Raw genomic sequence first — 53,767 nt, 5'->3', positions numbered from 1 at the left:
CGAGCCGGGCCTGCGCGCCGTCGTGCAGGTCGCGCTCGATGCGCCGCAGGTCGGCGGCGGCGGTGTCGACGACCACGCCCCGGTCCGACTCCAGCTCGGTGACGCGGGAGGCCAGCCGGGACGGGCCGAGGAGCCCGGAGACGAGGAGCCGGTCGACGGAGACGAGCCCGCGCAGCACCCACGGTCCGGCGAGGACGAACACGAGCCCGATCGCGCTGGTCACGGCCAGCTCGAAGGGCGTGTCGAGGTAGAAGGCGTGGTTCCGGTCGCCGTACAGCTGGATCCCGTCCTGTCCCACCCACAGGGGGAAGACCCACTGCCACAGCGGATACGTGAAGAGGCTCCAGCCCCAGCCCCACAGTGCCACCGTGACCGAGAAGGAGAACACCGCCCACGGCATGTGCAGGATCGCGTACAGCAGGTGCCGCCACGACGCGCCGCTCTTCAGCATGGCGCCCATCCAGGAGAACGCCCCGCCGGTCCGCCCGCGCACCGGCTCCGGCGCGGCCACGTCGAGGTCGAGCAGTCCTCGCGCCCGGGCCCGCTCGACCGCGCCGAAGCCCCGGCACATCGCGAGCGCCCCGGCCAGGACCGGCACGCCGAGGAAGGTGATGAGCAGCCCGGCGCCGGCCGAGACGAAGGCGATGGAGAGCGCGAACCAGCAGACGCTCAGCGGCAGGCCGATCAGCACGTACACGAAGGCGCGCCAGGTGCGGGCCTCGAACGGCGCGCGGATCGCGGCGGGGAGTCGGTGGGAGGCCATCGCGGTGTTCCTTCTCTGCTCGGAGACCCTGCTCGGAGGCTTTGCTGGGACGCCCTGCCCGGAGGTCGTGCCCGGAGGTCGTGCCCGGAGGTCCTTCTCGGAGGTCCTTATTCGGAGGGGCGGGCGGTACGTGTTCCAGGGTTCCGTCCCGCGCCCCGCCGGACCATGAGGCGGGTGGGCGTCTGCGGGCGGGGGTTTTCCCCACCCCCGCGTCACGCCCCCGGCCGGGAGCGCCACGGCAGCTCCGCCGTGACCGTCGTCGGACCCCCCTCCGGGGAGTCGAGGACGAGCACCCCGTCGACCGCGCCGAGCCGCTCCGCGAGCCCGGCGAGACCCGTACCGCCGTCGAGGCGCGCCCCGCCGGCCCCGTCGTCGCGCACCTGGAGCAGCAGCCGGTTCCCGGCCCGCCAGACGTCCACGGAGGCGGACCGGGCGCGCGCGTGCTTGGAAACGTTCTGGAGGAGCTCGGACACGGTGAAGTACGCGATGCCCTCGATCGCCTCGGCCGGCCGCTCGGCCAGGTCCACGTTCACCTTCACCGGCACCGTGCAGCGCGCGGAGACGGAGGAGAGGGCGGCGCCCAGTCCCCGGTCGGTGAGGACCGCCGGGTGGATGCCCCGGGCGAGGTCCCGCAGCTCCTGGAGGGCGAGCTTCACCTCGCCGTGCGCCTCGTCGACCATCGCCGCGGCGGCCTCCGGGTCCTCGATCAGCTTCTCCTTGGCGAGCCCCAGGCCCATCGCGAGCGCCACGAGCCGGGCCTGCGCGCCGTCGTGCAGGTCGCGCTCGATGCGCCGCAGGTCGGCGGCGGCGGTGTCGACGACCACGCCCCGGTCCGACTCCAGCTCGGCGATCCGCCGCTCCAGCTCGTCGGAGGGCGAGAGCAGCCCCCGGACCATGCCCCGGTCGGCGCCGGCCAGACCGCGGGCCAGGAAGGGCAGGACGGGCCAGAGGACGAAGAGCGAGACGAGCGCGACGGTGAACGTCACGATCCCCCAGGGCAGCCGGATCAGCCCGTACAGCTGGGTCCGCCAGGCCACCGGGTCCTTCAGCGAGGCCCACAGCCAGCCGAAGAAACCGCGGTGCCGCGGCGGCGGGGAGGGCTCGGCGACCTGCACCCCGAGCAGCGCGCGGGCCCGTGCCCGCTCCGACCGGCCGATGAGACGGGCGCCGCCGAGACCGAGGGCGAGCAGCGGCAGCCCGATCACGGTGACGGAGAGGCCCACGCCGACCGCGACGGTCACGACCGCATAGACGAAACCGGCCAGTGCCGTGAAGAGGTTGGAGAGGAGGAAGGCGATCTCCTTCCAGGTCTCCTTCCCGTAGGCGAGCCGCAGCGGCGGACGGGGGGCTTCGGCGGCCCCGGAGGGCTGGCCGGAGGACCGGGAGGTCTCGGCGGGATCAAGATCGGCGCTCATGGTCTCCAGACTGCCGGTCGGGGGCGGCGCGACGCCATGGGGGAGGTGGGTGAGCGGGAGGGGGGATATCCCCACCGGCGAGGGCATCGGGAAAGCCACCGGCGAAGCCATGCGCGAGGCGACCGCCCAGCTGCCGACGACCACCGGCGAAGCCACGCGCGAGGCGACCGCCCAGCCGCCGACGAGCACCGGCGAAGCCATGCGCGAGGTACCGGCGAAGCTACTGACGAGGCAACTACGGAGCTGCCCGCGAGGCAGCCGTGAAGGCACCCGCGCCTGCTTACGGTCCCTTTAGCAGGGCCTAGACTCGCGTCCGTACAGAAGTGACTCATGAGACACCGAGACCGAGGGGCGGACGTGCGGGAACCGACCGTTGTCGCGGCAGACGCGGCGGACTACTTCCAGACGTACTCCGTCGTCGGCGTGCTCGCCGTCGTCGGCGTGCTCTTCGTCGCCGTGGCCTTCTCGGCCAACCGGCTGCTCAGGCCCGTCGTGCCGACGCCCGAGAAACTCCTCACCTACGAGTGCGGTGTCGACCCCGTGGGGGAGGGCTGGGCCCACACCCAGGTCCGCTACTACGTGTACGCCTTCCTCTACGTCATCTTCGCCGTCGACTCGATCTTCCTCTTCCCCTGGGCGACGGTCTTCGCCGCGCCCGGATACGGCGCCACGACCCTGGTCGAGATGTTCGTCTTCCTCGGCTTCCTGGCCGTGGGGCTGCTCTACGCGTACAAGAAGGGCGTCCTGTCATGGACGTAACACCCCTGCCCGCTCCGAAGCTGGGGCCGCTCGCCCGTCTGGCCCCGGAGCCGATGAAGGTGGTCCTGAACTGGGGCCGCCGCTACAGCCTGTGGGTCTTCAACTTCGGCCTCGCCTGCTGCGCGATCGAGTTCATCGCCGCGTCCATGGCCCGGCACGACTTCATCCGGCTCGGCGTGATCCCCTTCGCGCCGGGCCCGCGCCAGGCCGACCTGATGATCGTCTCGGGCACGGTGACGGACAAGATGGCGCCGGCGGTGAAGCGTCTGTACGAGCAGATGCCGGAGCCGAAGTACGTCATCTCCTTCGGCGCCTGCTCGAACTGCGGCGGCCCGTACTGGGACTCGTACTCCGTCACCAAGGGCGTCGACCAGATCATCCCGGTGGACGTCTACGTGCCGGGCTGCCCGCCGCGCCCGGAAGCGCTGCTCCAGGGCATCCTCAAGCTCCAGGAGAAGATCGCCCGGGAGAGCCTGGCCGAGCGGTACGCGACCGCCGCCACGGTCTCCCAGCTGACGAGCCCCCTGGTCGAGCGCCCGGGAGGCACGGCATGACCGCCTACGACTCCCTCCCCGACGCCGTGACGGAGGTCTTCGGCGAGGAGGCGACGGCGGAGCAGGCGTACGACCTGCTGACCGTCGACGTCCCGCCGTCGGCCTGGCTCACGGCGCTCGAGACCGCCAGGGACGCCCTCGGCTGCACGTACTTCGACTGGCTGAGCGCCGTGGACGAGCCGGGCACCGGCTTCCGCGTCTGCGCGCACGTGGTGGCGCTGGGGGAGGGGGCCCCGAAGCGCCTCCTGCTGCGCACGACGGTCCCGCACGAGGCCCCCGCCCTCCCCACGGCGATCGGTGTGTACGCGGGCGCGGGCTGGCACGAGCGCGAGACGCACGAGATGTTCGGCGTGGCCTTCGAGGGCCACCCGCACCTCGTCCCCCTCCTGCTCCCCGAGAACTTCGAGGGCCACCCGCTCCGCAAGGACTTCGTCCTGGCGGCCCGGGTCGCCAAGGCGTGGCCGGGCGCGAAGGAGCCGGGCGAGTCGCACGACGGCGGCCCCAAGCGCCGCCAGATGCTTCCGCCGGGCGTTCCGGACCCCAACGAATGGGGCCCGCTCAAGGGCCAGCTCCCGCCGGCCCCCGCCCGCCCCGCCCGGGCGGCGGCCGGCGACCGCCCGGCCCGCCGGACCCGCACGGCCACGGAGGGCTCGGCGCCCCAGCCGGACCCGGCCGCTCCGGTACGCCGCTCCCGCTCGGCGTCGGAGGGCTCGGCGACCCAGGCGGACCCCGCTGCTCCCGTACGCCGCTCCCGCTCGGCGTCCGAAGGCTCCGCGAGCCAGACGGCTGCGGCCGCGGGGCAGGACGCGGCGCCGGACGCTCCGGCGGCCCGCCCGCCGCGCCGCTCCCGCTCCACGTCCGACGGCTCGGTCAGCCAGGCGACCCCGGAGCCGGGCGCGACCCCGGACCCGGGTACGTCCCCGGAGGCCCCGGCCCGCCCGCCGCGCCGGTCCCGCTCGGCTGCGGACGGCTCGGCGAGCCAGCAGGCCCCGGACGCGGCCGCGCCCCGAGCGGGGGCCGCCACTCCGCGTACCCGCAGCTCGGACGCCCCGTGGCACCACGCCCGCCCGGCCTTCGACGACGAGACGCCACCCCCGGCCACGCCTTCCGCAACGGAAACCCCGGCTCCGACGGCCACCCCGGCCCCCGAGCCGGAGGCTCCGGCCCCGGAAGGCACCCCGGCTTCCGCGCCCGAGCCTGAGGCTCCGGCCCCGGCGGCCACCCCGGCCCCCGAGCCGGACGCCCCCGTCCCCGCAGACCCCCGGGCCCCCCGGCCCGAGGACGCCCGTGCCGTCGGCGCGGGCGGAGACCGTACCCACGAGCCGCCCGCCGGGCGGGACCGTACCGACACCCCCAACGACCCCGCCGGAGGCGATCCCGCGTGAACGACGTACTCGACGTCGCCCTCCGGCTGATCGTCGTCTTCGTGTGCTTCCTCGTGCTGCCGCTCGTCGTCGGGCAGACCGAGCACAAGGTCATGGCCCACATGCAGGGCCGCCTCGGCCCCATGTACGCGGGCGGCTTCCACGGCTGGGCCCAGCTCGTCGCCGACGGCGTGAAGTTCGCGCAGAAGGAGGACGTGGTCCCGGAGAACGCGGACCGGCGGATCTTCCAGCTCGCGCCGGCCGTCGCCCTCCTCCCGTACCTCCTCGTCCTCCTCGCGATCCCGATCGGCCCGAGCGAGGGCGCGGTCGGCCAGGTCGTCGACGCGGGCGTCTTCTTCGTGCTCGCCGTCATGGGCGTCGGCGTCCTCGGCAGCCTGATGGCCGGCTGGGCCTCGGCGAACAAGTTCTCGCTGCTCGGCGGCCTCCGCACGGCCGCCCAGCTCCTCGCGTACGAACTGCCGATGCTGCTCGCCGCCGCGTCCGTCGCGATGGCCGCCGGCACCGTCTCGCTCCCGGGCATCCTGAACGGCTTCGAGTGGTGGTGGGTGCCCTGGCAGATCGTCGGCGCGCTGGTGTTCTTCACCGCCGGGCTCGCCGAGCTGCAGCGCCCGCCGTTCGACATGCCCGTCGCCGACTCGGAGATCATCTTCGGCGCGTACACCGAGTACACCGGTCTCCGCTTCGCGCTCTTCCTGCTCGCCGAGTACGCGGGCATCGTCGTCCTCTGCGGTCTCACCACCGTCCTCTTCCTCGGCGGCTGGCACGGCCCCTTCGGCGGCGACGGCCTCGGCTGGCTCTGGACCCTCCTCAAGACGGCCGTGCTCGCGTTCGTCGTGATCTGGCTGCGCGTGTCCTACCCGCGGCTCCGCGAGGACCAGCTGCAGAAGCTGGCCTGGACGACGCTCGTCCCGCTCGCCCTGGCGCAGATCGCGCTCACCGGCATCGTGAAGGTGGCGATCCAGTAACCATGCCTCCCATCCCCGGCTCCGGCCTCGCCAAGGGGCTCGCCGTCACGCTCCGCACGATGACGCGCAAGAACGTCACCGCGCAGTACCCGGACGTGCAGCCCGAGCTGCCGCCCCGCACCCGCGGGGTCATCGGCCTGTTCGAGGAGAACTGCACGGTCTGCATGCTCTGCGCCCGTGAGTGCCCCGACTGGTGCATCTACATCGACTCCCACAAGGAGACGGTGCCGCCCGCCGCCCCCGGCGGCCGCGAGCGCAGCCGCAACGTCCTCGACCGCTTCGCCATCGACTTCTCGCTCTGCATGTACTGCGGGATCTGCATCGAGGTCTGCCCCTTCGACGCGCTGTTCTGGTCGCCCGAGTTCGAGTACGCGGAGACCGACATCCACGAGCTCACCCACGAGCGCGACAAGCTCCGCGAGTGGATGTGGACGGTCCCCGAGCCGCCCGCGCTCGACCCGCGCGCGGAGGAGCCGAAGGAGATCGCCGCGGCCCGCAAGGCGGCGGAGAAGGCGGCCGCCCAGGCGGCGGCGGCCACGGAGGACCAGCAGTGACCCTCACCGCAACAGCCCAGGCCGCGGCCGGGGCCCACGGCTTCCTCTCGCCCACCGGCGTCGAGATCGCCTTCGTCCTCGTCGGCCTCGCCACCCTCGGCGCCGCCCTCGTCACCGTCACCACCCGCCAGCTGGTGCACGCCGCCCTCTGGCTGGTCGTGGCGCTCGGCGGGCTGGCCGTCGAGTACCTGCTCCTGACCGCCGAGTTCATCGCCTGGGTCCAGGTCCTGATCTACGTCGGCTCCGTCGTCGTCCTCCTCCTCTTCGGTCTCATGCTCACCAAGGCCCCCATCGGCCGCTCCCCGGACGCCGACTCCGGCAACCGGCCGGTCGCCCTCGCCGTCGCCCTGGCCGCCGCGGCCGCCCTCGTCTGGGTCGTCGTCGACGCGTTCCGCACGACCTGGATCGATCTGGACGGGCCCGCCCAGGGCTCCACGGACGTGACCGGCGAGATCCTCTTCCGGCACTGGGTGCTGCCCTTCGAGGCGCTGTCCGTGCTGCTCCTCGCCGCCCTGGTCGGCGCCATCGTCCTCTCCCGGAAGAAGAAGGAGGACGAGCGCTGATGCACCTCGCCTACCCGGCCGTCCTCGCCGCCCTCCTCTTCGCCGTCGGCCTCTACGGCGTCCTCGCCCGCCGCAACGCGATCCTGGTCCTGATGTCCGTCGAGCTGATGCTCAACGCCGTCAACCTCAACCTGGTCGCCTTCGACGTCTGGCTCCGTGACACCCTCCACGCCGGCCAGGCCCTCACCCTCTTCACCATCGCCGTCGCCGCCGCGGAGATCGGCATCGGACTCGCCATCGTCCTGATGGTCCACCGCAACCGCGGCACCTCGGACGTCGACCGCCTGCGCGACACCAAGGAACGGCCGTCGGCCGAAGAACAGCCGTCCGCCGAGGAGAAGGCCGAGGCCGCCGCGTGACCACGACCACCCTCGCCGTCCTCGTCCCCCTCCTCCCCTTCCTCGGCTCCGCCGCCGGACTCCTGCTCGGCAGGACCGCGCCCGGCTTCGTCCGCCCGCTGGCCGTGCTGCCGACGCTCGCCGCCGCCGTCCTGGCCGTCCTGGTAGCCGCCCGCCAGGGCGGGGACCAGGCGATCAACGCGGCCACTCAGCTCACGCCAACAGGCTCCGTCCCTATCGATCTGAGCCTTCACATCGACGGCTTCGCCGCGCTCGTCGCCGTCCTCGTCGGTGTCGTCGCCACCTGCGTGCAGATCTACTCGACCGGCTACCTCCGCGAGGACCCGCGCTACCCCTCGTACGCCGCGCTCGTCTCCCTCTTCACCTCCGCGATGCTGCTCGTCGTCTACTCCGGCGACCTGATGGTGCTCCTGGTCGGCTGGGAGGTCATGGGCATCTGCTCGTACTTCCTCGTCGGCCACTACTGGGAGACCCCCGAGGCCCGGTCCGCCTCCCTGAAGGCCTTCCTCGTCACCAAGCTCGGTGACGTCCCCTTCCTCATCGGTCTCTTCGCCCTCGCCGCCGACGCGGGCACGTTCCGGATCACGGGCGTCCTCGGCGCCGTCGCGAGCGGCGGCCTCGACCACCCCACCCTGATCGCGCTGCTGCTGCTCGCCGGCGTCGCGGGCAAGTCCGCGCAGTTCCCGCTCCACACCTGGCTCCCGGACGCCATGGCCGGCCCCACCCCCGTCTCCGCGCTCATCCACGCGGCGACGATGGTCGCCGCCGGCATCTACTTCACGGCCCGTCTCCTCCCGGTCTTCGCCGCCTCCGCCGCCGCGATGACCGTCCTCGCCGTGATGGCCGCGATCACCATGGTCGGCTCGGCGCTCGCCGCGCTCGCCCAGGACGACATCAAGCGGGTCCTCGCCTACTCGACGATCGGACAGCTCGGCTACATGGCCGGGGCCCTCGCCGTCGGCGACCGCGGGGCCGCCGTCTTCCACCTCCTCTCGCACGCCGCGTTCAAGGCGCTGCTGTTCCTCGCCGCCGGCGCGGTCATCCACGCCGCCGGCACGAACTCGCTCACCGCCATGTCCCGCATGAGCGGGCTCGCCAAGCGCATCCCCGACGCGTACTGGACGATGACCGTCGCCCTCCTCGCGCTCGCCGCGATCCCGCCCTTCGCCGGCTTCTTCTCCAAGGAAGCCGTCCTCGTGGCCGCCGAGCACACCGCCCTCGGCGAGCGTGACGTCGCCCCCGCCGGGGCCGGCTGGACCGTCCTCGTCGCGGGCCTGCTGACCGCCCTGCTCACCGCCGCCTACGCGCTCCGCCTCTGGCTGCGGACCTTCCGCGGCCGCGGCCCCGAGGCGCCCGATCACGGGCGCCAGCCGATCGCGATGACCAGCGTCCTGTGGGTCCTCGCGATCCCCTCCCTGGGCTTCGGCCTGACCGTCACGTACCTCGACGACTGGTTCGACGGGCACCCCCTCACCCCGACCCTGACCACGGCCGTCCTCGGCACGGGCCTCGCCGCCGCCGGAGCCGTGATCACCTACGCGGTCTGGCGCACCCTCGCGGCCCGCACCCCCGCCCCGGTCCCCGTGCCGCACGTCGCCCACCCCGACGCGGAGGCGGGCCGGGTCGAGGCCGAGGCGCTGCACCTGCCGCACCCCGCCGAGGACCCGGCCGACCCCGGCCGCGCCCTCCTGGGGCCGCTGCACGGACCGGCCGCCGTCGGCTTCCACCTGGACGCCGTCTACCGGACCGCCTTCGTCCGCCCCGTACTCGCCGCCGCCTCCCTGGTCCGCTTCCTGGACCGCGAGGTCGTCGACACCTACGTACGAGCCGCGGGGAACGGCGCGAAGGGCCTCGGATGGCTCGTCCGCCGCGCCCAGACCGGCAACGTCCAGACCTACCTGAGCGCCCTGCTCGCCGGCTCCGTCGTCCTGGCGATCGTCGCCGTCGCCCTCGCCAACGCCGTCGCCGGAGCGTGAGCCGTGATCGATATCAGCGAATCCGTGATGCAGTTCCTTCTCGCGTTGATCGTCGTCGGCCCGCTGGCCGGCGCCGCCGCCGCTCTCCTCCCGGCCCCGCCCGGGCTGAAGGGGAAGTCACCCGACCAGGCCGTGCTCCGCCACGGCGTCACCGTCACCGGCGTCGTCCTGCTGGCCGCACTCGTCCTCGCGCTCGGCTTCGACCACGACCACCCGTCGAAGATGCAGGCCACGACGGACATCAGCTGGATCAGGGCACTCGACGTGCGCATCCACCTCGGTGTCGACGGCATTTCCCTCCCCCTCCTGGTCCTGACCGCGCTGCTGACCTTCCTCTGCGCGCTGTACAGCTACTTCAAGATGCCGTCGGGCCCGTCCCCGAAGGCCTTCGTCGCGCTCCTGCTCGTCCTGGAGTCCGGCACCCTCGCCACCTTCGCCGTCCTCGACCTCGTCCTGTTCTTCCTGGCCTTCGAGATGGTCCTCATCCCGATGTACTTCCTCATCGCCCGCTGGGGCGGCGAGGGCAGGCAGGCCGCCGCCTGGAAGTTCATCCTCTACACGCTGCTCGGCTCCGTCGTCATGCTGCTCGGCCTGCTCCTCATCGGCGTGAAGGCGGGCACGTTCGACATGGTGGCACTCGCCACTGACAACGGCCGCGGACTGACCACATCGGTGCAGGTCATCGCCGTTCTCGCGATCGGCCTCGGGCTCGCCGTGAAGACCCCGATGTGGCCGCTGCACAGCTGGCTCCCGGACGCCCACACCGCCGCCCCGACCGTCGGCTCCGTCCTCCTCGCCGGCGTCCTGCTCAAGATGGGCACGTACGGCTTCGTCCGGATCGTCCTGCCGATCACCCCCGACGGCATGCGGACCTTCGCCCCGTACCTCGCCGCCTTCGCCGTCGCCGGGATCATCTACGGATCGCTCGCCTGCCTCGCCCTCGCGAAGCCCGGCAACAAGGGCGACCTCAAGCGCCTCATCGCGTACTCCTCCGTCGGCCACATGGGCTTCGTGCTCCTCGGCATCGCCACCATGACCCCCACCGGCGTCAACGGCGCACTCTTCGCCAACATCGCCCACGGCCTCATCACCGGCCTGCTCTTCTTCCTGGTCGGCGCCGTCAAGGACCGGTACGGCACCGCCGACCTCGACACCCTCGCCGGCGCCACCGGCGCCGCCCTCTACGGCCGTGCCCCCCGCCTCGGCGCCCTCCTCGCCTTCGCCGCCGTCGCCTCCCTCGGACTGCCCGGCCTCGCCGGCTTCTGGGGCGAGATGCTCGCCCTCTTCGGCGCCTTCGACCCGGCCGCCGGGCTCAGCCGCCCCGCCTTCCTCACCTTCATGGCGATCGGCGCCTTCGGCACCCTCCTCACCGCCGCCTACCTCCTCGTCGTCGTCCGCCGCGTCTGCATGGGCGGCCCCCGACCCGCCGGGGAGACGGCGATCACCGACGTCCAGGGGTACGAGTTCGCCGCCTGGACCCCGCTCGTCGCCCTCACCGTCCTCGCCGGACTCTGGCCCGCCGTCCTCCTCGGCCTCACCGACCCGGCCGTCCAGCAGCTCCTCGCGGGAGGCACCCGATGACGTCCCTCGTCCAGTCCGTCGACTGGCTCACGATCGCGCCCCCGACCCTCACCGCCGTGGTCGCGCTCCTCGTCCTCGTCGCCGACCTCTTCGTCCCCCAGGAGCGCAAGCAGCTCCTCGGCTGGACCGCGATCGGCGGCCTCACCGCCTCCCTCGCCCTCCTCCTGCCGCTGCGCTCCGGCGACCGAGAGACCTTCTGCCTCACCGCCGACACCCGCACCGAGGCGTGCAGCTACACCGCCGACCACTTCACCCTCGTCATCCAGCTGCTCGTCCTCGCCGGCGCGCTGCTCACCGCGCTCCTCTCCCTGGACGCGACCCGCGAGAGGCTCCCGGCCGGCGAGTACTGGTTCCTGCTGCTCTCCTCCGCCGCCGGCGCCGCCCTGCTGCCCGCCTCCCGCGACCTCGCCACGCTCGTCGTCGCCCTCGAAGTCGCCTCGCTGCCCGCGTTCGCGCTCGTCGGCCTCAAGCGCGGCGACCGCATGTCCGGCGAGGCCGCGCTCAAGTTCTTCCTCTCCTCCGTCACCGCGACCGCCGTCACCCTCCTCGGCGTCAGCTTCGTGTACGCGGCGACCGGCACCCTCCACCTCACGGAGGTCGCCCAGCGCCTCGACGACGTCCCCGGACAGCTCCAGACCCTCGCCGAGGCCGGCGTCGCCCTCACCCTCGTCGGCTTCGCCTTCAAGACGGCCGCCGTCCCCTTCCACTTCTGGGTGCCCGACACCTACGTCGGCGCCCCGCTGCCCGTCGCCGCCTACCTCTCCGTTGTCGGCAAGGCCGTCGGCTTCACCGGCCTGATCCTGGTGACCGTCGTCGCCTTCCCGTCGTACGCGGACGTGTGGGGCCCGGCGCTCGCCGTCCTCGCCGCGCTCACCATGACCGCCGGCAACGTCGCCGCCCTCCGCCAGGTCTCCACGCGCGCGTGGAGCGCGGTACGGCTCCTCGCCTGGTCCTCCGTCGCCCAGGCCGGCTACCTCCTGGTGCCGATCGCGGCCGCCGCGTACTCCGGCGACGACCAGATCGGCGCCACCGTCGCGTACGCCCTGATGTACGCCGTCGTGAACCTCGGCGCCTTCGCGGTCGTCGCGGTCGTCGCCCGCGCCCACCCCGGGAACCGGATCGCGGACTACCGGGGCCTGTACGCCGCCAGCCCCGCCTCCGCTCTCGTGCTCGGGTTCTTCCTCCTGAATCTGGCCGGTTTGCCCCCGGGTATCATCGGCCTCTTCGCCAAGGTGACCGTCTTCTCGGCGGCCGTCGACGCGGGCCTCGGGTGGCTGGCCGTGATCATGGGCGTCAACGTCGTGATCGCGCTCTACTACTACCTGCGCTGGACGGCCCTGCTCTTCCGCGCGCCGGAGGGCGCGCCGGAGGGAACGCCCGCCCCGCACAAGGCCACCGCGCCGGTCACCCTGGCGATCGTGCTGACCGCCGCCGCCGGGGCCGTGCTGTCGGGCTACCCGCAGTTCGCCCTCCGCTTCGCGGCGACGACCTTGTTCTGACCCCCACACCCGGAAACACCGAGGAGCGACCACCCGTGCTGAACGGATTCAAGGACTTCATACTTCGCGGGAACGTCGTCTCCATGGCCATCGGCCTGGCCGTCGGCTCGGCGTTCACGGCGGTCGTCACCGGCTTCAGCAAGGCGTTCATCACCCCGCTCATCGGTCTGGCGACCGGCTCGGTCGGCGACTTCAGCGAGGCCAAGTTCACCATCGGCAAGACCGACTTCCCCTACGGTCTGGCGATCGCCGCCGCCATAGCGTTCGTCATCACCGCCGCGGTCCTCTACTTCCTCATCGTCGTCCCCATGACGAAGATCCAGGAGAGGTTCGCCAAGGAGGAGGCGAAGGACCCCAAGGCGGAGAAGCGCGACTGCCCCCGCTGCTTCACCGAGATCCCGGCCATCGCCTCCCGCTGCGCCCACTGCACCAGCGAGGTCGAGCCCACCGCCCTCGGCCTGGGGAGCCTGGAGAAGTTCCCCGCCGCCCGCTAGCGGGCGGCGGCTCACCCGCACGGCCCACACGGCGCCCCGTGCGAGCCGGGGAACCCGAGCCTCTCGCCTGGCGTTGACCCGTACGGGAGGGTCCACTGGACGAGTAGACCACCGCGAGGAAAAGGGTTCCCCTGCCGCACCACCTGGAGGGCGTACCGTGCACCGCCGGCACAACGGGCTGAGGACCGCCGTCCTCCTCGGAGGGCTCTCGGCCCTCATCATCGTCATCGGCAGCTTCTTCGGACGTACGGGGCTGATCGTCGCGCTGCTCGTGGCGCTCGGCACCAACGCGTACGCGTACTGGAACAGCGACAAGCTGGCGCTGCGGGCCATGCGCGCCCGCCCGGTGAGCGAGTTCGAGGCCCCCGCGCTCTACCGGATGGTGCGCGAGCTCTCCACGCAGGCGCGCCAGCCCATGCCCCGGCTCTACATCTCGCCCACCCAGGCGCCCAACGCCTTCGCGACCGGCCGCAACCCGCGCAACGCCGCCGTCTGCTGCACCGAGGGCATCCTCGCCATCCTCGACGAACGCGAGCTCCGCGGGGTCATCGGACACGAGCTGAGCCACGTCTACAACCGGGACATCCTCATCTCCTCGGTCGCCGGAGCGCTCGCCTCCGTGATCATGTTCCTGGTCAACTTCGCCTGGCTGATCCCGGTCGGCCGCTCCAACGACGACGACGGTCCGGGGCTGCTCGGCATGCTCCTGATCATGCTCCTCGGCCCGATCGCCGCCTCGGTCATCCAGCTCGCCATCTCCCGCTCCCGCGAGTACGAGGCCGACGCCTCCGGCGCCCAGCTCACCGGGGACCCGCTGGCCCTGGCCAGCGCCCTGCGGAAGCTGGAGGCCGGCACCAAGCAGCTGCCGCTGCCGCCCGAGCCGAAGATCGAGACCGCGAGTCATATGATGATCGCGAACCCCTTCCGGCCCGGGCAGGGCCTCTCCAAGATGTTCTCCACCCATCCGCCGATGGCCGAGCGCATCGCCCGGCTCGAACAGATGGCAGGTCGACGCCCGTGAAGACGATCCTCAACGTCATATGGCTGGTCCTGTGCGGGTTCTGGATGTTCCTGGGCTACGTGCTCGCGGGCGTCCTGCTCTGCATCACGATCATCGGCATCCCCTTCGGACTCGCCGCCTTCCGTATCGGCCTCTACGCGCTCTGGCCCTTCGGCCAGACAGTCGTCGACCGCCGCGACGCGGGCGCGCCGTCCTGCGTCGGCAACGTGCTGTGGCTGGTCCTCGCGGGGTGGTGGCTCGCGCTCGGCCACATCACGACCGGGATCGCGCTGTGCATCACGATCATCGGCATCCCGCTGGGCCTCGCGAACTTCAAGATGATTCCGGTGTCGCTGCTGCCGCTGGGCAAGGAGATCGTCCCGACGGACCAGCCGTACGGCTACGCAGGCCGCTGACGCGCCGCGCGGGCGCGTGCCCGCCGGGCGGTGCCCCGCCCGTGTGGGCAGGTCCCGCCCAGCGGAACGATCGCCCCGACGGGGCCCGGCAGGCTCACGCCCGTGGTGGCACCGCTCGCCCCCGGCTCACCGCCCAGGCCACCACCCCCGCCGCCACGACGCCCGAGCCCGCCAGGACGGAGCCGAGGGGGAGGGCGAAGGCGAGGGCGGCGCAGCCGGCGAGGCCGAGGGCGGCCAGGTGGCGGGCGCGGCCGCCGAGGGTCCAGGCGGAGGCGTTCGCGATCCCGTAGTAGACGAGGACGCCGAACGACGAGAAGCCGATCGCGCCCCGCACGTCCACCGTCGCCGCCACCACGGCCACCACCGCGCCCACCGCGAGCTCCGCCCGGTGCGGGACCCGGTAGCGGGGGTGCACGGCCGCGAGGGCCGTCGGCAGGTACGCGTCGCGGGCCATCGCCAGGGTCGTACGGGACACCCCGAGGATCAGGGAGAGCAGCGAGCCCAGGGCGGCGACCGCCGCGCCGGCGGTGACCAGCGGCACCAGCCAGGCGGCGTCCGCGGCGCGGGCCGCGTCGGCGAGGGGCGCGGGGGAGACGGCGAGGGCGGAGGGGCCGAGGGCGGTGAGCACGCCGACGGCGACGAGCGCGTAGACGGCGAGCGCGATGCCGAGGGCGAGCGGCACGGCCCGGGGGATGGTGCGGGCCGGGTCGCGGACCTCTTCGCCGAGCGTGGCGATCCGCGCGTACCCCGCGAACGCGAAGAAGAGCAAACCTGCGGCCTGGAGAACCCCGCCCGTCGTGAACTCCCCGCCGAGCGCCGGGAGCCCCTCCCCGCCGGCCCCGAAGGTCACGGTGACCACGCAGGCGAGGACGGCGAGGACCACCGCCACGATCACCCGCGTGAGGAGCGCCGACTTCTGAACTCCCCCGTAGTTGACGGCGGTCAGGGCCACGACGGCGGCGACGGCCACCGCGTGCGCCTGCTCCGGCCACACGTACGCCCCGACCGTGAGTGCCATGGCCGCGCACGAGGCGGTCTTGCCGGCGACGAACGCCCAGCCGGCGAGGTATCCCCAGAACGAGCCGAGGCGTTCGCGACCGTACACGTACGTGCCGCCGGAGGCCGGGTGGCGGGCGGCGAGCCGCGCCGAGGCCATGGCGTTGCAGTACGCGACGACGGCGGCGAGCCCGAGCGCCCAGAGCAGCCCGGCTCCGGAGCCGGCCGCGTCCGCGGCGGGCCCGAGCGCGACGAAGATCCCCGCCCCGATCATCGAGCCGAGGCCGATCACGACCGCGTCGAAGAGGCCCAGGGAGCGGCGCAGTTCCGGTGTCATGCTCCGCACATTAAACGCTGAGCCCGGTCTCCCTGAGCGTGATGTTCAGCCGCCCCACCAGGCCGAGCGCCGGCTCGGCCGTCCCCGGGAACACCTTGGGGACCCCGTGGTGAACCCAGCGCGAAGCCCCGCCGAAGACGAAGAGGTCGCCGGAGACCAGGTCGACGTCCTGGTACGGCCGGCCGCGGTTCTCCTCGTTCCCGAAGCGGAACACGCACCGGTCCCCGAGGCTCAGCGACACCACCGGCGCGGAGGAGCGCTCCTCCCGGTCCTGGTGCATGCCCATGCGCGCGCCCGGCGCGTAGAAGTTCACGAGCGCGGTGTCGGGGGTGAAGCCGCCGTGCTCGCCGTACGCCTCGACGAGCGCCTCCCGGCCCAGCTCGACCAGCCAGTCGGGCAGTTCGACCCCGACCGCGTCGAGGTAGCGGTACGGCACCCACTGCCGGCCCAGGGCCAGCGAGCGCACCGACATGACGCCGCCGCCGGGCAGCACGGTGTGCCGGTACGGGAAGGGTCCGCGTCCCCATTCCCGGCAGGCGTCCACCAGCTCCCGCTGGCGCGCGAACGGTAGCCACGCGGGCACGTGCACCGCCCCGGGCGCCACGGTGGCCCGCTCGCGGGGGAAGAGCCCCTCGCTCACACGAGGGCGCCTTCGAGGGGGCTTTCGAGAGTGCCTTCGAGGGCGCCTTCGAGCCCGAGGAGCCGCTCTTTCCGCTCGAGCCCGGCGGCGTACCCGCGCAGGCTCCCGTCGGCGCCGATCACCCGGTGGCAGGGCCGCACCACGAGCAGCGGATTGCGGCCGATCGCGGTGCCCACGGCCCGTACCCCGGCGCCGGGCGAACCGACCCGTCGGGCGATCTCCCCGTACGAGACGGTGGTCCCGTACGGGATCTCCTCCAGGGCCCGCCAGACGCGCCGCTGGAACTCGGTCCCGGCGTCGTCGGCGAGCGGCAGGTCGAACCGGTCGCGGCGGCCGGCGAAGTACTCGCCCAGCTGCCCAGCGACGTCGGTGAACGCCTCGGGCGCCGGGGTCCAGCCCGCCTCGACCTCCACGGCGCCCTTCTGCCCCGGCAGGGACAGCGAGCGCAGCACGGCTCGGCCCCCTTCGGCGAGCTGCCCGACGAGGAGCATCTCGCCCAGGGGGCCGTCGACGTACGCGTACACGGTCATGACTGGTTCCTCTCCCCGTACGGGTCTTCCGGAGACCCAGTGTGCGGGGGCCGCCCAGCCCCGGGCTGGCGGTATTCGGACACGACCCTCATGACCCGGTACGAGATCGGCGCGAGGTCAGCGGTAGTTGACGAACTGGATCGCGAAGTCGAAGTCCTTGCCCTTGAGCAGCGCCTGCACGGCCTGCAGGTCGTCCCGGCTCTTCGAGCTGACGCGCAGCTCGTCGCCCTGGACCTGGGCCTTGACGCCCTTGGGGCCCTCGTCGCGGATGGTCTTCGCGACCTTCTTGGCGTTCTCCTGGGAGATGCCCTCCTGCACGGAGGCGAAGAGCTTGTACTCCTTGCCGGACAGCTGCGGCTCGCCCTCGACGTCCAGCGACTTGAGCGAGATCCCGCGCTTGATGAGCTTGGACTGGAAGATGTCGAGGATCGCCATGACGCGCTCCTCGCCGTTCGCCTGCATCAGGATCTTCTCGCCCGACCAGGAGATCGAGGCGTTGGTTCCCTTGAAGTCGTAGCGCTGGGAGATCTCCTTCACGGCCTGGTTGAGGGCGTTGTCGACCTCCTGCCGCTCGACCTTGGAGACGATGTCGAAACTGGAGTCGGCCATGACTCGTGGCTCCTTGCTCGGATGCTGTGGGGTACGCCCCAAAGCCTAGGGGGTGAGCCGCCGGCCGAACCGCTGATCAACCGGGTGGCGAAGCACCCCCGGGGATCAGGTATTGTTTACGTCGTTGCCGGGGAACACCGCAGGAAAGCGGTGAACCAAGGCAGCGAACCCATGGCGATGTGCCCGAGTGGCCAATGGGAGCGGACTGTAAATCCGTCGGCTTAGCCTACCCAGGTTCGAATCCTGGCGTCGCCACACTGAAGAAGGTCCCCGGTGCTTGCACCGGGGACCTTCTTCGTCGTTCCCGGTCAGTTGCCGGCCACGTCCTTCACGGCGACCGAGAGCGGGACCGAGCCGGCGATCAGTTCCAGGGTCAGGCCGGCGGTCGCCGGGGTGTCGAGGAGTTCGGCGAGGACCGCGGCCACGTCGTCCCGGGGGATCGGCCCGCGGCCCGTGCGGGCCTCCAGGCGGACCATGCCCGTGCCCGCGTCGTCCGTCAGGGAGCCGGGGCGCAGGATCGTCCAGTCCAGGGCCGTACGGGAGCGGATCTCGTCGTCGGCCGCGCCCTTCGCCCGGAGGTAGGCGTCGAAGATCTCGTCGCCCGGGTGGGAGGCGTCCGCGCCCATCGAGGAGACGGCGATGTAGCGCCGTACGCGCGCGCGTTCCGCCGCGTCGGCGAACAGGACGGCCGCCGCCCGGTCCACCGTGTCCTTGCGGTCGGCGCCGCTGCCCGGGCCCGCGCCCGCCGCGAAGACGGCCGCGTCGGCGCCCTGCAGCACCGCGGCCACCATCTCGACCGACGCCGACTCCAGGTCCAGGACGACGGGCTCGGCGCCCGCCTCCCGCAGGTCGTTGCCCTGCTCCGGTCTGCGGATGATCCCCGCGACCTCGTGCCCGGCCGCCGACAGCAGCCTCTCCAGGCGCAGGGCGATCTGTCCGTGTCCTCCAGCGATGACGATGCGCATACTCACGACCGTACGTCGGGTCCGGCCGGAGGGCTCCCCGGCTCGGGCGGCCGCTCCGGGCGCGCCTGACGCGGCAGGTCCAGGGCCGCCGCCGAGTCGCAGTACTCCCGCACCGCGCTCGTCCGGGCCACCACCCGCCCCCGGTGCACCACGATCCGGCTGTACGCGAGGGACAGCACGCCCGCCAGGCGCTCGCCGCGCACCGCGAGCAGCTCCGCCGGGAAGCCGGCCTCCACCCGCACCTCCGGCAGGCCCATCGCCTCCCGCGCCTGCGCGCTCACCGTCCCGTACGCCTCCTGGGGCGGCAGCCCGCCGAGCGAGGCCAGCAGGTAGGCCGCCTCCAGCGGGTCCCCGCGCCCCACCGGGTTCGCCACGTCCCGCAGCGCCCCGCTGCCCGCCGTGACCCGCACCCCGGCCGCCCGCAGCAGCCGCACCGGCGCCGCTCCGCGCAGTTCCGTGCCCCCGCAGCCGCCCTGGGGCAGGCAGACCACCGTCACCCCGGCCGCCGCCAGCCGGTCCGCCGTCCGGCTCGCCGCGTCGGAGGGGAGCCGGGCGAGCCCGGCGCACGGTCCGATCGTGACCCCGGGCCGCAGTCCGCCGGCCATCGCCGCGAGCCGGGCGAGGCGGGCCGGGTCGTCCCCGTCGGTGTGCAGGTCGACCGGGACGCCGTGCTCGGCCGCGACGTCGAGGACGGCCTCCGTGTATCCGGCCGGGTCCGGGTCGAGGTCGGGGCAGCCGCCGACCACCCCGGCGCCCATCTTCACCGCGTCCCGCAGCATCGCGAGCCCGTCCGCCCCCGCGACGCCCGTGAGCAGCCGGGGCACGGCGACGGCCGTCAGGTCGGCGAGGCCGCGCAGCGAGCGCCGGGCCTGCAGCACCGCTTCGAGCGGGCCGAGCCCGTGGACGTCGCCGATGCGCACGTGCGCGCGGAGCGCCGTCGCGCCGTGGCCGAGCTGGAGCAGCGCGGCCTCGGTGGCCCGCCGCTGCACCTCCTCGGGGGCGTACGAGACGGGGCCGGGGGTGTCGGCGGAGAGCGCGGTGTCGGCGTGGGCGTGGGGTTCGGCGGCGGCGGGCAGCAGGAGGTAGCCGGCGAGGTCGACGCGGGCGCCCACGGTGGTGAGGCTGCCCGCGGTGCCGACGGCCTCGATCCGCCCGCCGACGAGCCGTACGTCCACGGTCCGTCCGTCGGTGAGCCGCGCGTGGGAGAGCAGGAGCGAGGTCGAGTCGGCGGTGGTGGCGGCCCCGTCCTCGGGCGGCTGGGGCTGCTTGCTGTCGGCTGACATCGGGCTCCTCAAGACTCCTCAAGATCAAGATCACGCAGCGTGGGGCCGAGCCTAGGGGCGCCCGGAGCGACCTTCGAGGAGGAGCGCAATAGTCGTACCGATGAGGCCACGAGTGGCGTACGGGACGCCTGGTGAGGGCTGTCGGGAGGCCCCGGGGAAACGGATTTGGGCGATGGGCCGGAGACCGTGTAATGTCTTCCTCGCTCGCCCCAATAGCTCAGTCGGTAGAGCGTCTCCATGGTAAGGAGAAGGTCTACGGTTCGATTCCGTATTGGGGCTCTGGTGAGAGGGATCCCGCCTTCGGGCGGGGTCCGGATCATCAAAGCGGTGTAGCTCAGTCGGTAGAGCAAGCGGCTCATAATCGCTGTGTCACCGGTTCAAGTCCGGTCACCGCTACAGACAGTAGCCGATTGTGGGGTCGGTCCTGCGATCGGCTACTCTTCTATGCGTTCATCCGTCTATCCGTCCGTCAAGGAGCACTCACGTGGCTGCCACCGACGTCCGCCCGAAGATCACGCTGGCCTGCGTGGAGTGCAAGGAGCGGAACTACATCACCAAGAAGAACCGGCGTAACAACCCGGACCGTCTTGAGATGAAGAAGCACTGCCCCCGCTGCAACTCGCACACGGCGCACCGCGAGACGCGCTAATCAGGCTCGTACACGAGGCCGTCCCCACCCGGGGGCGGCCTCGTGTCGTTTATCGGCATCACCGGCAACATCGGCAACAAATCCAGGAGGTATCGAGTCCATGGCGCTCGACCAGTCCTTCGTGGGCCGGACCTATCCGCCCACCGCGCCCTACGAGGTCGGCCGCGAGAAGATCCGTGAGTTCGCCGAGGCGATCGGTGACGCCAATCCCGCGTACACCGACACCGAGGCGGCCAAGGCGCTCGGACATTCCGATGTGATCGCCCCGCCCACTTTCGTGTTCGCCATCACGTTCAAGGCGGCCGGCGCCGTCATCGAGGACCCGCAGCTGGGCCTCGACTACAGCCGCGTCGTCCACGGCGACCAGAAATTCGCCTACACCCGGCCCGTACGCGCCGGGGACCGGCTCTCGGTCACCTCCACCATCGAGGCGATCAAGTCCCTCGCCGGCAACGACATCCTGGACATCCGCGGCGAGGTCCACGACGCCTCCGGCGAGCACGTCGTCACCGCCTGGACCAAGCTCGTCTCCCGCGCACCCGAGGGGGCCTGACCATGACCGCGAAGATCGCCTACGACGAGGTCGAGGTCGGCACCGAGCTGCCCGCCCAGACCTTCCCCGTGACCCGCGCCACGCTCGTGCGGTACGCCGGCGCCTCCGGTGACTTCAATCCGATCCACTGGAACGAGAAGTTCGCGGTCGAGGTCGGCCTCCCGGACGTCATCGCCCACGGCATGTTCACCATGGCCGAGGCGATCCGCGTCGTCACCGACTGGGCCGGCGACCCCGCCGCCGTGGTCGAGTACGGCGTCCGCTTCACCAAGCCGGTCGTCGTCCCCAACGACGAGTCCGGTGCCCTGATCGAGGTCTCCGCCAAGGTCGCCGCCAAGCTGGACGACCAGCAGGTGCGGGTCGACATCACGGCCACGAGCGCCGGGCAGAAGGTGCTCGGCATGAGCCGGGCCGTGGTCCGCCTCGCCTGACGGCCGATGTTCCGCTCGCGGGAGGGAACCTTCCTCCCGCGAGCGGAACGTACTCTTGAGCCCGTGCAGCTCCTCAACGACGCCCCCCTCGCGCCCCTGACCACCTTCCGGCTCGGCGGCCCCGCCACCCGGCTCGTCACCGCCACCACCGACGACGAGGTCATCACCGCGATCCGCGAGGCCGAGGTCACCGGGTCCCCGCTGCTGATCATCGGCGGCGGGTCCAACCTGGTCATCGGGGACAAGGGCTTCGACGGCACCGCGCTGCGCATCGCCACCACCGGCTTCACCCTCGACGGGACTCGGCTCGAGGTCGCCGCCGGTGAGGTCTGGACCGACGTCGTCGCCCGGACCGTCGAAGCCGGACTCGCCGGGATCGAGTGCCTGGCCGGCATCCCCGGCTCGGTCGGCGCGACCCCCATCCAGAACGTCGGCGCGTACGGACAGGACGTCTCCGCCACGATCACCGAGGTCGTGGCGTACGACAGGGACGACCACCAGGTCGTCACGCTGACGAACGAGCAGTGCGACTTCTCGTACCGGCACAGCCTCTTCAAGAAGCTGCCGGACACCTACGTCGTGCTGCGCGTCCGTTTCGAGCTGGAGGACGCCGGCGGCATGTCCGCCCCGATCGCCTACGAGCAGACCGCCCGCGCCCTCGGCGTCGAGATGGGCGACCGGGTGCCGCTCGCCCACGCCCGCGAGACCGTCCTGAAGCTGCGCGCGAGCAAGGGCATGGTCCTGGACCCCGAGGACCACGACACCTGGTCCGCCGGATCCTTCTTCACCAACCCGATCCTCACGAACGAGGAATTCGAGGCCTTCCGGGCCCGCGTGGCCGAGCGCCTCGGCCCCGGGGCCCAGGCGCCGGCGTTCCCCGTGGGCACCTCCTTCACCAAGACCTCGGCGGCCTGGCTGATCGACAAGGCGGGCTTCACCAAGGGGTACGGCTCCGGGCCCGCCCGGATCTCCACCAAGCACACGCTCGCCCTCACCAACCGCGGCGAGGCGACCACCGAGGACCTCCTCGCCCTCGCCCGCGAGGTCGTCGCAGGGGTGCACGAGGCCTTCGGGGTCACTCTCGTCAACGAGCCCGTGACGGTGGGCGTGGAGCTCTAGGGCGCGGAGCTCTAGTACGCGACGCCGACGCCCTGCCCGACCGTCGCGGGGTCGTCGATCATCGCCAGCATCGCGTGCGCCACGTCCGCGCGGGCCAGGGAGCGGCCCCGGGGCGGGGTGCCGCCGACGACCTTGCGGTAGCGGCCGGTGCCCGGCCCGTTCGTCAGCTTGGGCGGGCGTACGGCCGTCCAGTCGGCGCTGCTCGCGGCGAGGTCCGACTCCATGACCCGCAGGTCGGCGTAGACGTCCTTCAGGACGTTGTTGATGATCGTCAGCATGGCCTTGTCGACGAGGGCCTGGCCGTCCGGGACCGGGCCCAGCGGGGCCGCGCTGACCACCAGGAGCCGGCGCGTCCTCTCGGCCTCCATCGCCGCGAGCACCGAGCGGGTCAGCCGGGCGGCCACGCCCGCGTCCGCCCGGGTGCGGGCCCCGAGGCCCGAGAGCACCGCGTCCCGGCCCGCGACCGCCCCGCGCAGGGCCTCGGGGTCGGACAGGTCGGCCCGTCGGACCGTCAGGCGGGAGCCCGTCGCCGTGAGCCGTGCGGGGTCCCGGACCACCGCCGTCACCTCGTGGCCCGAGGCCAGGGCCTGCCGGACGATCTCCTGGCCGATGCCACCGGTCGCACCGAAGACTGTGAGCTTCATGTCGCACCCTCCCGGGGTGGGTAAGTGTTCACTCACCCCCAGGGTGAGTGGATACTCACTCAGACGTCAAGCGTGGCTGGAGGATGCATGGAACAGAGGCCGACCCGGACCCGGATCGTCGACGCCGCCCGCGACCTCATGCGGACGGCGGGGCTCGCCCGCACCACCACCAAGGAGATCGCCAAGGCGGCCGGCTGCTCGGAAGCCGCGCTCTACAAGTACTTCAGCAGCAAGGAAGAGCTCTTCCTGACCGTCCTGAACGAGCGCCTGCCCCAGCTCGGAGGCCTCCTCGGCACGCTCGCCGCCGACCCCGGCGGCCGCACCGTCGAGGAGAACCTCACCGAGGTCGCCCGGCAGGCCGCGCTCTTCTACGAGCAGACCTTCCCGGTCGTCGCCTCCCTCTACGCGGAACCGCAGCTCAAGCGGCGCCACGAGGAGGCCATGCGCACCTACGGCATGGGCCCCCACAAGCCCATCGAGGGCCTCGCCGCCTATCTGCGCGCCGAGCAGCGGCACGGCCGCATCAGCCCCGACGCCGACCCGGTGGCCGCCGCCTCCCTGCTGCTCGGGGCCTGCGTGCAGCGCTCCTTCGCCTGGGAGATGAGCCCGGACCGCAGGCCGCCGGACTCCCTCGACGACTTCGCGCGCTCGCTCGCCCGCACCCTGCTCCGGGGGATCAGCTAGCGAGCCAGTCGTCGATCCCCGCGAGCAGCTTCGCCCGGACGTCCTCGGGAGCCGCCGAGCCCCGCACCGACTGCCGGGCCAGCTCCGCCAGCTCGGCGTCCGTGAACCCGTGGTGCCGTCGGGCGATCTCGTACTGCGCCGCGAGCCGCGAGCCGAAGAGCAGCGGGTCGTCCGCGCCGAGCGCCATCGGCACCCCGGCCTCGAAGAGGGTCCGCAGCGGCACGTCCTCGTGCTTCTCGTACACCCCGAGCGCGACGTTCGACGCCGGGCAGACCTCGCAGGTCACGCCCTTCTCGGCGAGCCGCCGCAGCAGCCTCGGGTCCTCCGCCGCCCGCACCCCGTGGCCGACCCGCGCCGCCCGCAGGTCGTCCAGGCAGTCCCGTACGGACGCGGGACCCGTCAGCTCGCCGCCGTGCGGGGCCGCGAGGAGGCCGCCGTCCCGCGCGATCGCGAAGGCCCGGTCGAAGTCCCGGGCCATGCCCCGCCGCTCGTCGTTGGAGAGCCCGAAACCGACCACGCCCCGGTCCGCGAACCGCACCGCGAGCCGGGCCAGGGTCCGCGCCTCCAGGGGGTGCTTCATCCGGTTCGCCGCGACGAGCACCCGCATCCCGAGCCCGGTCTCCCGGGAGGCCCCGTCCACCGCGTCCAGGATGATCTCCAGGGCCGGGATCAGGCCGCCCAGGTGCGGGGCGTACGAGGTGGGGTCGACCTGGATCTCCAGCCAGCCGGAGCCGTCCCGCACGTCCTCCTGCGCCGCCTCGCGCACCAGCCGCCGGATGTCCTCCGGCTCGCGCAGGCAGGAGCGGGCGATGTCGTAGAGCCGCTGGAAGCGGAACCAGCCGCGCTCGTCGGTCGCCCGCAGCTTGGGAGGCGTACCGCTGCTCAGCGCCTCCGGGAGGTGCACGCCGTACTTGTCGGCCAGCTCGATGAGCGTCGTGGGCCGCATCGAACCGGTGAAGTGCAGGTGCAGATGGGCCTTGGGCAGCAGGGTGAGATCGCGTACATGCTCCATTGGCCGATCCTGCCGCACCCGAATGGACGAATACAGTCCGTTTCCCCGATCGGGACCTTGCTAGAACGCAGAAACGGGCCCCGGTTCCGAAGAACCGGGGCCCGCACCTCAAGAGGATCAGTCGCGCGCCTCGGCCAGGAGCTTCTGCATCCGGGACACGCCCTCCACCAGGTCCTCGTCGCCCAGGGCGTACGACAGGCGCAGGTAGCCCGGGGTGCCGAAGGCCTCGCCCGGGACGACCGCGACCTCGGCCTCGTCCAGGATCAGGGCGGCCAGCTCGACCGAGGTCTGCGGGCGCTTGCCGCGGATCTCCTTGCCGAGCAGCCCCTTCACCGACGGGTACACGTAGAACGCGCCCTCCGGGGTCGGGCAGAACACGCCGTCGATCTCGTTGAGCATCCGCACGATCGTCTGGCGCCGGCGGTCGAAGGCCTTGCCCATCTCCGCGACCGCGTCCAGGTTGCCCGACACGGCGGCGAGCGCGGCGACCTGCGCCACGTTGGAGACGTTGGAGGTGGCGTGCGACTGCAGGTTGGTCGCGGCCTTCACGACGTCCTTCGGGCCGATGATCCAGCCCACGCGCCAGCCCGTCATCGCGTACGTCTTGGCGACGCCGTTGACCACGATGCACTTGTCGCGCAGCTCCGGCAGGACCGCCGGCAGGGAGGCCGCGGACGCGCCGCCGTAGACCAGGTGCTCGTAGATCTCGTCCGTCAGGACCCACAGGCCGTGCTCGACGGCCCAGCGGCCGATCGCCTCGGTCTCCGCCTCGCTGTAGACCGCGCCGGTCGGGTTCGAGGGGGAGACGAAGAGGACGACCTTGGTCTTCTCCGTGCGCGCCGCCTCCAGCTGCTCCACCGAGACCCGGTAGCCGGTGGTCTCGTCGGCCACGACCTCCACCGGGACACCGCCCGCGAGACGGATCGACTCGGGGTACGTCGTCCAGTACGGCGCCGGGACGATGACCTCGTCGCCCGGGTCGAGGATCGCCGCGAAGGCCTCGTAGATCGCCTGCTTGCCGCCGTTGGTCACCAGGACCTGGGAGGCGTCGACCTCGTAACCGGAGTCGCGCAGTGTCTTGGCGGCGATCGCGGCCTTCAGCTCGGGCAGGCCGCCGGCCGGCGTGTAGCGGTGGAACTTGGGGTTCTTGCAGGCCTCGACGGCCGCCTCGACGATGTAGTCCGGCGTCGGGAAGTCGGGCTCACCCGCGCCGAAACCGATCACCGGGCGGCCGGCGGCCTTGAGGGCCTTGGCCTTGGCGTCGACGGCGAGGGTGGCGGACTCGGAGATCGCACCGATCCGGGCGGAGACCCGACGCTCGGTGGGAGGGGTAGCAGCGCTCATACGGGCCATCGTCCCAGACCGCGTCGAGGCCCGGCACACAGGTTTCACTGACCGGACAGGAACGGTCATTCCCGGTCGTACGCGCGTCCGGCGGCAGGTCGGCGCGCCTTCTGTTCGACGTAGGGGCCCATGACCACGTATGCTCACTGCTCGTTGGTCCGCAACGACCGCGTCTCACGATGCGGTAGGTTGGGGGACACCGACAAAGGGTCGTAGCTCAATTGGTAGAGCACCGGTCTCCAAAACCGGCGGTTGGGGGTTCAAGTCCCTCCGGCCCTGCTACACACACCGCCAGGTGTTGTGCGCATGTACGTACTTCATTGCACCGCCGTGCGGCTCCACCCGGGCGCGGCACGGCCGACCCGGAATCAGGTGAGAGATCGTGACGGACGCCGTAGGCTCCATCGACATGCCTGATGCCGACGAGTCCGCAGAGTCGAAGAAGAAGTCCCGCAAGGGCGGGAAGCGTGGAAAGAAGGGCCCCCTGGGCCGTCTCGCGCTCTTCTACCGCCAGATCATCGCCGAGCTCCGCAAGGTCGTCTGGCCCACGCGCAGCCAGCTGTCGACGTACACCACCGTGGTGATTGTCTTCGTCGTCATCATGATCGGCCTTGTCACCGTGATTGACTATGGCTTCCAGGAAGCAGTCAAGTACGTCTTCGGCTGACTTTTTGTTCCACCCCATCTGTATCGCAGGAAGAAGCAGCCACCGTGTCTGACGCGAACCTGAACGACGCCTTCGAGTCCGAGTCCGTCGAGGACGAGCTGGACATCGTCGAGGCCGCCGACGAGGACGTCGAGGACGTCGAGGTCGACGCTGCTGAGGACGCGGCGGACGAGGACGTCGAGGTCGACGAGAGCGACGAGGACGAGTCCGACGAGGCTGACGAGGACGACGCCGTCGAGGCCGAGGTCGAGGACGCCGAGGAAGAGACCGAGGAGGAGGCCGAGCCGGCCGCCCCGGTCGACCCGGTCGCCGCGCTCCGCGAGGAGCTCCGCACCCTCCCCGGCGAGTGGTACGTCATCCACACCTACGCGGGCTACGAGAAGCGCGTGAAGGCCAACCTGGAGCAGCGTGCCGTCTCGCTCAACGTCGAGGACTTCATCTACCAGGCCGAGGTCCCCGAGGAAGAGATCGTCCAGATCAAGGGCGGCGAGCGGAAGAACGTCAAGCAGAACAAGCTTCCCGGCTACGTCCTCGTCCGCATGGACCTGACGAACGAGTCCTGGGGCGTCGTCCGCAACACCCCCGGCGTCACCGGCTTCGTGGGCAACGCCTACGACCCGTACCCGCTGACCCTGGACGAGATCGTCAAGATGCTCGCCCCGGAGGCCGAGGAGAAGGCCGCCCGCGAGGCCGCCGAGGCCGAGGGCAAGCCGGCTCCGGCCCGCAAGCTGGAGGTCCAGGTCCTGGACTTCGAGGTCGGCGACTCGGTCACCGTCACCGACGGCCCGTTCGCGACCCTCCAGGCCACGATCAACGAGATCAACCCGGACTCGAAGAAGGTCAAGGGCCTCGTCGAGATCTTCGGTCGCGAGACCCCGGTCGAGCTCAGCTTCGACCAGATCCAGAAGAACTGATCTCACCGTCTTCCGACCAGGTCAGAGTGGCTCTCGCAGCCGCTCTGACCTGCTCGGTTTTTGGCCGCGCGACTATACCCGTTATCGTTGTGCGGTATGCCTCCATCCGGATGACCGGATGGCGGGCTGAACACTCTCACTAGGACCCGGAGAGAGCAATGCCTCCCAAGAAGAAGAAGGTCACGGGGCTTATCAAGCTCCAGATCAACGCCGGTGCGGCCAACCCGGCCCCGCCGGTCGGCCCCGCGCTGGGTCAGCACGGCGTCAACATCATGGAGTTCTGCAAGGCCTACAACGCCGCGACCGAGTCGCAGCGTGGCATGGTCGTGCCGGTGGAGATCACGGTCTACGAAGACCGCACCTTCACCTTCATCACCAAGACTCCGCCGGCCGCCAAGCTGATCCTCAAGGCCGCGGGTGTGGAGAAGGGCTCCGGCGAGCCGCACAAGACCAAGGTCGCCAAGCTCACGGCCGCCCAGGTCCGCGAGATCGCCACGGTCAAGCTCCCCGACCTCAACGCCAATGACCTGGACGCCGCGTCCAAGATCATCGCCGGCACCGCCCGTTCCATGGGCATCACGGTCGAGGGCTGATCACCCCCCTCGTGACCTAGTGGTAGGGCCAGCGCCGGCCCGCACCACGACTCCATACCTGCCAGGCGGCGACAGCCGCATGGTGTAACTGCACAGGAGAAGCAGTGAAGCGCAGCAAGGCTCTCCGCTCCGCGGACGCCAAGGTCGACCGCGAGCGGAACTACGCGCCCCTCGAGGCCGTCCGTCTCGCCAAGGACACCGCCACCACGAAGTTCGACGGCACCGTCGAGGTCGCCTTCCGCCTGGGCGTCGACCCGCGCAAGGCCGACCAGATGGTCCGTGGCACCGTGAACCTTCCGCACGGCACCGGTAAGACCGCCCGGGTCCTGGTCTTCGCGACCGGTGACCGTGCCGAGGCCGCGATCGCCGCGGGCGCCGACATCGTCGGCTCCGACGAGCTCATCGACGAGATCTCCAAGGGCAACCGCCTGAACGAGTTCGACGCCGTGGTGGCCACCCCGGACCTCATGGGCAAGGTCGGCCGCCTCGGCCGCGTCCTCGGCCCGCGTGGTCTCATGCCGAACCCCAAGGTCGGCACCGTCACCCCCGATGTCGCGAAGGCTGTCAACGACATCAAGGGCGGCAAGATCGAGTTCCGCGTCGACAAGCACTCGAACCTGCACTTCATCATCGGCAAGGTCTCCTTCGACGAGACGAAGCTGGTCGAGAACTACGCCGCGGCTCTGGAGGAGATCCTCCGTCTGAAGCCGTCCGCCGCGAAGGGTCGCTACATCAAGAAGGCGACCATCACCACGACGATGGGCCCCGGCATCCCGCTGGACGCCAACCGCACCCGCAACCTCCTCGTCGAGGAGGACCCGGCCGCGGTCTGAACCTCACCGGTTCACTGAGTGGTCAAGCCGGCCCCGCACCTCTCCGGAGGAGCGGGGCCGGCTTCTTGTTACGGTTCGAGGGACCGCAAAGCCATGAAGCAGGGGGTGGGGACTCATGAGCACGTCCGCATGGAAGCGCGCGGGCATCGCCCTGACGGCCGCGGCCGTCGTCACGGGGGTCGCGGGCTGTCAGGACGGTGACGCGAAGGCCGGGGGCGCCGAACCGAAGGCGCAGAGCCACGGCGACGTCACGAAGGTCATCCAGGCCGCGTACGAGAAGACCTCGGCCGCCAAGGCCGCCAAGGTCAAGATGACCATGACCATGGACGGACTCGGCGCCGAGTCCGGCACGATCGAGATGAGCGGCGTCCAGGGCTGGGACCCGGCGGTGATGGACATCACCATGAAGGGCTCCATGCTCTCCGCCGGCGCGTCGAGCGGGCCCGAGCAGATGCGCATGATCATGCTCGACCAGGTCATGTACATGGACATGGGTGCCAAGCAGGCCGCCGAGATGGACGGCAAGCGCTGGATGAAGCTCGACATGAAGGCCGCGGCCGACGCCTCCGGCGACAAGGCGCTGCAGAAGCAGCTGACCGGCGGCCTGGACAACATGAACCAGGACCCGGCCCAGCAGCTCGCCCTGCTCCTGGACTCCCCGGACCTGAAGCACGTCGGTGCCGAGAAGATCAACGGCATGGAGACCCAGCACTACAAGGGCACGCTCACCTTCGAGCAGATGCTCAAGGCCAACGAGTCGTCGAAGCTCCTCTCCAAGGAGGACCACGACAAGCTCATCGCCAACGTGAAGAAGACGGGTCTCAAGGGCTACGACACCGAGCTCTGGGTCACCGAGGACGGCTACCCGGCGCGCATGGACATCGGCATGACCATGGCCCAGGGCACGATGCGGATGCGGGCCGACTACACCGACTACGGCACCGAGGCCGCCGTCCAGGCCCCGTCGGCCAAGGACACCGTGGACCTCTTCGAGATGATGAAGGACTTCGGGAAGAACACCGACGAGGGCTGATTTGCCCGAAGCCGACCCCGTCACGTACGCTTCCACAGAAGCCAAAGACCGCTGGTCGTTGCTGTGCCCCTACCGGGTGCGGTGGCCGAAGGATCCGCTGACAACGGACGACCCGCGCAGGTGACTGTGGAAGTGTTCCCGGACTTTACCGTCCGGTCGAGCTCAGCCCCGTGCGCCTGCGCCCGGGGCGTTTTGTTTTGTCCAGCCTCCTTCTGAGCGGTCCTCATCACCCGGAAGGAGGCTGACGCACTATGCCGACGCCCAACAAGGCTGCATCGGTGGCCGAGCTCAAGGACGCGTTCCAGAGCTCCAACGCCGCCGTGCTGACCGAGTACCGGGGTCTCACCGTCGCGCAGCTCAAGACGCTGCGTCGCTCTCTCGGTGAGAACGCCCAGTACGCCGTGGTGAAGAACACGCTGACCAAGATTGCGGCCAACGAGGCCGGGATCACCGCACTGGACGAGCACTTCGCTGGTCCGACCGCGGTCGCCTTCGTCACCGGTGACCCGGTGGAGTCGGCGAAGGCCCTGCGTGACTTCGCCAAGGAGAACCCGAACCTCATCATCAAGGCCGGTGTCCTTGACGGTAAGGCTCTCTCCGCCGACGACATCAAGAAGCTTGCGGACCTCGAGTCCCGCGAGGTTCTGCTCAGCAAGCTGGCCGGTGCCTTCAAGGGCAAGCAGTCTCAGGCTGCCTCGCTCTTCCAGGCGCTGCCGTCGAAGTTCGTCCGCACCGCGGAAGCGCTTCGCGTCAAGCTCGCCGAGCAGGGCGGTGCCGAGTAATTCGGCTCGCGCATTGATCCGCGCCGCGTAGTGCGCGGGTCGTAGCGGGCCGTTACGCCCGCCTCTATAGACACATCGGCACCTGCCGAATTAGTGGAAGGATCGCCCATCATGGCGAAGCTCTCTCAGGACGACCTCCTCGCCCAGTTCGAGGAGATGACCCTCATCGAGCTCTCCGAGTTCGTGAAGGCCTTCGAGGAGAAGTTCGACGTCACCGCCGCCGCGGCCGTCGCCGTTGCCGGTCCGGCTGCCGTTGGTGGCGGCGAGGGTGGCGCCGCCGCCGAGGAGCAGGACGAGTTCGACGTCATCCTCGAGGGTGCCGGCGACAAGAAGATCCAGGTCATCAAGGTCGTGCGCGAGCTCACCTCCCTGGGCCTCAAGGAGGCCAAGGACCTCGTCGACGGCACCCCGAAGCCGGTCCTCGAGAAGGTCGCGAAGGAGGCCGCCGAGAAGGCTGCCGAGTCCCTCAAGGCCGCCGGCGCCTCCGTCACGGTCAAGTAAGACCGTTTCGGCTCGCTGAGCTGACTCCTGCCCCCGTGTAACGCGGAGGCACCGAGAGGCGATCATCCATCTGGGTGGTCGCCTTTCGGCGTTCCCGGAACGGGCGTGGCGGGGGTCCCGAGGGCCGCCGGAAGCGGAGTATGGTGATCTTCGCCGTGCGCCCCGTACACCGGGGGGCCTTGACGAACCGCACGCAGCGCGCAATTCTCAGGACGCGTCGTCACAACGATCCGTTTCCGAGGCATGGATCGACGACCGAACGGGCAGTATCGAGGTGCGCCGCACGGCGCGAGTAGCGCGGAGTTGAGAGCAACGAGGGTCGCGAAGAAGTCGCCCTGGACATCAGTGAGCCAAGTGGCTACACTGACCCTTTGCGCTGCCTGTTAGCTGCCCCCTGCCCGTCACCAGGGGCATACCTTCGCATCAACTTCGTGGACCGACCCCGTCTGACCTGGCCTTTCGGTCATCTCAGGAAAAGTCTGCCGTGAAGTGTTGCTGGGGACCGGTACGCGCGTAGTGAGTCCGAGCCCTCGGAAGGACCCCCTCTTGGCCGCCTCGCGCAACGCCTCGACCAATACGAACAACGGCGCAAGCACCGCCCCGCTGCGCATCTCCTTTGCAAAGATCAAGGAGCCCCTCGAGGTTCCGAACCTCCTCGCGCTGCAGACCGAGAGCTTTGACTGGCTGCTCGGCAACGCCGCCTGGAAGGCTCGCGTCGAGGCTGCCCTTGAGTCGGGACAGGACGTCCCCACGAAGTCCGGCCTGGAGGAGATCTTCGAGGAGATCTCCCCGATCGAGGACTTCTCCGGGTCGATGTCGCTGACCTTCCGCGACCACCGCTTCGAGCCGCCGAAGAACTCGATCGACGAGTGCAAGGACCGTGACTTCACGTACGGCGCCCCGCTCTTCGTCACCGCCGAGTTCACCAACAACGAGACCGGCGAGATCAAGTCCCAGACGGTCTTCATGGGCGACTTCCCGCTCATGACCAACAAGGGCACCTTCGTCATCAACGGCACCGAGCGCGTCGTGGTGTCGCAGCTGGTCCGTTCGCCGGGTGTCTACTTCGACTCGTCGATCGACAAGACGTCCGACAAGGACATCTTCTCCGCCAAGATCATCCCGTCCCGGGGTGCCTGGCTGGAGATGGAGATCGACAAGCGCGACCTCGTCGGTGTCCGCATCGACCGCAAGCGCAAGCAGTCCGTCACCGTCCTCCTGAAGGCCCTCGGCTGGACCACCGAGCAGATCCTGCAGGAGTTCGGCGAGTACGAGTCCATGCGCGCCACCCTGGAGAAGGACCACACCCAGGGCCAGGACGACGCGCTGCTCGACATCTACCGCAAGCTCCGCCCGGGCGAGCCGCCGACCCGTGAGGCCGCTCAGACGCTGCTCGAGAACCTCTACTTCAACCCGAAGCGCTACGACCTCGCGAAGGTCGGCCGCTACAAGGTGAACAAGAAGCTCGGCGCCGACGAGCCGCTGGACGCCGGTGTCCTCACCACCGACGACATCATCGCCACGATCAAGTACCTGGTGAAGCTCCACGCGGGCGAGACCGAGACGATCGGCGAGAACGGCAACGAGATCGTCGTCGAGACCGACGACATCGACCACTTCGGCAACCGTCGTCTGCGCAACGTCGGCGAGCTCATCCAGAACCAGGTCCGCACGGGTCTGGCTCGTATGGAGCGCGTCGTCCGCGAGCGGATGACGACCCAGGACGTCGAGGCGATCACGCCGCAGACCCTGATCAACATCCGGCCGGTCGTCGCCTCCATCAAGGAGTTCTTCGGCACCAGCCAGCTGTCCCAGTTCATGGACCAGAACAACCCGCTGTCGGGTCTGACGCACAAGCGTCGTCTCTCGGCGCTGGGCCCTGGTGGTCTCTCCCGTGAGCGGGCCGGCTTCGAGGTCCGAGACGTGCACCCGTCCCACTACGGACGCATGTGCCCGATCGAGACCCCCGAAGGCCCGAACATCGGTCTGATCGGTTCGCTCGCCTCGTACGGCCGCGTCAACGCGTTCGGCTTCATCGAGACGCCGTACCGCAAGGTCGTCGACGGCCAGGTCACCGACGAGGTCGACTACGTCACCGCCGACGAGGAGGACCGCTTCGTCATCGCGCAGGCCAACGCCGCGCTCGACGACGACCTCCGCTTCTCCGAGAACCGCGTCCTGGTCCGCAAGCGTGGCGGCGAGGTCGACTACGTCGAGCCGTCGGACGTGGACTACATGGACGTCTCGCCGCGCCAGATGGTGTCGGTCGCGACCGCCATGATCCCGTTCCTCGAGCACGACGACGCCAACCGTGCCCTCATGGGCGCGAACATGATGCGTCAGGCCGTCCCGCTGATTAAGTCGGAGGCCCCGCTCGTCGGCACCGGCATGGAGTACCGCTGCGCCACCGACGCCGGCGACGTGCTCAAGGCCGAGAAGGACGGTGTCGTCCAGGAGCTGTCGGCCGACTACATCACGGTCGCCAACGACGACGGCACGTACATCACGTACCGCCTGCACAAGTTCTCCCGCTCCAACCAGGGCACCTCTGTGAACCAGAAGGTCGTCGTGGACGAGGGCGACCGCGTCATCGAGGGCCAGGTCCTCGCCGACGGTCCCGCCACCGAAGACGGCGAGATGGCGCTCGGCAAGAACCTGCTCGTGGCGTTCATGCCGTGGGAGGGCCACAACTACGAGGACGCGATCATCCTGTCGCAGCGCCTCGTGCAGGACGACGTCCTCTCCTCGATCCACATCGAGGAGCACGAGGTCGACGCCCGTGACACCAAGCTCGGCCCCGAGGAGATCACCCGGGACATCCCGAACGTCTCCGAGGAGGTCCTCGCCGACCTCGACGAGCGCGGCATCATCCGCATCGGTGCCGAGGTCGTCGCCGGCGACATCCTGGTCGGCAAGGTCACCCCGAAGGGCGAGACCGAGCTGACCCCGGAGGAGCGCCTGCTCCGCGCGATCTTCGGCGAGAAGGCCCGTGAGGTCCGTGACACCTCGCTGAAGGTGCCGCACGGCGAGATCGGCAAGATCATCGGCGTCCGCGTCTTCGACCGCGAGGAGGGCGACGAGCTTCCCCCGGGCGTGAACCAGCTGGTTCGCGTCTACGTCGCCCAGAAGCGCAAGATCACCGACGGTGACAAGCTCGCCGGCCGTCACGGCAACAAGGGTGTCATCTCGAAGATCCTTCCGATCGAGGACATGCCGTTCCTCGAGGACGGAACCCCGGTCGACATCATCCTCAACCCGCTGGGTGTCCCGTCCCGAATGAACCCGGGACAGGTCCTGGAGATCCACCTCGGCTGGCTCGCCAGCCGCGGCTGGGACGTCTCCGGTCTCGCGGACGAGTGGGCGCAGCGCCTCCAGGCGATCGGCGCCGACCAGGTCGCCCCCGGCACCAACGTCGCCACCCCGGTCTTCGACGGTGCGCGTGAGGACGAGCTCGCGGGTCTGCTCCAGCACACCATCCCGAACCGCGACGGCGAGCGCATGGTGCTCCCGACCGGTAAGGCGAGGCTGTTCGACGGCCGCTCCGGCGAGCCGTTCCCGGACCCGATCTCCGTCGGGTACATGTACATCCTCAAGCTCCACCACCTGGTCGACGACAAGCTGCACGCCCGCTCGACCGGCCCGTACTCGATGATCACCCAGCAGCCGCTGGGTGGTAAGGCCCAGTTCGGTGGCCAGCGCTTCGGTGAGATGGAGGTGTGGGCGCTGGAGGCATACGGCGCCGCGTACGCCCTCCAGGAGCTGCTGACGATCAAGTCCGACGACGTGACCGGCCGCGTGAAGGTCTACGAGGCCATCGTCAAGGGCGAGAACATCCCTGAGCCCGGCATCCCCGAGTCCTTCAAGGTCCTCATCAAGGAGATGCAGTCCCTGTGCCTCAACGTGGAGGTGCTGTCCTCGGACGGCATGTCCATCGAGATGCGCGACACCGACGAGGACGTCTTCCGCGCAGCGGAGGAGCTCGGCATCGACCTGTCCCGGCGCGAGCCGAGCAGCGTCGAAGAGGTCTGACGGGAGTCCGGCGCGGGGGATCAGTGATGGTCCCCCCGCCGGCCCCAGGACCCCCGTATCAGACCCCAAGCCTTACAACCCTGAGAGGGATTGACGCATAGTGCTCGACGTCAACTTCTTCGACGAGCTCCGGATCGGTCTGGCCACCGCTGACGACATCCGTCAGTGGAGCCACGGCGAGGTCAAGAAGCCGGAGACCATCAACTACCGCACGCTCAAGCCCGAGAAGGACGGACTCTTCTGCGAGAAGATCTTCGGTCCGACCCGGGACTGGGAGTGCTACTGCGGCAAGTACAAGCGCGTCCGCTTCAAGGGCATCATCTGTGAGCGGTGTGGCGTCGAGGTCACCCGCGCCAAGGTGCGCCGCGAGCGGATGGGCCACATCGAGCTCGCCGCTCCCGTCACCCACATCTGGTACTTCAAGGGCGTTCCGTCGCGCCTCGGCTACCTGCTCGACCTCGCCCCGAAGGACCTGGAGAAGGTCATCTACTTCGCGGCGTACATGATCACGTACGTCGACGATGAGCGTCGTACGCGTGACCTGCCCTCCCTGGAGGCGCACGTCTCCGTCGAGCGCCAGCAGATCGAGAACCGTCGCGACTCCGACCTGGAGGCCCGCGCCAAGAAGCTCGAGAACGACCTCGCCGAGCTGGAGGCCGAGGGCGCCAAGGCCGACGTGCGCCGCAAGGTGCGCGAGGGTGCCGAGCGCGAGATGAAGCAGCTGCGCGACCGCGCGCAGCGCGAGATCGACCGTCTGGACGAGGTCTGGTCGCGCTTCAAGAACCTCAAGGTCCAGGACCTGGAGGGCGACGAGCTCCTCTACCGCGAGCTGCGTGACCGCTTCGGCACGTACTTCGACGGTTCGATGGGTGCCGCGGCGCTGCAGAAGCGCCTGGAGTCCTTCGACCTGGAGGAGGAGGCCGAGCGCCTCCGCGAGATCATCCGTACCGGCAAGGGCCAGAAGAAGACCCGTGCGCTCAAGCGCCTCAAGGTCGTCTCCGCGTTCCTGCAGACGGCGAACAGCCCCAAGGGCATGGTCCTCGACTGCGTCCCGGTCATCCCGCCGGACCTGCGTCCGATGGTGCAGCTGGACGGTGGCCGCTTCGCGACCTCCGACCTGAACGACCTGTATCGCCGTGTGATCAACCGCAACAACCGTCTGAAGCGTCTGCTCGACCTCGGTGCCCCCGAGATCATCGTGAACAACGAGAAGCGGATGCTCCAGGAGGCGGTCGACGCCCTCTTCGACAACGGCCGTCGCGGTCGCCCGGTGACGGGCCCCGGCAACCGTCCGCTGAAGTCCCTCAGCGACATGCTGAAGGGCAAGCAGGGTCGTTTCCGTCAGAACCTGCTCGGCAAGCGTGTCGACTACTCGGCGCGTTCCGTCATCGTCGTCGGTCCGCAGCTGAAGCTGCACCAGTGCGGTCTGCCCAAGGCCATGGCCCTGGAGCTCTTCAAGCCGTTCGTGATGAAGCGCCTGGTCGACCTGAACCACGCGCAGAACATCAAGTCGGCCAAGCGGATGGTCGAGCGCGGCCGCACGGTCGTGTACGACGTCCTCGAAGAGGTCATCGCCGAGCACCCGGTCCTGCTGAACCGTGCGCCCACGCTGCACCGCCTCGGCATCCAGGCCTTCGAGCCGCAGCTGGTCGAGGGCAAGGCCATCCAGATCCACCCGCTCGTCTGCACCGCGTTCAACGCGGACTTCGACGGTGACCAGATGGCCGTCCACCTGCCGCTCTCCGCGGAGGCGCAGGCCGAGGCCCGCATCCTGATGCTGTCCTCGAACAACATCCTCAAGCCCGCCGACGGCCGTCCGGTGACGATGCCGACCCAGGACATGGTCCTCGGTCTGTTCTTCCTCACCACCGACGGCGAGCTCCGTGACACCAAGGGTGAGGGCCGCGCGTTCGGCTCCACGGCCGAGGCGATCATGGCGTTCGACGCCGGCGAGCTCGCGCTGCAGTCGCAGATCGAGATCCGCTTCCCGGTCGGCACCGTCGCTCCCCGTGGCTGGGTTCCCCCGGTCGCCGAGGAGGGCGAGCCGGAGTGGCAGCAGGGTGACTCGTTCCGTCTGAAGACCTCGCTGGGCCGCGCGCTCTTCAACGAGCTGCTGCCCGAGGACTACCCGTTCGTCGACTACTCCGTCGGCAAGAAGCAGCTCTCCGAGATCGTCAACGACCTCGCCGAGCGCTACCCCAAGGTCATCGTGGCGGCGACGCTCGACAACCTGAAGGCGGCGGGCTTCTACTGGGCGACCCGTTCCGGCGTCACCGTGGCCATCTCCGACGTCGTCGTTCCCGAGGCGAAGAAGGAGATCGTCAAGGGCTACGAGGCGCAGGACGAGAAGGTCCAGAAGCAGTACGAGCGCGGTCTGATCACCAAGGAAGAGCGCACGCAGGAGCTCATCGCGATCTGGACCAAGGCGACCAACGAGGTCGCCGAGGCGATGAACGCGAACTTCCCCAAGACGAACCCCATCTTCATGATGGTTGACTCGGGTGCCCGAGGAAACATGATGCAGATGCGGCAGATCGCCGGTATGCGTGGTCTGGTGTCGAACGCGAAGAACGAGACCATCCCGCGTCCCATCAAGGCGTCCTTCCGCGAGGGCCTCTCCGTCCTCGAGTACTTCATCTCGACGCACGGTGCCCGTAAGGGTCTCGCCGACACCGCCCTGCGTACCGCCGACTCGGGTTACCTGACCCGTCGTCTGGTGGACGTCTCGCAGGACGTGATCATCCGCGAGGAGGACTGTGGCACCGAGCGCGGTCTGAAGCTGCGGATCGCGGCCAAGGACGAGGCCGGTGTCCTGCGGAAGACGGACGACGTCGAGACCTCCGTGTACGCGCGGATGCTCGCCGAGGACGTCGTCGTCGACGGCAAGGTCATCGCGCCGGCCAACGTCGACCTGGGTGACGTGCTCATCGACGCCCTGGTCAACGCGGGCGTCGAGGAGGTCAAGACCCGTTCGGTCCTGACCTGTGAGTCCGCCGTCGGCACCTGTGCGTTCTGCTACGGCCGTTCGCTCGCCACCGGCAAGCTGGTCGACATCGGTGAGGCGGTCGGCATCATCGCCGCCCAGTCCATCGGTGAGCCCGGTACCCAGCTGACGATGCGTACCTTCCACACCGGTGGTGTGGCCGGTGACGACATCACCCAGGGTCTGCCCCGTGTCGTCGAGCTCTTCGAGGCGCGGCAGCCGAAGGGTGTCGCCCCGATCTCCGAGGCGGCCGGTCGCGTCCGCATCGAGGAGACCGAGAAGACCAAGAAGATCGTCGTCACCCCGGACGACGGCACCGACGAGACGGCCTACCCGATCTCGAAGCGTGCCCGTCTGCTCGTGGGCGAGGGCGACCACGTCGAGGTCGGCCAGAAGCTCACCGTGGGTGCCACCAACCCGCACGACGTGCTCCGGATCCTCGGTCAGCGTGCGGTCCAGGTCCACCTGGTCGGCGAAGTCCAGAAGGTCTACAACTCGCAGGGCGTGTCGATCCACGACAAGCACATCGAGATCATCATCCGGCAGATGCTGCGCCGCGTGACGATCATCGAGTCCGGCGACGCGGAGCTCCTGCCGGGCGAGCTGGTCGAGCGGTCGAAGTTCGAGACCGAGAACCGTCGTGTGGTCACCGAGGGCGGTCACCCCGCCTCCGGCCGTCCGCAGCTGATGGGTATCACCAAGGCCTCGCTGGCGACGGAGTCCTGGCTGTCGGCCGCCTCCTTCCAGGAGACGACCCGAGTCCTGACGGATGCGGCGATCAACGCCAAGTCCGACAGCCTCATCGGCCTCAAGGAGAACGTCATCATCGGTAAGCTCATCCCGGCCGGTACGGGTCTGTCCCGCTACCGCAACATCCGGGTCGAGCCGACCGAGGAGGCCAAGGCCGCGATGTACTCGGCCGTCGGCTACGACGACATCGACTACTCGCCGTTCGGCTCGGGCTCCGGCCAGGCCGTTCCGCTGGAGGACTACGACTACGGTCCGTACAACCAGTAAGCGAGTCGCTTGACCGAAGGGCGGCCACCCCGTTTCGCACGGGGTGGCCGCCCTTCGGCGTTTCACGGAGGGGTCACCGGGAGGCCAGCTCCCAGACCGCGACGAGCACGCCGGCGCTCGCGGTCAGCGCCGCGATGCCGGCCAGCGGCCAGCGGGCCCGCTCCAGGTCGTCGAGGCGGGCCTCGTGGTCGGCGAGCTGCTTGTCGGTCTGGTCGCTGCGCTGCACGAGCAGCGCGAGCGAGCCGTCGACGCGGGCGAAGCCGGCCTCCAGGGTGCCGCGGAGCCGCTCCAGTTCGACGGCGACGGCGACGGGGTCGTTCGGATCAGGATCGGTCATCGGCACCGCCCGGGGTACTGCGCAGCCAGGACGGCAGCAGGTTCTGCACCAGGTCGAGGGCCATCACCCGGGCCAGTCCGCCGGCGACGGCCAGCGCCCCGGCGACCCAGGGGAGGGTCGCGGGGATGCCGGAGGCGTCGACGACGGCGGGGAGCACGACGGCGATGCCGACGGCGGACTGGAGGACGGTACGGGCCGTGCGCTTGGCGGCATCGGACATCACTGCGCTCCTTGCGTCACTTCGTGTACGGGACCTTCAGCGCGTTCCAGGACGCGGCGCCCGGGATGCCGTCGGCGTCGGAGCCGCGGAAGCCGAGCTTGTGCTGCCACTTCGCGTAGCTGAGCCGGTCGGCCTCGCCCCAGCGGGGGCTCGGGCCGACGGTGTACGCGGAGCAGCCCTCGGCGACGAGGCGGCGGCCCATGGCCGTGATGATCGGGGAGCTCGTCTCCCTGCGGAAGAACGAGGTGCCCGGGAAGGGCTGGAGGCGGGGGGCGGCCGGCTTGCCGGCCTCGGGGGCGGGCTTGGCGGGGGCCTTGTCCAGCCGGGCCTGGACCCGGTCGCGCATCGTCGGCATGGCGAAGCCCCGGGGGTCGTCCTTCCAGTCCGACCACTCCTTGTGGCCGATGACGGAGCGGGCGCCCCAGCCGTGGGCCCGGCACAGGGCGGCGGAGACCCGTTCGATCGCGTCGAGCTGGGCGGGCGGCCAGGGGTCGGTGCCGTTGCCGAGGTTGACGCACTCGAAGCCGTAGAAGCGGGAGTTGCCGTCGACGGCGCCGGGGCTGCCCTGGTGCCGGCGCGGGGCGGGCGGCCGGTCTCCGTACGTCTCGCTGATCACGGCCTGGAGGACGGACGGGTCGCCGCCGCCGGCGTGGTTCGCGCGGCCGTTGCCGACGAGGTGGACGCTGCCGTCCTTGGCGATGACGCCGTGGCAGAGCGGGCCCGGCAGCCCTTCGTATCCGTCGAAGCACATCTCGACGGTGTGGGCGGTGCCGGCGGAGACGGTGTGGTGGATGATCACGCCGGTGACCGGGCCCCAGGCGCCGGCGTGGTTGCGGTTGTGGGTGCGCCAGCCGGGGTGCTCGACGACGGTGACGCCTTCGGCGCGGAGCGCGGCGACGAGCCGGTCCGCGGTGAGGGGAGTGGCCATCTGGTGTCCTTCGGACATGAGAAAGGCCCGCGCCGGAAGGGCTGCGCGGGCGTGCGTACGGGTGGGGCGGGGCGGCTACGCCGGGGTTTCCGGGAGCTCCGGGGTCAGTCCCCGGAACTGCTCCGGGACCTCCGGCGCGAGCGGGGGCTCCGGCGTCGGCTCGGGGGCGGGCGCGGGGGCCGGGGCGGGCGGTGCCCAGGCCGTGCAGAGGGTGGCGTAGGCGTCGCGCCGGCCGCCGAAGTCGGCGAGCGCGGCGGCCACGGCCCGCTGGACCGCGGTCGGGTCGGGGACGACGGGTTCGCCGTTCCGCGCGGTGACGACCACCAGGCCGGAGCCGCGCAGGACGGCGTCGGCGGCGCCCGTCTCGGTGACCTGGGCGGAGACGTAGACGGGCGGGTATTCACCGGTGATCGGGTCCGGCTCCGGGGTGGCGCCGAAGGTGTTGTCGTAGACGCGTACGTCGAGGGCGTGGCCGTCCTCGGTGACGGTGGCGCGGCCCGCGTAGTCGATGGCCACGCCCCAGGGCTGTGCGGGGTCGATGTTCATGGTGTGCTCCTTGCCGGCCCGGGGGTCGGTCGAGGTCGGCTGATCAGGTCTGGGTGCCGTACATCAGGACGGGCTGGGCGTAGACCGTGCCGCCGCTGCTGGCCAGGGCGTGGATCTCGACGGTCATGAGCTTGCCGAACTTGTTCTGGATGTCGGTGGAGACCGGCCCGGTGTGGTCGAAGGTCTGCCCGGCGGTGACGACGGGGCCGAACTGGACGCCGTCGACGAGGACCTTCACCTGGCCGGTCGCGCCGCTGGAGGCCTTCGTGTACATGGTCAGGCGCATCTTCGGCTGCCAGACGGGGTTGAAGGACTGGGCGATGCTGGTGAAGGTGGTGCTGGTGGTGGAGGGCCATCGGGCCTGGTTCTGGTCCATCGGCGGGAGCAGCTGGAGCCAGGGCCGGGCGAGACCGCCGGTCAGGATGTCGTCGGCGAAGATCTCGTGGCTGTAGCCGTCGAAGATCCGGATGACCGGCCTGACGGTGCTCGGAGTGCTGGCGCCCATCTGGAGGACGGGGGCCGTCGAGCCGTCGGCGTTGGTCCGCTTCACGGTGAGCTGGCCGTCGGCGACCTCGTTGAGCGGAGGGCGGGTGTTGACGGCGGTGGAGAGGGCCTTGAGCCGGCGTTCCATCTGGTTGAGCCGGTCGACGATGTCCTCGGGCAGCTGGGGCATCAGGCCTCCTCAAGGTAGAGCTCGGCGGTGTCCGGGCGGCCGCGCTCGGGCGGGGTGACCTTGACGCCGATGATGCGGTAGCGGGCGTCGAGACCGGTGGAGTACCACTCGTCGGTGATGCGGATGCGGGCGACCCGGCCCAGGAGCGCGGGCGGGACGACGCCGCCGAGGTGGATGCTGATCGCGGGGATCACGACGGCGCCGCGGGCCTGGTCGAGTTCCGCGGCGGCCAGGGCGTCGAGGGTCAGCTGGTCGCTGATCTCGTTGTGGTCCGAGGACAGGTCGATCAGCGGCCAGCCGTCGGCGATCAGGTCGCTGGCGATCTGCGGGGTGGAGACGAGCGGCCGGGACTCGGCGGCGGCGTTGCTGTTGGTGGAGGCGCCCCGGGCGACGGCGGTGGTGCCGCCGCGGGTCGCGTCCCACGGGAAGGAGTACGACAGGATCGTGCCCGGCCGGTCGAAGACCAGGTCGGTGGCGCCGGTACGGATCTGGGGCGCGCCGAGCCGGAGCTGCCGGATGCGCTTTCCACTGACCGGGTCCCGGTAGACCATGATCTGGTGCTCGAAGCCGTCCTTCAGGGCGGCGAGCTGGTCCAGCGCCTCCAGGTAGACGGTCTCGTCGCCGTTCCGCCAGGCGGCGGTCCGCTTGGTCTTGGAGGTCTCCTCGCCGAAGTCGACGGTGAAGGCGTCCTGCTTCGTGAGCTCCTTCCACAGACCGCGGGCGATCTCCAGCTGGTCGGTGGGGCTGTTGTACTCGATCTTGGTGCGGATGCGGCGGCGGGCCGCGTACGAGTCGAAGGTGGCGGCCTGGATGGAGAGGGTCAGCACCCCGCGGCCGCTGGACTGCAGGGTGGTGGTCCAGATGATGCCGCCCCACCACAGGTCGCCGTCGCGTTCCAGATAGACCGTGGTGCGGCCCTCCCGGACCTTCTTCACGCGGTCCGCGATGGCCTTGTCGGGGATCGGGATGGTGCCGGAGAGCGAGCCGGCCTTGCCGATGTAGTCGTCGAACTGGACGTCCCGCAGGGGCAGGATGTCGATGGTCTGGTCGCTGGTCAGGTCGCAGAAGATCGCCCGGTAGGGCGTGTCGAGTGCCATCGCGGGCCTCCTTACAGGACGTAGGTGGCGGTGACGTTCACGGTCCGCCCGTTGGGGATGACGGCGTTGGGGGTCCAGTCGCGGAGGGTGACCTGCGCGGTGGTGGCGGCGATGGTGGCGGCGCCGGAGCCGTAGATGTCCGAGGCCGTCGTCTCGAACGTCATGGCCGGGGACCAGCCGGCCGGCAGGGTGGCCAGGGGCTGGTCGGCGATGCGGCCGGAGGCGCCGGCCGTGATGTCCCCGCCGGTGCGCGTGACGGAGACGCGTGCCATGACGATGCCGGCGCGGGTGCGGCGGCCGGAGAAGTACGAGAGGGTCCAGCCGGTCAGTGCGACGGCCCCGGTGGTGACGACCTCGATGTCGTACGGCGGGTGGTAGTTCACCCAGGCGGTGCCGTTCCAGCGCTGCAGGACGCCGTTGGCCTCGCGGAACTGTCCGGTGTAACTGCCGGTGGACAGCGTCCCGTTGGGGGCGATGCCGCCGAGCTCCTTGGGGTACGCGACCCAGCCGGTGCCGTCCCAGCGCTGGAGGAAGTGCGAGTTGTCGTTGTCCTGGTACTGCCCCGGGTAGGAGCCGGGGACCGCCGCGTTGTTGTAGACGGGCAGGATGCCGCCGGCCGACACGAGGGTGGTGCGCAGGTCGGTGATGATGCTGTCGCTCCAGCCGACGCCTCCGGTCCCGGCGGAGGCCCCGGCCTTCACGCGGACGGAGAACAGGGTGAGCGACAGCGCGGGCGGGTTGGGCGCCACCGGGTTGGCCGCCGGCTCGCCCCGGACGATCTCGACGGCCGCCTGGTACTTCCCGGAGGCGTCGATGTCGTTGTCGTACACGCGCAGGACGACGAGGTCGAGGCGCGGGTTGAGCGGGTCGCCGTCGGCGAAGGTGACGGTGACGTCCTCGTCGAGGGCGACCGGGTAGGCGCCGTCGGTCGTGCCGCCCTGGATGACGGCCCGGCCGTGGTAGACGGTCGCCGTCATCGGGCCGTTGCCGCTCATCCACAGGCCGCCGACCCGGTACTTGCCGTCGTACGTGCCGGGCAGGATGCCGGAGCGGGAGGCCAGGGGATTGACGGGGGTGGTGGCGCCGATACTGGTGACGCGGGTGTTCTGACGGGTCTGACCGGTGGGCAGCAGCCAGCCGGAGCGTACGGGCATGGGGAACTCCTGTCGGGACGGCGGCGGCTCAGTTGTGGTGCTGGACCATGACGAAGGTGTTGTCGAAGTACCCCTTGATCTGGCTCGTGTTGGAGCCGACCTTGAACAGGGCGGTGACCGTGTACGTGAGCCCGGGGACCATGCCGTAGAAGCGGGTCACCGTCGACATCGACGCGGGAGTGGCGCCCGTGTAGACGACCGAACCCTCGTCACCCGCCTCGATCTTCGTCGTGCCCGCCTGGGTGAGCCGGAGCGACATGGCGAGCGCCGGGGGCGTGGGTGCCGGGGCGTACATGCGCGCGCCGTACGTGATCAGCACGGCGCCCGACGGCGGCGCGACGAAGTCGACGCCGAGGGGGGTGCTCAGCGTGTCCGTGAGCGCCGTGGTGAACGTCGTCGAGGTCGTCCACCCCTCGTCGTAGGTTCCGTTGAAGTACGGCCCCGGGAAGGCCGGCTTCCACGCCGTGCCGTTCCAGCGCTGGAACTGGCCGCTCGTTCCGTCGCGGTACTGTCCGACGTAACCGCCCTGCTCGAGGGGGACGTTGGCCGGGACGATGCCGCCGACGCCCGCCGGGTACGACACCCACTGGCCGCCGTCCCAGCGCTGGAGCTCGCCGTTCGGCGTGTCCTGGTACTGACCCGGGTACGTGCCCCGCTGGGTCGGGCCCTCGACCGGGTTGATGCCGCCGAGGGAGACCGTCGGGGTGCGCAGGTCCTTCAGCGCGGTGCCCCACGGGATGCCGCCGTTGCCCGCGCTGGCGCCGGCCGGGACCGTCACCTCCCACAGGGGCAGGCTGAGCGGCGGAGCCGCCGGGGCCTGCGGGGCCTGCCCCGGGACGCCCTGGACGACCTCGATCTTCGCCTCGTTGCGGTTCGACGAGTCGTACAGGTTGTCGTAGATCCTGGCGACGACCAGGTCGACGCGGCTGTACTGGGCGTCGCCCGCCGCGAAGGTGACCTCCTGGGAGGCCGGGAGCGTGACGGGGTAGGCGCCCTGGGAGATCGAGCCCTGGATGACGGCCCGCCCCTCGTGGACGGTGGCCGTCATGGCCGAGGCCTTGTCCATCCACAGGCCGGAGAGCCGGTACCGGCCGTCGTAGGAGCCGGGCAGGATGCCGGAGCGGACCTGGACGGTGTTGAGGGGCGTGGTCGCGCCGGTCTGCGTCAGACGGGTGTCCTCGCGGGTCTGTCCGGTCTCGGCGGTCCAGCTGCTGCGCAGGTTCATGGTTCTCCAATCGGGGGAGGTGAGAGGGGGAGCAGGGGGTCAGGACTTGATCCACTCGGCGGCGAGGCTGCAGGCGTAGCCCGAGCCGCCGAGGGTCTTCACCGCCGCGGTGTGGCTCTGGTAGCCGGCCAGCTGGAGTTGGTTGCCCGCGGTGAGCTTGAGCAGGCCCTGGCCGCCGACGGAGACGGCACCGTTGCCCGCGGGGGTGAGCCAGGTCGTGCGGTTGACGCCCGCGCCGTTGACGAGGATCCGGGCGCCCCGCATGCCGGTCTGCGAGTCGTTGGCCCAGACGACGTGCCCGGAGACCCGCCACCAGCCGGTGCGGGGCACGACGTAGGTGGTGGAGCCGTTCCAGCCGGCGCCCTCGTCGACGTCGGCGTCCGGCAGGCTGATGACGGTCCAGGTGACCGGAGGGATGCTCTGCTGCTGCGCCGACAGCGACTGCGAGGCGCTGAACAGGATGGACGTCCGGCCCTCGACGTACTGCCAGGCCGAGCCGTCCCAGCGCTGCAGGATCCCGGAGTTGTCCCGGTACTGGCCGGTGTAGCTGCCGGTGGACACCAGGGAGCCGGGGGCGATGCCGCCGAGCGCCTTGGGGTACGAGACCCAGGTCGTGCCGTCCCAGCGCTGGAGCATGCCGCTCGCGTCGCGGTACTGGCCGGCGTACGCGCCCTTGAAGCCGCTCGTGGGCAGGATGCCGCCGAGCGCCACCACCGGCCAGTGCTGGGTGGTGACGGCGCCGCCGGTCCAGGAGATGCCGCCGGTGCCGGCCGAGGTGCCCTTCGGGACGCTGATCGTGTAGAGCGGAACGGTGCTGCCCGGACCGCTCGCCGGGACGACCGGGACGCTCGAGGGCACGCCCTTGACGAGGCGGATCACGGCATCGGTGGTGCCGGTCCTGTCGTAGTCGTCGTCGATGACCGCGAGTTCGACCAGGTCGATCCGGTCGTACTGCGGGTCGCCGTCGTCGACGGTGATCGACTGCGGGGAGACGGCGCTGACCAGGTAGGCGCCCTGCCGGGTGTCCTTGCCCTGGACGACCGCGCGTCCGGTGCCGATGCTGCACTGCATGGCGGAGGTCCCGCTCAGGACGAAGCCGCCCGGCAGAATGCCGGGCCGGGAGCGCAGCGGGGTCTCCTCCGGGCTCTGGCCGCTGGGGGTGAGCAGGGCGGCCAGGGCGAGTCGGGTGTCCTCGCGGGTCTGGCCGGTGGACTGGAGCCAGGCGGCTCGTACCGTCATGGTTCACCTCTCTTCGAGGAAGGGGAAGGGGGGTTCGTCACCACTCGGCGCTGCGCCAGCGGACCGTCATCAGGGTTTCGGGTGTGGCCGCGTCGGGGCGGAACGACAGCTCCGTGCGGCCCGGTTCGAGGAGGAACAGCTCCTCCGGGCTGGAGTCGGCCATCGCGGTGTGGCGACGGGACGCGGTGTTGTTGAGCATGACCGTGCCGTTGGCGGTGTCGACGGTGAGCTCGTCGCCCGCGGCCAGGTCGATCGCGTACCGCAGCCGGCGCATGCTGACCCGCTCGGTGACGGTCGGCATGGAGCACGGACCGCGGAAGGTGATCACCGGGTGGGTGGCGGCGGAGCCCGTGTTCTCGGCGACGGTGTCACCGGTGGACGTGGCCCGCCCCCAGTCGAGCGGCCAGGTCAGCGGCCACTTCAGGCCGGTCTCGGGCTGCGGGGCGGTGGTGACGGCGGTCTGCTCGCTGACGGCGTACCGGCGGGGGTCGGCCGCCAGCCACTGGACGGACATGCGGGAGCTGCCCTGGGTGGCGAAGCCCTGGTCGGCGGGGACCACGCGCTGCGCGATCCGGGCGCGTACGGTGAGCAGCTCGCCGTGCAGCCGGACGGTCAGCCAGCGCTCCTCGTCGAGGAGGGCGAGCGCCTGGCGGAGCGCGCGGACGGCCTCCGCGGCCTGGTTCCACTCCGGCATCAGCACGATCGTGCCGCCGACCTTGCGGGGCTTGGCGAACCGGGAGCCCGGCCAGGCGCCGTGCGAGGTGGGCCGGTCGGCGTCGGAGGAGTCGTACTCGGGCAGGTCCTCCCAGCCCGACAGTCCGGTCCGGTCGACGTTGAACGGGGTACCGGGCCCGATGAGAAGCCCGGCCCACTGGATCTGCCCGTCCTGGGTGATCAGTGAGCCGGGCGCGAGGTCGGCGGTGAGGGTGTTTCCGGCGTATGTGGTTGTGGTCTCGGCCATGGGGGCCGTCACCTCACTTCTGCTGGGAGGTCGGCGGGGGCGTCACGAGCAGGCGTGCGCGGTCGCGAGGAAGAGGAGGTCCTCGGCGGTCGACCGGGGGCCGGCGCCGGGGTCCTCGTGGAAGTCCCGGACGCGGTGAGGGGGCCGGGGCGGCTCGGTGAGGGCCGGGACGCGGCGGCGCTCCAGGTCGGAGAGCGGGTCGATGCGCGGCGCGTCGGGGGCACCGGGGAAGACGACACCGCCCTCGGCGAGCATCGGGATCTTGTCGAGGTCGACGCCGAACTTCTTGCCGAAGAAGTTGAAGCTGAGCTTGTTGAGGCCGTCGATGATCCAGTTGGCGAAGGCGATCAGCCCGTTGATCGGCCCCTTGACGACGCCGAGCACGGTGCTCAGACCGCCTTTGACCAGGTCGCCGATGCCGCGCAGGGACCTGGTCACCGCGTCCTTGGCGGTACGGAAGAAACCGGGCACCTTGTCGGTGACCCAGTCGGTGATCGGGCGTACGGCGTTCTTGACCGCTCCCAGGGTGTTCGAGGCGATCCCGCGCAGTGCCCGGACCGAGGAGGAGACGGCGGAGCCGATCCTCGCGATGCCGCCGACGGCGGATCCGACGATCTTGAGTGCGGTCTGGAAGACGGTCAGGTACGCCTTGACGTAGGTGCCGACGGCCTGGCCGACGGCCTTCATGAACGGCTGGATGAACGTCCAGACCGCCTGGAAGCCCTTCAGCGCCTGGTCAAAGACCTGCTTCATGATCCGCTGACCGGTCTCGGAGTTCATCGCGAGGTCGATGAGGTACCCGGCGAGGGGCAGGATGATGCCGAGGACGAAGCCGAGCGGGTTGGCCCGCATGACGACGTTGACGGCGGTCATGGCGATCGAGGCGACGGTCATGACGCTGCCGAAGGTGTCCATCAGGCCGGTGACGAGGTCGGCGATGGGAAGCATCGGCAGGAGGATCGCGAGGATGCCGCCGACTCCGGTGCCGATCTTTCCGGCGGCGGTCCTCGCCGCGGCGGCCCTGGAGCCGAAGGACTTGACGCCCCCGGCGGCCCGCGGCCCGCGCAGCTTGTCCATCGAGGTGCTCGCGGAGGACGCGTCCCGCCCGAACGTGCTCACGGCGGTGGTCGCCGACCGTGCCGCCGCCCCCAGGCGGTCGGCGCCGCCGGCGGCCTTCCGGGCGGCTTCCTTGACGCGTCGTACCGCGTCGGTCGCCTGCCCGGCGCTCCGTCGCAGCGCGGCGAACGCCGGTGTGCTGCCCGTCAGGGGAGCGAACGGTGAGACCGCGACGGCACTCATCCGCGCGCCTTCGCCAGGTACATCAGGGCGTCCGCCGTGGACTGCGGGTCACTGCCCCGGGCGGCGTGGTAGTGCTCGATGTGCAGTCCGGCGCCGGCCTTGCCGGCGGCCGAGGCGCCCTGTGCCATGCGGGCGCGGCGGGCGGTGAGGGCGAGGAGTCGGTCGAGCTTGGAGAGCGGCAGGACGGCCTCGGCCTCGCCGGCCTCGGCGAGGATGGCGGGGACACCGCCTTGGCGGGGCATGACGACACCACCGGTGGCGAGCATCGGGATGGTCGGCAGGTTGACGCCGAAGGTCTTGCCGCCGACGAGCGGCACCCAGCCGGGGACGCTGACCTTGACGCGGTTGAGGCTGCCGATCATGCCGTTGATCAGGCGGATGACGGCGTTGATGGGGGCCTTCACGCCGTCCTTGATGCCGTTGAACGCCCGGGACGCGATGTCCTTGAGGCCGTTCCAGATCGACGACATCTTGTCCTTGACGGCGCTGAACGCCTTCGGGATCGCCGTCTTGATCCAGTTGACCACCGGGGTGATGACGGCCTTGATGCCGTTCCAGACCGTACTGATGACGGTCTTGATCGCCTTCATGACCGTGGTGATGACCGTCTTCCAGATCTTCACGTAGGTCTTGATGACGGTCGCGACGGCCTTGACGACGGTGGAGATGGCCTTCTTGATGCCGTTCCAGACCGTCTTGATCAGCGCGCCGGCCTTCTTCATGATCGGGCCGATGGCCTTCATGACCGAGCTGATCACGGTCTTGATGGCACTGAAGGCCTTCTTCATGATCGTCTGCATGGTCTTCGAGCGGGTCGCCATCTCGACGACCTTCTCGATGAGCGGCATGAAGAGTTCGAGCAGCCGGGCGAGGAAGTTGCCCTTCATGGACTTGTTGAGCTTGTCCTGGCCCTTGGCCGCCTTGCCCGCGCCGGATTCGTACTTTCCGAGCTTGCCGCCGGCCGACTGACCGGTCTGACCGGCCTTCGACATGGAGCGCTCGGCCTGGTCGGCGGCGGTCTTGAGGTTCTTGAGCTGGCCGCCCGTCGTCTGGGACGAGGTCCGCAGGGAACGGAGCCCGCTCTCGCCGGCGCTCGCCTTCTGGCGGATGCCGTCCGTGGCACGGGCCGCGTCCGCCGCCTTGTCCTTGAAGCCCTTGAGCGCGTTGGAACTCGATGTCAGTGACCTGACGAGAGACATGTCTCCCTCACTTCGCAGATGGGGTGGTCGTCAGAGGGAGCCGAGGGACGTGATGAGTTCGTCGACTGCGCTCCGGAGGTTCTTCACGTCCTTGGCCACGGGGTTGATGGCAGGCTTCTTCGCGTCGACCCCCGCGTGGTTCCGTGGCAGGCCGGTCCGGTCGTCCCGCGCGGCCTGGGCGTTGCGGCCGGCGCTCCTGAGCGCGCCGAAGAGCCTGTCGATGTCGCGGGTGTTGATGGCGACCTTCCTCGGAAGGTCGTTGATGTGCTTCTGCAGACGTTCGTCGTGGCTCTTCTTCCTCTTCTTCTCCTTCTCCCGTTCCGCCCGCTCTTCCGCCGCCTTCTTGCTGATCAGTTCCTTCGTCCACTGGAAGACGCTTCCGTCTCCCTTGCTGGTGAGGGCCGTGAACCCCTTCTGGAGCTTTCCGATGGGCTTCTTCAGGAGCCAGACGTTCTTCTCGTCGATCTTCTTGAGAAGGGTGAGGTCGAACTTGATGGCCTGGACGTCCACCTTGATGACCGTGCCGGCGATGGCGTAGCCGAGGAAGATCTCGCGGTTGAGCTTGATGTTGTCCGACAGGCTGACCAGCTTCGCGTCGATCTTGGCGAGGCGATCGGACACGGTCTGCCCCGCGCCGGGGTTCTGGGGGATGCCTCCCAGCTGGCCCTTGAGGGCGTCCAGGCGACCGGACACGGTCTGTTCCGGGCTGGGCTTCGGGGGGAAGCTGCCCATCTGCGCCTGGAGAGTGTCGACTTCGCCGTCGAGGCCGTTGAACGCCTGGTCGAGCGCGTCGAGAGTTCGCGTCATTTCTCCTCTTCCCTGGGCATGTGAGGGGACGAAAAAACCGGCCCCCAGGGGCCGGTTCCGTCGGTTTCTGAAGCCGTCGCCTCAGGAGGCGATCTCGAGCGCGAGCGTGACGACAGCCTTGGCGGCGGCTGCCGCGAGGAGGACCATGACGACGATGGTGCCGAGTCCGGTGTGCCCGGGGTCGAGGGAGGGGACAGCGATGGTCTTCGGTCTGCGGGGGTCGTAGACGATCTCGATCCGGTCCCCGGTCCAGCCGGCGCGCGTGTGGGGCGTTCCCGTCGGGGACTCGGCCGTGGCCCGGGTGCCGTCCTGCAGGGTGAAGGAGACGACCGGGTGGTGGTGCGGGACGCCCTCGGTGTCCTCGTGCGTCTCGAACCGCACGATCTCGGCCAGAACGCGCCGGCCGCGGATGCGCAACAGGAGCCTGCGCCAGATCTCGTACAAGGCGGCTACGAAGACCCAGCCGAACACCAGGATGAAGAAGACGATCAGAGCCGTCCTGCCAGTCATGGGGAAAACGTATCCACGAGGTCAAGTCCTCAGGAACGGCGGTGGAGTTCGGCGAGGGCGTCGTTCCAGCCCGCCTTGTACGCGTGGATCTCGCGAGCCGCGACCTCGGCGTCGAGGGTGGCGAGGAGTGCGCGCTTGTCGAGGGGACCGGGGTCTTGGAGCAACGTGTCGAGGCGGTCGTGGAGCGTGCGCCCCGCGTGGTTTCCCCCGGTCTGAGACGGCATGGTGATCCACCCTCCGGTGTTCGAACGTATGTGCGAGGCATTGTCGAATGGAAGTTCGATGTTTGTCGAGCCCGAAACGGGTGACGAGGTGTCTTCTGGCCTGTTTTTCGAACGAGTTGGTGACTGGAGGGCGCCTGTGTTCGACCAGGTAACCTGGAGGGCGTTTCCTGGATCCGACCACTCCGGGGAAGCGAGGGGCGCGAGGGGCGCGCGGGGATCCCAGGGGGCTGGAAGGCAGTACTGACGCATGGACACGGAGCCCGGAGCCAACGGCCGGGAGCGCGCCGTCGACTGGCTCGCCTCCCATCCCGATCTGCCCCACCTCTTCGCGTACCTCTCGGAACTCGTCCACGTCTCCGGGCACGCTCCCGAGGAACTCGTCGTGGTCCCCAGGGCCGAGGTCGACCGCCGGGAGACGGCCGCGTTCACCGCCGGCTGGGCCGAAGCCGTGTCGGACGAACTGCCGAGGATCCGCAGGGAGTACGAGAAGCGCGTCGCCGACGCCTATGCGCAGGGCCAGAGTGACGCGCGGGGGATCAGCCGCCCCCGGCGCCGTACGGACGTCGGACAGGAAGGCGCCCGGGTCATCGCACTGCCCTTCGCCCGGCTGCTCGAACCGCCCGCCGCCGTCGTCGAGGCCGAGGAGCGGGTCCGCAGGGAGCGCGAGTCGTTGGAGCGGAGACCCGAGCAGTCAGGACCCGTCGCCTCCCCCGTGCATCCGGAGCCCGAACCCGAGCACCGTACCGGGACCGAACCCGACACGGAGCCCGACGTCCTGCTGACCGCCCAGGAGAGCCGGGCCCGCCGGAACAGCCGGCCGGTGCGGAAGGTCGTACGCGGCAAGGGCGGGCGGCCGATCGTCCCGCCGCTCGCCGACGTTCCCGCCCCGGTCGGGCCGCCGTCCGACCGGCGCGAGTCGGAAGCCGCCGAACCGGAGACGCGCGGGAGCGGCGGGCGGCGGCTGTCCGACCGGGCCAGGGCCCTGGAGAAGGACGTGGCCGCCGGGGAGCGAGCACGGGAAGAGCCCCCGGAGCCCGCTTCCTGACGGAAGGGGCTCCGGGGGCCGCGGGATCACCCGAAGAACCGGGCGAGGGCGTGGTGGGACGGAGCTCCGCCCGCCTCGGCGGCCGCGCTCCCTCCGTCCTCGCCCTGCTCCTCCCCGTCCTCGTCCGTGGCGCCGGGCCGGGGAACGGGCTTCGGAGGGTCCGGGGTCTCGTCGTCCTCGCCGGTGTTGACGCACTGGAACATCCAGTTGGCGACGGCCAGATGGTCCACGGCCGCGGCGAGGAGATGGTCGGAGAGCGACCACTCCGCCGCCTCCCCGTGGATCTCGCGCTGCACCGCGCTGTCCGCCGGCAGGTTCTTGACCAGGACCACCAGGCGCCGGCTGGACAGCTCGCCGCGGTACCAGTCGAGGAGATCGGTGGCGTAGTAGCGGAGCAGGTCCGCTTCGAGGGCCTCGGCGTGTTCGTCGACGAACTCGACGAGGCTCAGTCTTCCCCCAGGCCGAGCCCGGTCTCCTTGCCGTAGGCCTCCAGGATGGCGGCGATGTCCTGCATCGTGAGGTCGTGCTCCTCGAAGCGGACGTACTGCTCCTCACCCATCAGGAGTTCGAGCAGACCGTCCACGTCGTTGTCGTCGAGCTTCCGCAGCGCCTTCGCGGTCTTGCGGGAGAGCTCGGTGGGAAGCGTGTAGGCCTCGCCGTCCAGCTCGAAGGACCAGGTGCGGCCGTGGGCCTCCAGGCGCTGGGCGCGGGCGGCGTTGACGTCGAAACGGGCCATGGTGATGCGTACTCCTTGTTCGAGTGGGTGAAGAGGAGAGGGGTGGGGCGGGACGGCGGTGCGCCGTCGAACTTGCCTGCAGCCTCATGTGCCTGCGCCGCCTGCGCACCTCATCCTGAAGCGATCAGCTAGCGAC

56 protein-coding genes and 4 tRNA genes are annotated in these 53,767 nt (G+C 70.5%); 32 read left to right on the top strand and 28 right to left on the bottom strand.

Translation table 11 applies throughout. The features are described from left to right. Together ABZ318_RS15965 and ABZ318_RS15960 are read right to left on the bottom strand one after the other, a co-directional pair. A partial coding sequence (locus tag ABZ318_RS15965) for a sensor domain-containing protein (protein WP_356903050.1) occupies nucleotides 1-763 on the bottom strand: 763 nt, incomplete at its 3' end. Nucleotides 764-975: 212 nt separating this feature from the next. After that, a complete protein-coding gene (locus ABZ318_RS15960; protein ID WP_356903049.1) occupies nucleotides 976-2,178 on the bottom strand; it encodes a sensor domain-containing protein in 1,203 nt (400 codons plus the stop codon). A 330-nt stretch (nucleotides 2,179-2,508) separates the two neighbouring features. On the opposite strand from ABZ318_RS15960, the gene ABZ318_RS15955 reads away from it, so the two are divergent. The 13 genes from ABZ318_RS15955 to ABZ318_RS15895 all read left to right on the top strand — a co-directional run bounded on the left by ABZ318_RS15955 (nucleotide 2,509) and on the right by ABZ318_RS15895 (nucleotide 14,283). Next, on the top strand, nucleotides 2,509-2,937 hold the full coding sequence (locus ABZ318_RS15955; protein WP_078953795.1) for an NADH-quinone oxidoreductase subunit A: 429 nt from the start codon (nucleotides 2,509-2,511) through the stop codon (nucleotides 2,935-2,937). Next, entirely contained in the window at nucleotides 2,928-3,491 is a 564-nt protein-coding gene (locus tag ABZ318_RS15950) for an NADH-quinone oxidoreductase subunit B (protein ID WP_190157505.1), read from the top strand. Before ABZ318_RS15955 ends, ABZ318_RS15950 begins: the two co-directional genes overlap by 10 nt. Then, a complete protein-coding gene (locus ABZ318_RS15945) occupies nucleotides 3,488-4,876 on the top strand; it encodes an NADH-quinone oxidoreductase subunit C (protein WP_356903048.1) in 1,389 nt (462 codons plus the stop codon). Before ABZ318_RS15950 ends, ABZ318_RS15945 begins: the two co-directional genes overlap by 4 nt. Next, nucleotides 4,873-5,841: a complex I subunit 1 family protein gene (locus tag ABZ318_RS15940; protein WP_356903047.1), complete on the top strand. Its 969-nt coding sequence runs from the start codon at nucleotides 4,873-4,875 to the stop codon at nucleotides 5,839-5,841. The genes ABZ318_RS15945 and ABZ318_RS15940 overlap by 4 nt, the downstream gene beginning before the upstream one ends. 2 nt (nucleotides 5,842-5,843) lie before the next feature. Further along, nucleotides 5,844-6,395 (top strand): NADH-quinone oxidoreductase subunit I, encoded by a 552-nt coding sequence (locus tag ABZ318_RS15935; RefSeq protein WP_356903046.1) that lies wholly within the window; start codon nucleotides 5,844-5,846, stop codon nucleotides 6,393-6,395. Next, a complete protein-coding gene (locus ABZ318_RS15930) occupies nucleotides 6,392-6,958 on the top strand; it encodes an NADH-quinone oxidoreductase subunit J (RefSeq protein ID WP_356903045.1) in 567 nt (188 codons plus the stop codon). The genes ABZ318_RS15935 and ABZ318_RS15930 overlap by 4 nt, the downstream gene beginning before the upstream one ends. After that, on the top strand, nucleotides 6,958-7,317 hold the full coding sequence (nuoK, locus tag ABZ318_RS15925; protein ID WP_356903044.1) for an NADH-quinone oxidoreductase subunit NuoK: 360 nt from the start codon (nucleotides 6,958-6,960) through the stop codon (nucleotides 7,315-7,317). Before ABZ318_RS15930 ends, nuoK begins: the two co-directional genes overlap by 1 nt. After that, the gene (locus tag ABZ318_RS15920; RefSeq protein WP_356903043.1) at nucleotides 7,314-9,293 is read left to right on the top strand and encodes an NADH-quinone oxidoreductase subunit L; all 1,980 of its coding nucleotides are present in this window, start codon (nucleotides 7,314-7,316) and stop codon (nucleotides 9,291-9,293) included. The genes nuoK and ABZ318_RS15920 overlap by 4 nt, the downstream gene beginning before the upstream one ends. Nucleotides 9,294-9,320: 27 nt before the next feature. Then, nucleotides 9,321-10,874, top strand: coding sequence for an NADH-quinone oxidoreductase subunit M (locus tag ABZ318_RS15915; RefSeq protein ID WP_356903051.1), 1,554 nt, complete (start codon nucleotides 9,321-9,323; stop codon nucleotides 10,872-10,874). After that, a complete protein-coding gene (locus ABZ318_RS15910) occupies nucleotides 10,871-12,373 on the top strand; it encodes an NADH-quinone oxidoreductase subunit N (protein ID WP_356903042.1) in 1,503 nt (500 codons plus the stop codon). Before ABZ318_RS15915 ends, ABZ318_RS15910 begins: the two co-directional genes overlap by 4 nt. 35 nt (nucleotides 12,374-12,408) lie before the next feature. After that, nucleotides 12,409-12,867, top strand: coding sequence for a large conductance mechanosensitive channel protein MscL (gene mscL, locus ABZ318_RS15905; protein ID WP_356903041.1), 459 nt, complete (start codon nucleotides 12,409-12,411; stop codon nucleotides 12,865-12,867). 157 nt (nucleotides 12,868-13,024) lie between these two features. Continuing rightward, entirely contained in the window at nucleotides 13,025-13,888 is an 864-nt protein-coding gene (gene htpX / locus ABZ318_RS15900) for a zinc metalloprotease HtpX (protein ID WP_356903040.1), read from the top strand. Continuing rightward, on the top strand, nucleotides 13,885-14,283 hold the full coding sequence (locus ABZ318_RS15895) for a YccF domain-containing protein (protein ID WP_356903039.1): 399 nt from the start codon (nucleotides 13,885-13,887) through the stop codon (nucleotides 14,281-14,283). The genes htpX and ABZ318_RS15895 overlap by 4 nt, the downstream gene beginning before the upstream one ends. A gap of 94 nt (nucleotides 14,284-14,377) precedes the next feature. On the opposite strand, the gene ABZ318_RS15890 is transcribed toward ABZ318_RS15895, so the two are convergent. From ABZ318_RS15890 to ABZ318_RS15875, 4 genes are all read right to left on the bottom strand, one after another. Beyond that, nucleotides 14,378-15,616, bottom strand: a complete 1,239-nt coding sequence (locus tag ABZ318_RS15890; protein ID WP_356903038.1) for an APC family permease — start codon at nucleotides 15,614-15,616, stop codon at nucleotides 14,378-14,380. A gap of 10 nt (nucleotides 15,617-15,626) precedes the next feature. Continuing rightward, entirely contained in the window at nucleotides 15,627-16,256 is a 630-nt protein-coding gene (locus tag ABZ318_RS15885) for an alpha-ketoglutarate-dependent dioxygenase AlkB (protein WP_356903037.1), read from the bottom strand. After that, the gene (locus ABZ318_RS15880; protein WP_356903036.1) at nucleotides 16,253-16,786 is read right to left on the bottom strand and encodes a methylated-DNA--[protein]-cysteine S-methyltransferase; all 534 of its coding nucleotides are present in this window, start codon (nucleotides 16,784-16,786) and stop codon (nucleotides 16,253-16,255) included. The genes ABZ318_RS15885 and ABZ318_RS15880 overlap by 4 nt, the downstream gene beginning before the upstream one ends. A gap of 117 nt (nucleotides 16,787-16,903) precedes the next feature. Next, nucleotides 16,904-17,395 (bottom strand): YajQ family cyclic di-GMP-binding protein, encoded by a 492-nt coding sequence (locus tag ABZ318_RS15875; RefSeq protein ID WP_356903035.1) that lies wholly within the window; start codon nucleotides 17,393-17,395, stop codon nucleotides 16,904-16,906. A gap of 173 nt (nucleotides 17,396-17,568) precedes the next feature. Between ABZ318_RS15875 and ABZ318_RS15870 the strand changes: the two genes are divergently transcribed. After that, nucleotides 17,569-17,650 (top strand) — tRNA-Tyr (locus tag ABZ318_RS15870). A 53-nt stretch (nucleotides 17,651-17,703) separates the two neighbouring features. Here the strand turns inward: ABZ318_RS15870 and ABZ318_RS15865 are convergent. Then, nucleotides 17,704-18,360 (bottom strand): NAD(P)H-binding protein, encoded by a 657-nt coding sequence (locus tag ABZ318_RS15865; RefSeq protein ID WP_356903034.1) that lies wholly within the window; start codon nucleotides 18,358-18,360, stop codon nucleotides 17,704-17,706. 2 nt (nucleotides 18,361-18,362) lie between these two features. Further along, nucleotides 18,363-19,643 carry an amidohydrolase family protein gene (locus ABZ318_RS15860; protein ID WP_356903033.1) on the bottom strand — a complete coding sequence of 427 codons (1,281 nt, stop codon included), beginning with the start codon at nucleotides 19,641-19,643 and terminating at the stop codon, nucleotides 18,363-18,365. Nucleotides 19,644-19,849: 206 nt separating this feature from the next. Between ABZ318_RS15860 and ABZ318_RS15855 the strand changes: the two genes are divergently transcribed. The 6 genes from ABZ318_RS15855 (at nucleotide 19,850) to ABZ318_RS15830 (ending at nucleotide 22,395) form a co-directional block, all read left to right on the top strand. Then, a tRNA-Thr gene (locus ABZ318_RS15855) sits at nucleotides 19,850-19,922 on the top strand. A gap of 44 nt (nucleotides 19,923-19,966) precedes the next feature. Further along, nucleotides 19,967-20,039: transfer RNA gene (locus ABZ318_RS15850), tRNA-Met, on the top strand. An 88-nt stretch (nucleotides 20,040-20,127) separates the two neighbouring features. Then, on the top strand, nucleotides 20,128-20,292 hold the full coding sequence (gene rpmG, locus ABZ318_RS15845; protein WP_003956487.1) for a 50S ribosomal protein L33: 165 nt from the start codon (nucleotides 20,128-20,130) through the stop codon (nucleotides 20,290-20,292). 100 nt (nucleotides 20,293-20,392) lie between these two features. Next, a complete protein-coding gene (locus tag ABZ318_RS15840; protein ID WP_030687915.1) occupies nucleotides 20,393-20,845 on the top strand; it encodes a MaoC family dehydratase N-terminal domain-containing protein in 453 nt (150 codons plus the stop codon). Between the two features lie 2 nt (nucleotides 20,846-20,847). Further along, the gene (locus tag ABZ318_RS15835; RefSeq protein ID WP_356903032.1) at nucleotides 20,848-21,276 is read left to right on the top strand and encodes a MaoC family dehydratase; all 429 of its coding nucleotides are present in this window, start codon (nucleotides 20,848-20,850) and stop codon (nucleotides 21,274-21,276) included. A gap of 6 nt (nucleotides 21,277-21,282) precedes the next feature. Then, complete coding sequence (locus ABZ318_RS15830; protein ID WP_356903031.1) at nucleotides 21,283-22,395, top strand: UDP-N-acetylmuramate dehydrogenase; 1,113 nt, start codon at nucleotides 21,283-21,285, stop codon at nucleotides 22,393-22,395. Nucleotides 22,396-22,406: 11 nt separating this feature from the next. On the opposite strand, the gene ABZ318_RS15825 is transcribed toward ABZ318_RS15830, so the two are convergent. After that, the gene (locus ABZ318_RS15825; RefSeq protein ID WP_356903030.1) at nucleotides 22,407-23,039 is read right to left on the bottom strand and encodes an SDR family oxidoreductase; all 633 of its coding nucleotides are present in this window, start codon (nucleotides 23,037-23,039) and stop codon (nucleotides 22,407-22,409) included. Between the two features lie 87 nt (nucleotides 23,040-23,126). On the opposite strand from ABZ318_RS15825, the gene ABZ318_RS15820 reads away from it, so the two are divergent. Beyond that, on the top strand, nucleotides 23,127-23,723 hold the full coding sequence (locus ABZ318_RS15820) for a TetR/AcrR family transcriptional regulator (protein WP_356903029.1): 597 nt from the start codon (nucleotides 23,127-23,129) through the stop codon (nucleotides 23,721-23,723). On the opposite strand, the gene ABZ318_RS15815 is transcribed toward ABZ318_RS15820, so the two are convergent. Both ABZ318_RS15815 and ABZ318_RS15810 read right to left on the bottom strand, forming a co-directional pair. Continuing rightward, nucleotides 23,716-24,735, bottom strand: a complete 1,020-nt coding sequence (locus ABZ318_RS15815) for an adenosine deaminase (RefSeq protein WP_356903028.1) — start codon at nucleotides 24,733-24,735, stop codon at nucleotides 23,716-23,718. The genes ABZ318_RS15820 and ABZ318_RS15815 overlap by 8 nt on opposite strands. Before the next feature lie 117 nt (nucleotides 24,736-24,852). Then, a complete protein-coding gene (locus ABZ318_RS15810) occupies nucleotides 24,853-26,079 on the bottom strand; it encodes a pyridoxal phosphate-dependent aminotransferase (RefSeq protein WP_356903027.1) in 1,227 nt (408 codons plus the stop codon). Between the two features lie 206 nt (nucleotides 26,080-26,285). Between ABZ318_RS15810 and ABZ318_RS15805 the strand changes: the two genes are divergently transcribed. The 10 genes from ABZ318_RS15805 (at nucleotide 26,286) to ABZ318_RS15760 (ending at nucleotide 39,431) form a co-directional block, all read left to right on the top strand. Further along, nucleotides 26,286-26,358 (top strand) — tRNA-Trp (locus ABZ318_RS15805). Between the two features lie 103 nt (nucleotides 26,359-26,461). Continuing rightward, nucleotides 26,462-26,746: a preprotein translocase subunit SecE gene (gene secE / locus ABZ318_RS15800; RefSeq protein WP_030687899.1), complete on the top strand. Its 285-nt coding sequence runs from the start codon at nucleotides 26,462-26,464 to the stop codon at nucleotides 26,744-26,746. Between the two features lie 44 nt (nucleotides 26,747-26,790). Next, nucleotides 26,791-27,660, top strand: a complete 870-nt coding sequence (gene nusG, locus ABZ318_RS15795) for a transcription termination/antitermination protein NusG (protein WP_356903026.1) — start codon at nucleotides 26,791-26,793, stop codon at nucleotides 27,658-27,660. A 158-nt stretch (nucleotides 27,661-27,818) separates the two neighbouring features. Further along, nucleotides 27,819-28,253: a 50S ribosomal protein L11 gene (rplK, locus tag ABZ318_RS15790; RefSeq protein WP_030687894.1), complete on the top strand. Its 435-nt coding sequence runs from the start codon at nucleotides 27,819-27,821 to the stop codon at nucleotides 28,251-28,253. 104 nt (nucleotides 28,254-28,357) lie between these two features. Further along, nucleotides 28,358-29,086: a 50S ribosomal protein L1 gene (rplA, locus tag ABZ318_RS15785; RefSeq protein WP_030687892.1), complete on the top strand. Its 729-nt coding sequence runs from the start codon at nucleotides 28,358-28,360 to the stop codon at nucleotides 29,084-29,086. 115 nt (nucleotides 29,087-29,201) lie between these two features. After that, nucleotides 29,202-30,119 carry a hypothetical protein gene (locus ABZ318_RS15780; protein ID WP_356903025.1) on the top strand — a complete coding sequence of 306 codons (918 nt, stop codon included), beginning with the start codon at nucleotides 29,202-29,204 and terminating at the stop codon, nucleotides 30,117-30,119. A gap of 251 nt (nucleotides 30,120-30,370) precedes the next feature. Continuing rightward, nucleotides 30,371-30,901, top strand: a complete 531-nt coding sequence (rplJ, locus tag ABZ318_RS15775; protein WP_030687887.1) for a 50S ribosomal protein L10 — start codon at nucleotides 30,371-30,373, stop codon at nucleotides 30,899-30,901. Between the two features lie 111 nt (nucleotides 30,902-31,012). Beyond that, on the top strand, nucleotides 31,013-31,402 hold the full coding sequence (gene rplL / locus ABZ318_RS15770; protein WP_356903024.1) for a 50S ribosomal protein L7/L12: 390 nt from the start codon (nucleotides 31,013-31,015) through the stop codon (nucleotides 31,400-31,402). A gap of 546 nt (nucleotides 31,403-31,948) precedes the next feature. Further along, the gene (rpoB, locus tag ABZ318_RS15765; protein WP_356903023.1) at nucleotides 31,949-35,431 is read left to right on the top strand and encodes a DNA-directed RNA polymerase subunit beta; all 3,483 of its coding nucleotides are present in this window, start codon (nucleotides 31,949-31,951) and stop codon (nucleotides 35,429-35,431) included. 100 nt (nucleotides 35,432-35,531) lie between these two features. After that, nucleotides 35,532-39,431 (top strand): DNA-directed RNA polymerase subunit beta', encoded by a 3,900-nt coding sequence (locus ABZ318_RS15760; protein ID WP_356903022.1) that lies wholly within the window; start codon nucleotides 35,532-35,534, stop codon nucleotides 39,429-39,431. A gap of 73 nt (nucleotides 39,432-39,504) precedes the next feature. Here the strand turns inward: ABZ318_RS15760 and ABZ318_RS15755 are convergent, their stop codons facing one another. The 15 genes from ABZ318_RS15755 to ABZ318_RS15685 form a co-directional block, all read right to left on the bottom strand. Then, nucleotides 39,505-39,768: a hypothetical protein gene (locus tag ABZ318_RS15755; RefSeq protein ID WP_356903021.1), complete on the bottom strand. Its 264-nt coding sequence runs from the start codon at nucleotides 39,766-39,768 to the stop codon at nucleotides 39,505-39,507. Continuing rightward, complete coding sequence (locus ABZ318_RS15750; RefSeq protein WP_356903020.1) at nucleotides 39,755-39,988, bottom strand: hypothetical protein; 234 nt, start codon at nucleotides 39,986-39,988, stop codon at nucleotides 39,755-39,757. The genes ABZ318_RS15755 and ABZ318_RS15750 overlap by 14 nt, the downstream gene beginning before the upstream one ends. A gap of 16 nt (nucleotides 39,989-40,004) precedes the next feature. Then, nucleotides 40,005-40,916: a peptidoglycan-binding protein gene (locus ABZ318_RS15745; protein ID WP_356903019.1), complete on the bottom strand. Its 912-nt coding sequence runs from the start codon at nucleotides 40,914-40,916 to the stop codon at nucleotides 40,005-40,007. 75 nt (nucleotides 40,917-40,991) lie between these two features. Further along, on the bottom strand, nucleotides 40,992-41,462 hold the full coding sequence (locus tag ABZ318_RS15740) for an ATP-binding protein (RefSeq protein WP_356903018.1): 471 nt from the start codon (nucleotides 41,460-41,462) through the stop codon (nucleotides 40,992-40,994). 43 nt (nucleotides 41,463-41,505) lie between these two features. Next, nucleotides 41,506-42,135 (bottom strand): hypothetical protein, encoded by a 630-nt coding sequence (locus ABZ318_RS15735; RefSeq protein ID WP_356903017.1) that lies wholly within the window; start codon nucleotides 42,133-42,135, stop codon nucleotides 41,506-41,508. Beyond that, on the bottom strand, nucleotides 42,135-43,232 hold the full coding sequence (locus ABZ318_RS15730) for a hypothetical protein (RefSeq protein ID WP_356903016.1): 1,098 nt from the start codon (nucleotides 43,230-43,232) through the stop codon (nucleotides 42,135-42,137). Before ABZ318_RS15730 ends, ABZ318_RS15735 begins: the two co-directional genes overlap by 1 nt. A gap of 11 nt (nucleotides 43,233-43,243) precedes the next feature. Next, complete coding sequence (locus ABZ318_RS15725; protein ID WP_356903015.1) at nucleotides 43,244-44,386, bottom strand: hypothetical protein; 1,143 nt, start codon at nucleotides 44,384-44,386, stop codon at nucleotides 43,244-43,246. Nucleotides 44,387-44,414: 28 nt separating this feature from the next. Next, nucleotides 44,415-45,611, bottom strand: coding sequence for a hypothetical protein (locus tag ABZ318_RS15720; RefSeq protein ID WP_356903014.1), 1,197 nt, complete (start codon nucleotides 45,609-45,611; stop codon nucleotides 44,415-44,417). Between the two features lie 39 nt (nucleotides 45,612-45,650). Then, a complete protein-coding gene (locus tag ABZ318_RS15715; protein WP_356903013.1) occupies nucleotides 45,651-46,850 on the bottom strand; it encodes a hypothetical protein in 1,200 nt (399 codons plus the stop codon). Nucleotides 46,851-46,887: 37 nt separating this feature from the next. After that, a complete protein-coding gene (locus tag ABZ318_RS15710; protein WP_356903012.1) occupies nucleotides 46,888-47,811 on the bottom strand; it encodes a phage tail protein in 924 nt (307 codons plus the stop codon). A gap of 42 nt (nucleotides 47,812-47,853) precedes the next feature. Then, nucleotides 47,854-49,110, bottom strand: a complete 1,257-nt coding sequence (locus ABZ318_RS15705; RefSeq protein WP_356903011.1) for a tape-measure protein — start codon at nucleotides 49,108-49,110, stop codon at nucleotides 47,854-47,856. After that, entirely contained in the window at nucleotides 49,107-50,309 is a 1,203-nt protein-coding gene (locus ABZ318_RS15700; RefSeq protein WP_356903010.1) for a phage tail protein, read from the bottom strand. Before ABZ318_RS15700 ends, ABZ318_RS15705 begins: the two co-directional genes overlap by 4 nt. Nucleotides 50,310-50,339: 30 nt before the next feature. Next, nucleotides 50,340-51,116, bottom strand: coding sequence for a hypothetical protein (locus ABZ318_RS15695; protein ID WP_356903009.1), 777 nt, complete (start codon nucleotides 51,114-51,116; stop codon nucleotides 50,340-50,342). Nucleotides 51,117-51,197: 81 nt separating this feature from the next. Continuing rightward, on the bottom strand, nucleotides 51,198-51,626 hold the full coding sequence (locus ABZ318_RS15690) for a DUF3592 domain-containing protein (protein ID WP_356903008.1): 429 nt from the start codon (nucleotides 51,624-51,626) through the stop codon (nucleotides 51,198-51,200). A gap of 29 nt (nucleotides 51,627-51,655) precedes the next feature. Further along, the gene (locus ABZ318_RS15685; protein WP_356903007.1) at nucleotides 51,656-51,850 is read right to left on the bottom strand and encodes a hypothetical protein; all 195 of its coding nucleotides are present in this window, start codon (nucleotides 51,848-51,850) and stop codon (nucleotides 51,656-51,658) included. Between the two features lie 247 nt (nucleotides 51,851-52,097). Between ABZ318_RS15685 and ABZ318_RS15680 the strand changes: the two genes are divergently transcribed. Then, the gene (locus ABZ318_RS15680; protein WP_356903006.1) at nucleotides 52,098-52,895 is read left to right on the top strand and encodes a hypothetical protein; all 798 of its coding nucleotides are present in this window, start codon (nucleotides 52,098-52,100) and stop codon (nucleotides 52,893-52,895) included. A gap of 26 nt (nucleotides 52,896-52,921) precedes the next feature. On the opposite strand, the gene ABZ318_RS15675 is transcribed toward ABZ318_RS15680, so the two are convergent. Further along, complete coding sequence (locus ABZ318_RS15675) at nucleotides 52,922-53,227, bottom strand: hypothetical protein (RefSeq protein ID WP_356903005.1); 306 nt, start codon at nucleotides 53,225-53,227, stop codon at nucleotides 52,922-52,924. Between the two features lie 113 nt (nucleotides 53,228-53,340). Further along, nucleotides 53,341-53,631 carry a hypothetical protein gene (locus tag ABZ318_RS15670; protein WP_356903004.1) on the bottom strand — a complete coding sequence of 97 codons (291 nt, stop codon included), beginning with the start codon at nucleotides 53,629-53,631 and terminating at the stop codon, nucleotides 53,341-53,343. Nucleotides 53,632-53,767: the final 136 nt, after the last annotated feature.

Origin of the sequence: Streptomyces sp. NPDC006197, assembly GCF_040613865.1 — a bacterium.
GTDB lineage: Bacteria > Actinomycetota > Actinomycetes > Streptomycetales > Streptomycetaceae > Streptomyces.
This window is presented reverse-complemented; position numbering and strand designations above follow the sequence as displayed.

What these genes read in the sequence shown, in the direction of transcription:
- ABZ318_RS15735 (WP_356903017.1), bottom strand. Translation starts at nt 42,135, where the DNA reads ATGCCCCAGCTGCCCGAGGACATCGTCGACCGGCTCAACCAGATGGAA.
- ABZ318_RS15715 (WP_356903013.1), bottom strand. Translation starts at nt 46,850, where the DNA reads ATGACGGTACGAGCCGCCTGGCTCCAGTCCACCGGCCAGACCCGCGAG.
- ABZ318_RS15865 (WP_356903034.1), bottom strand. Translation starts at nt 18,360, where the DNA reads ATGCGCATCGTCATCGCTGGAGGACACGGACAGATCGCCCTGCGCCTG.
- ABZ318_RS15810 (WP_356903027.1), bottom strand. Translation starts at nt 26,079, where the DNA reads ATGAGCGCTGCTACCCCTCCCACCGAGCGTCGGGTCTCCGCCCGGATC.
- ABZ318_RS15960 (WP_356903049.1), bottom strand. Translation starts at nt 2,178, where the DNA reads ATGAGCGCCGATCTTGATCCCGCCGAGACCTCCCGGTCCTCCGGCCAG.
- ABZ318_RS15670 (WP_356903004.1), bottom strand. Translation starts at nt 53,631, where the DNA reads ATGGCCCGTTTCGACGTCAACGCCGCCCGCGCCCAGCGCCTGGAGGCC.
- rplK (WP_030687894.1), top strand. Translation starts at nt 27,819, where the DNA reads ATGCCTCCCAAGAAGAAGAAGGTCACGGGGCTTATCAAGCTCCAGATC.
- ABZ318_RS15950 (WP_190157505.1), top strand. Translation starts at nt 2,928, where the DNA reads ATGGACGTAACACCCCTGCCCGCTCCGAAGCTGGGGCCGCTCGCCCGT.
- ABZ318_RS15780 (WP_356903025.1), top strand. Translation starts at nt 29,202, where the DNA reads ATGAGCACGTCCGCATGGAAGCGCGCGGGCATCGCCCTGACGGCCGCG.
- ABZ318_RS15695 (WP_356903009.1), bottom strand. Translation starts at nt 51,116, where the DNA reads ATGACGCGAACTCTCGACGCGCTCGACCAGGCGTTCAACGGCCTCGAC.
- ABZ318_RS15830 (WP_356903031.1), top strand. Translation starts at nt 21,283, where the DNA reads ATGTTCCGCTCGCGGGAGGGAACCTTCCTCCCGCGAGCGGAACGTACT.
- ABZ318_RS15935 (WP_356903046.1), top strand. Translation starts at nt 5,844, where the DNA reads ATGCCTCCCATCCCCGGCTCCGGCCTCGCCAAGGGGCTCGCCGTCACG.
- ABZ318_RS15690 (WP_356903008.1), bottom strand. Translation starts at nt 51,626, where the DNA reads ATGACTGGCAGGACGGCTCTGATCGTCTTCTTCATCCTGGTGTTCGGC.
- ABZ318_RS15750 (WP_356903020.1), bottom strand. Translation starts at nt 39,988, where the DNA reads ATGTCCGATGCCGCCAAGCGCACGGCCCGTACCGTCCTCCAGTCCGCC.
- ABZ318_RS15955 (WP_078953795.1), top strand. Translation starts at nt 2,509, where the DNA reads ATGAGACACCGAGACCGAGGGGCGGACGTGCGGGAACCGACCGTTGTC.
- rplL (WP_356903024.1), top strand. Translation starts at nt 31,013, where the DNA reads ATGGCGAAGCTCTCTCAGGACGACCTCCTCGCCCAGTTCGAGGAGATG.
- ABZ318_RS15705 (WP_356903011.1), bottom strand. Translation starts at nt 49,110, where the DNA reads ATGAGTGCCGTCGCGGTCTCACCGTTCGCTCCCCTGACGGGCAGCACA.
- ABZ318_RS15875 (WP_356903035.1), bottom strand. Translation starts at nt 17,395, where the DNA reads ATGGCCGACTCCAGTTTCGACATCGTCTCCAAGGTCGAGCGGCAGGAG.
- ABZ318_RS15685 (WP_356903007.1), bottom strand. Translation starts at nt 51,850, where the DNA reads ATGCCGTCTCAGACCGGGGGAAACCACGCGGGGCGCACGCTCCACGAC.
- rplJ (WP_030687887.1), top strand. Translation starts at nt 30,371, where the DNA reads ATGCCGACGCCCAACAAGGCTGCATCGGTGGCCGAGCTCAAGGACGCG.
- nuoK (WP_356903044.1), top strand. Translation starts at nt 6,958, where the DNA reads ATGCACCTCGCCTACCCGGCCGTCCTCGCCGCCCTCCTCTTCGCCGTC.
- ABZ318_RS15680 (WP_356903006.1), top strand. Translation starts at nt 52,098, where the DNA reads ATGGACACGGAGCCCGGAGCCAACGGCCGGGAGCGCGCCGTCGACTGG.
- ABZ318_RS15720 (WP_356903014.1), bottom strand. Translation starts at nt 45,611, where the DNA reads ATGAACCTGCGCAGCAGCTGGACCGCCGAGACCGGACAGACCCGCGAG.
- ABZ318_RS15755 (WP_356903021.1), bottom strand. Translation starts at nt 39,768, where the DNA reads ATGACCGATCCTGATCCGAACGACCCCGTCGCCGTCGCCGTCGAACTG.
- ABZ318_RS15825 (WP_356903030.1), bottom strand. Translation starts at nt 23,039, where the DNA reads ATGAAGCTCACAGTCTTCGGTGCGACCGGTGGCATCGGCCAGGAGATC.
- ABZ318_RS15815 (WP_356903028.1), bottom strand. Translation starts at nt 24,735, where the DNA reads ATGGAGCATGTACGCGATCTCACCCTGCTGCCCAAGGCCCATCTGCAC.
- ABZ318_RS15915 (WP_356903051.1), top strand. Translation starts at nt 9,321, where the DNA reads ATGCAGTTCCTTCTCGCGTTGATCGTCGTCGGCCCGCTGGCCGGCGCC.
- ABZ318_RS15730 (WP_356903016.1), bottom strand. Translation starts at nt 43,232, where the DNA reads ATGGCACTCGACACGCCCTACCGGGCGATCTTCTGCGACCTGACCAGC.
- ABZ318_RS15700 (WP_356903010.1), bottom strand. Translation starts at nt 50,309, where the DNA reads ATGTCTCTCGTCAGGTCACTGACATCGAGTTCCAACGCGCTCAAGGGC.
- ABZ318_RS15945 (WP_356903048.1), top strand. Translation starts at nt 3,488, where the DNA reads ATGACCGCCTACGACTCCCTCCCCGACGCCGTGACGGAGGTCTTCGGC.
- ABZ318_RS15745 (WP_356903019.1), bottom strand. Translation starts at nt 40,916, where the DNA reads ATGGCCACTCCCCTCACCGCGGACCGGCTCGTCGCCGCGCTCCGCGCC.
- ABZ318_RS15710 (WP_356903012.1), bottom strand. Translation starts at nt 47,811, where the DNA reads ATGGCCGAGACCACAACCACATACGCCGGAAACACCCTCACCGCCGAC.
- ABZ318_RS15725 (WP_356903015.1), bottom strand. Translation starts at nt 44,386, where the DNA reads ATGCCCGTACGCTCCGGCTGGCTGCTGCCCACCGGTCAGACCCGTCAG.
- ABZ318_RS15860 (WP_356903033.1), bottom strand. Translation starts at nt 19,643, where the DNA reads ATGTCAGCCGACAGCAAGCAGCCCCAGCCGCCCGAGGACGGGGCCGCC.
- ABZ318_RS15910 (WP_356903042.1), top strand. Translation starts at nt 10,871, where the DNA reads ATGACGTCCCTCGTCCAGTCCGTCGACTGGCTCACGATCGCGCCCCCG.
- ABZ318_RS15880 (WP_356903036.1), bottom strand. Translation starts at nt 16,786, where the DNA reads ATGACCGTGTACGCGTACGTCGACGGCCCCCTGGGCGAGATGCTCCTC.
- ABZ318_RS15835 (WP_356903032.1), top strand. Translation starts at nt 20,848, where the DNA reads ATGACCGCGAAGATCGCCTACGACGAGGTCGAGGTCGGCACCGAGCTG.
- ABZ318_RS15740 (WP_356903018.1), bottom strand. Translation starts at nt 41,462, where the DNA reads ATGAACATCGACCCCGCACAGCCCTGGGGCGTGGCCATCGACTACGCG.
- ABZ318_RS15840 (WP_030687915.1), top strand. Translation starts at nt 20,393, where the DNA reads ATGGCGCTCGACCAGTCCTTCGTGGGCCGGACCTATCCGCCCACCGCG.
- ABZ318_RS15890 (WP_356903038.1), bottom strand. Translation starts at nt 15,616, where the DNA reads ATGACACCGGAACTGCGCCGCTCCCTGGGCCTCTTCGACGCGGTCGTG.
- ABZ318_RS15820 (WP_356903029.1), top strand. Translation starts at nt 23,127, where the DNA reads ATGGAACAGAGGCCGACCCGGACCCGGATCGTCGACGCCGCCCGCGAC.